We start from the raw sequence: 56,269 nt of genomic DNA on the forward strand, positions 1-56,269 counted from the left end.
TTCCAACACAACATGGTCGAGTGGGTCAGCGCCATGACGTACCAAGCGGCTTCGGGCGCGGGTGCACAAAACATGCGCGAGTTGCTGAGCCAAATGGGCGCTTTGCACGATGCCGTCAAAGACGACTTGGCCAACCCTTCTTCTGCCATCTTGGACATCGATCGCAAAGTGTCGGCCACCATGCGCAGCGCCGAGTTCCCCACCAAAAACTTCCGCAACACCGCGTTGGCTGGCAGCTTGATCCCTTGGATCGACGTGCCCGTGGAGCACGGCCAAAGCAAAGAAGAGTGGAAGGGCGGCGCTGAGTGCAACAAGATCTTGGGCAACCCAGCGTTCCGCACGGCGGGCTCTATCCCCATCGACGGTTTGTGCGTGCGCATTGGCGCCATGCGCTGCCACTCACAAGGCTTGACCATCAAGCTGAAAAAAGATGTGCCGATGGACGAGATCGAAAGCATCTTGGCCAGCGCGAACGACTGGGTCAAAGTGGTGCCCAACGTGCGCGAGATCAGCGAACGTGACCTCACACCTGCCGCCGTGACCGGTACTTTGACCGTTCCCGTGGGCCGTTTGCACAAAATGGCGATGGGTAACGACTACTTGGGCGCCTTCACCGTGGGTGACCAGCTCTTGTGGGGCGCTGCCGAACCACTACGCAGAATGTTGCGAATCTTGCTAGAAAGTTAACAAAAAGAGTTAATATAGCAAATATGAACAGTCAAGCTTACATTCATTCTTCATGGTTCAAACGCTCCACGCTGTGTGCCGCCTTGGCACTCAGTTTGGTTGGTAATGCGCAAGCATTGACCTTGAGTCGCCCTCTGGTTCAGTCCAAGCAAGGTGAAGCCTTGCGGGCTGAAATTGACATCATTGATCTCATCCCCAGCGAAGAAGTTGAATTGCAAGCAGGACTCGCCACCCCCGAGGCCTACCGTGCTGCGCGCATGGAATTACCGCGAAGTGGTGGCAACCCGATGGATGTGGTCGTTCAATTGCAACGCCGCCCTGACGGACGCCCTTACCTCAAAATCACCAGCCCCCAAGCGGTCAACTCGAATTTCATTGACCTGCTGCTGGTCTTGCAATGGGCCACGGGCCGCTCGTTGCGTGATGTGAGTTTGTCTCTAGAGGACGGGCGTGCCAACAGCGCCAAACCAGCACTGCCTCTGCTCATGCCTGCTGATCTGCAGAACACCGCAGAAAAGCCAAGCGCCAGAGCACCGCAGGCCCCCATGCCTGTGGCAGCAGCCGTGACGAAAGAGGATCAACGCGTGGGTGTTCAGCAAGGTGACACCGCAGGTCAGATTGCCAAAGAGAACTTGGCACCCGGTGCGTCTCTCGATCAAATGCTGCTTGCCATGCTGCGCGGCAACCCCACGGCCTTCGTTGAGTCCAATGTGAACCGCCTTAAAACAGGTGCTTTGCTCACCTTGCCCTCGGCGCAAGAGGCCACCAGCGTGTCACGCGAAGAAGCACGCAAAGCCATTCAAATTCAAGCCGAAGATTTCCGCGAATATCGCGCCCGCTTGGCAGCCACCCAGGTCGGTGGAGAAACGCCCAAAGCCTCGCGGACTTCAGAGGGTAAATTGGATGCCCAAGTCAGCCCCAAGGCTGACAGCACCGAAGACAAGCTCACGCTGACCAAGCCGGGCAAAGACGCGCCAGAAGAAAAAGTTGCCAAACAACTTGAAGTGCAGGACGTGGCGTCCCGAGCCTCGGAAATCAGCCAAAACATGGCTGATCTCAGCAAGTTGGTGGCTGCAGTCACCGCTTCCAGCGCCTCCGACACCGCTGCCGTTTCGGCCAATGTGGTTGTGCCCGAACCAGCGCAAGACGCTGACGAGGACACCCTCAAAGCTTGGATGTCACACCCCTTGGCCCCGCTGGGAGCAGGCGGTTTGGTGTCCATCATGGCCATCATTGGTCTGTGGCTAAGCCGTGGTCGCCGAAGCACCAAAGACGATGCACCCGAAGCGATCAAGCCGCTGAATGTGAATTTCGACTTGGACTTGCCCAAGTTCGACAACGACCCCAACCACCGACAAGACCCTTCCCACGAAGACGCCGTGGCAGCCGCCGAGCCTGAAGCGCAAGCCAACGCCGAAACAGCGGAGGCCCCAGTTGCCTCCACGCCCGCACAACCTGCCGTCCGCCCCACCATGACCATGCCCAGCGTTTCGCTGGACCTCGATCTGGCCAGCGAAGCCGACCCTTTCCAAGTCCGCATGGACTTGGCCGAAGAGCTGTGGAAACTGGGCCAACACCACACCAGCCGTGCGCTGATGGAAGAGGTGATGCAAGAGTCCAACGGCGCCACCCAAGCCAAAGCCAAGCAGTGGCTGGCTGACAGAGCGTAAACCATGCGCTTGGCCATGGGCTTGAGCTACAACGGCCAAGCCTACGAAGGGTGGCAGAGCCAGTTGTCTGGCAAGACGGTGCAAGACCGTCTGGAAGCCGCCCTCCAAAAATTCACCCAAACGCGCGTTCAAACCCTGTGCGCGGGCCGAACTGACTCTGGCGTGCACGGCCTCATGCAGGTGGTTCACTTTGACACCGACCTCGAGCGCACAGATCAGTCATGGTTGCGCGGCACCAACCGTTACCTGCCCTTGGACATCGCGGTGCAATGGGCCCGCGAAGTGCCCCGTGAATTCCACTGCCGAGGCAGCGCCATTTCTAGGCGTTATGCCTATGTGCTGCTCGAATCTGCCGTGCGTCCCAGCGTTGAAGTGGGCCGCGTGGGCTGGATCTATCGCCCGCTTGACCTGCAAGCCATGCAACAAGCCGCGCAGTATTTGATGGGCGAACACGACTTCACCTCATTCCGCGCCTCGAGCTGCCAAGCGCTGACGCCCGTCAAAACCATGACGCACATCGCGATCAGCCGCAAAAGCACCTCGCCCAACACCGCCTATTGGCGCTTTGAGTTCGAAGCCAGCGCGTTTTTGCACCACATGATTCGCAACCTCATGGGCTGCTTTGTCAAGATTGGCACCGGTGATAAACCGCCCGAGTGGATGGCCGAAGTACTGGCCGCCCGCGACCGCGATGCCGCCGCCCCCACTTTCAGCCCCGACGGTCTGTACTTCTTAGGCCCTCGCTACGAAGACCATTGGGGCTTGCCGGAGCGCACGGCTGCGTATGATTCGCTGCCATGAACCGCACCCGCATCAAAATCTGTGGCCTCACCCGTGAGCAAGACGTCGCCGAGGCCGTAGCCGCTGGTGTCGACGCCATTGGCTTTGTGATCTACGCCAAAAGCGCCCGTGCCGTCACCGCTGAACGCGCTGGCGAGTTGGCCCGTCTGCTGCCCGCATTCGTCACGCCGGTGCTGCTGTTTGTGAACGAAACACCCGAAGCCATCGCCCGTGCCTGCGCCCAAGTGCCGGGGGCCTGGTTGCAGTTTCATGGCGACGAAACGCCCCACGAATGTCGCCAAATCGCCCAAAGTTTGGGCCGCTGCTGGCTCCGTGCTGCGCGCATACCCTTAGAACCCGTGCCAGGCGAGCCCGCGTTTGACCTCGTAAAATACGCGCAAGATTACTTAGACGCCCAAGCGGTGCTGCTCGACGCCCATGTCGACGGTTACGGCGGCGGCGGCAAAACATTCAATTGGTCACAGCTTCCTCAAAACGTCAACGCTCACCTCGTCTTGTCTGGTGGACTCAACGCTGCCAACGTGACCGATGGCATTCGCGCGCTGCGTGACCGTGGCTTGTCGCTTGCGGTCGACGTGAGCTCTGGCGTTGAATCGGCCAAAGGCATCAAAGATGCGGCCAAGATTCACGAATTCGTCAGAGCCGTTCGCGCAGCAGACGCAGAGCACCCGCTCTAAACACACTCCCCTTTTTGTTTGAAGCTCTTGGGCTGACTGCGATGACAGCAGTTAGCACCAGACATATTTTGTAGGCACCCTATGTCGAACTACCAACAACCCGATGCCAAAGGCCACTTTGGCATTTACGGCGGCAGCTTCATCAGCGAAACGCTGACTCACGCGATTGAAGAGCTCAAAGACGCGTACGCCAAATACCAATACGACCCCGCTTTCATTGCCGAGTTCAAAAATGAGTTGGCGCACTTTGTGGGCCGCCCTTCGCCCATTTACCACGCGGCCCGCATGAGCCGCGAAATGGGTGGCGCGCAAATCTTCTTCAAACGTGAAGATTTGAACCACACCGGCGCACACAAAATCAACAACACCATCGGCCAAGCCATGCTGGCCAAGCGCATGGGCAAGCCCCGCGTGATTGCCGAAACAGGCGCAGGCCAACACGGCGTGGCCACGGCCACCATCTGCGCGCGCTACGGCCTGGAGTGCGTGGTCTACATGGGCGCAGAAGACGTGAAGCGTCAAAGCCCCAACGTGTACCGCATGAAGCTCTTGGGCGCGACTGTGGTGCCCGTGGAGAGCGGCAGCCGCACCCTCAAAGACGCGCTGAACGAAGCCATGCGTGACTGGGTGGCCAACGTGGACAACACCTTCTACATCATTGGCACTGTGGCGGGGCCTCACCCCTACCCGATGATGGTGCGCGATTTCCAAAGCGTGATTGGCGAAGAGTGTCTTGTGCAAATGCCTGAGATGTTCAAAAGCCTGCAGATGGCAGAACAACAACCCGACGCCGTGCTGGCCTGCGTGGGCGGTGGCAGCAATGCCATGGGCATCTTCTACCCCTACATCAACCACGCCAACACACGCCTCATTGGCGTGGAAGCCGCGGGCGAAGGCATGGACACCGACCGCCACTCGTGCTCATTGCAGCTGGGCGCGCCTGGCGTTTTGCACGGCAACCGCACCTACATCTTGCAAGACGAGAACGGCCAAATCACCGAGACGCACAGCGTGAGCGCTGGCCTCGACTACCCTGGCGTGGGCCCCGAGCACGCGTTTCTCAAAGACATTGGCCGCGCCGAGTACGTGGGCATCACCGACACAGAAGCACTGGACGCTTTCCACTATCTGTGCCGCACCGAGGGACTCATCCCCGCACTCGAATCCAGCCATGCCGTGGCCTACGCGATGAAGCTGGCCAAGACCATGAAGCCCGAGCAGTCGATCTTGATCAACCTGTCTGGCCGTGGCGACAAAGACATTGGCACCGTGGCCGACCTGAGCAATGCTGACTTCTTCTGCCGCCCCAGCTGCCAAGGCCAAACGGTCAAAGGTGGCCCTGCCGAACAGACCGTGAAATTTGTGAAGTGAGCCGCACCATGAGCCGCATTGACACCACCCTCGCCGCCCTTAAGGCCCAAGGCCGCAAGGCCCTCATTCCCTATGTGATGGCCGGCTTCCCGCAAGCCAACATCACACCCGCCCTCATGCACGGCATGGTGGACGCAGGCGCAGACATCATCGAACTGGGTGTTCCTTTTAGCGATCCAATGGCCGACGGCGCTGTGATTCAAAAAGCAGGCGAAGCCGCGCTGCGTTTTGGCGTTGGCACAACCCAAGTGCTGGACATGGTGCGCGAATTCCGCCAAACCAACACCACCACCCCCGTGGTGCTGATGGGCTACGCCAACCCCGTGGAGTGCTACAACCTCAAGCACGGCAAAGATTCGTTCGTCAAAGATGCTTCTGCCGCTGGCGTAGACGGCGTTCTCATCGTCGACTATCCACCCGAAGAGTGTGAAGAGTTTGCGGCCACCTTGCGCGCCCACAGCATGGACCTGATCTTCTTGCTCGCGCCCACCAGCACCGACAAGCGCATGGAGCAAGTGGCACGCGTTGCCAGCGGCTACGTGTATTACGTGTCGCTCAAAGGCGTGACCGGCGCTGGCAACCTCGACACCGACGCCGTGGAAGCCATGCTGCCGCGCATCCGCCATCATGTGCATATTCCCGTGGGTGTAGGCTTTGGCATTCGCGATGCCGCCACCGCCGCCGCTGTGGGCCGCGTGGCCGACGCCGTGGTGATTGGCAGCCGCATCATCCAGCTGCTCGAAGCCGCGCCAGCAGGCCAAGAAGTGGCGGCGGCGCATGCGTTTTTGACGGGCATTCGACAAGCGTTGGACGCTTAAATCACAAGCGCCCCCGCCCGTTAAAATCAAAGCATTCCAAAAGAACTGACGAAAGGCTCACCATGAGTTGGCTCGAAAAACTGCTGCCCCCCAAAATTCAACACACCGACCCCGCAGACCGCCGCAGCGTGCCTGAAGGTGTGTGGGTGAAGTGCCCCAGCTGCGAGACCGTGCTCTACAAGAGCGACTTGCAAGCCAACCACAACGTCTGCCCCACTTGCAGCCACCACCACCGCATGAGCGCGCGCGACCGACTGGACATGTTCCTTGACGCCGAAGGCCGCTACGAAATCGGCCAAGAAGTGCTACCGGTGGACCCCTTGAAGTTCAAGGACAGCCGCAAGTACCCCGAGCGCCTCAAAGAAGCCATGCAAAACACCGGCGAAACCGACGCTATGGTGGTCATGGGTGGTGCGGTGCACAACATCAACGTGGTTGTGGCCTGTTTTGAATTCGACTTCATGGGCGGTTCGATGGGCTCGGTCGTGGGCGAGCGCTTTGTGCGCGGCGTGCACACCGCCATTGAGCAAAAAGTACCGTTCATTTGCTTCACCGCCACCGGTGGCGCACGCATGCAAGAGGGCTTGCTCTCGCTCATGCAAATGGCCAAAACCAACGCATCCCTCACCCGCTTGTCCAAAAAAGGCTTGCCCTACATCGCCGTGTTGACCGACCCCACCATGGGCGGCGTGTCAGCCGGTTTTGCCTTTGTGGGTGATGTGGTCATCGCCGAACCCAACGCCCTGATCGGCTTTGCCGGCCCACGCGTGATCGAAAGCACCGTGCGCGTGACCTTGCCAGCTGGCTTCCAGCGCGCGGAATTTTTGCAAGAAAAAGGCGCCATCGACATGATTTGCGACCGTCGCGAACTGCGCAAAACCATCGCCAGCACGCTGGCTATGTTGTTGCGACAGCCGGCGGATGTGGTGGTTTGAACTTCCAGTGCTCAAATCACAAAAGGCCCTTCGGGGCCTTTTGTGATTTCATAGACCTGCTTTCTCGCCCGCTATCCTGCGCTCACAGCCAAAGGGAAGCTCGAGGTCCTCTTAAAATAAGTACTTTGCTGCTCCTCATGTTTGGGGCAGCACCTTACTTACTCACGCCTCTTTAGATGTCTAACAACAACACCCCCGCCACACCAGAAGCCGCTCCCGTCGACGAAAACCAACTGATGGCCGAGCGCCGCGAGAAGCTCAAGGTCATGCGCGAGCGTCAAGCTACGGGCCAAGGCGTGGCGTTTCCCAACGATTTCAAACCCGCACACCACGCCGCCACTTTGCACGAGCTGCATGGCGACAAGACTGCCGAGGTGTTGACCGAAGAAGGCCAGATTGCCAAAGTGGCGGGCCGCATGATGCTCAAGCGCGTGATGGGCAAGGCCAGCTTTGCCACGCTACAAGACAGCACGGGCCGCATTCAGATTTACGTGACACGCGATGACGTGAGCGAAGAGCTCTACGCCGATTTCAAGCACTGGGATTTGGGCGATATCGTGGCTTGCGAAGGCAAGTTGTTCAAAACCCGCACAGGCGAGTTGTCGATTCACGCCACCAGCATCCGCATGCTGACCAAGAGCCTGCGCCCCATGCCCGACAAGTTCCACGGCGTGGCTGACCAAGAGATCAAATACCGCCAACGCTACGTCGATTTGATGACGGACGAAACCGCACGCAAGCGCTTCGTGGCGCGCAGCCGCGCGGTCAGCGGTATTCGTGACTTCATGGTGCAACACAACTTTCTCGAAGTTGAAACGCCCATGTTGCACCCCATTCCCGGAGGTGCCAACGCCAAGCCGTTCACCACGCACCACAACGCGCTGGACCAAGAAATGTTCTTGCGCATCGCGCCTGAGTTGTACTTGAAGCGCTTGATCGTGGGTGGCTTTGAGCGCGTGTTTGAAATCAACCGCAACTTCCGTAACGAAGGGATCTCGGTGCGCCACAACCCCGAGTTCACCATGATGGAGTTCTACGCCGCGTATTGGAACTACCAAGACCTGATGCACTTCACCGAAGAGCTGGTGCGCGACGCCGCCATGAAGGCCGCTGGCACCTTGTTGCTAACCTACGGCGGTAAGCCGGTGGATTTGAGCCAACCTTTCGAGCGCTTGACGATTCGTGAAGCTATTCTGAAGCACACCGAAGCTGGCGACAACGTCGACAACACCACCTGGCTGATCAACACCTTGCAAAAACTCGGCTTCAAAGAAGAGAAAGACAAACTCTCAACACGCAGCTTGGCCAGCCTGCAAGTGATGTACTTTGAAGAGACCGTGGAAGACAAGCTGTGGCAGCCCACGTTCATCTGCGAGCACCCTGTCGAGATTTCACCCTTGGCCCGCGCCAGCGACACCAAGCCCGATGTGACCGAGCGCTTTGAGCTCTACATCACCGGCCGCGAGTTCGGCAACGGCTTCAGCGAGTTGAACGATGCCGAGACCCAAGCCGCCCGCTTCCACGCCCAAGTAGCCGCTAAAGACAGTGGTGACGACGAAGCCATGTTCTACGACCACGACTTTGTGCGCGCCCTCGAATACGGCATGCCCCCCACCGGCGGCTGCGGAATTGGCATTGACCGCTTGATGATGTTGCTGACTGACAGCCCCAGCATCCGCGACGTCATTTTGTTCCCTGCCCTGCGCCGCGAAGTTTGAGCGCCGAGTTCAGACAGCTGAAAATACGAACCCCAAAAAGGGGCCTGCAAAGGCTCCTTTTTTCATGGCTGATTGTTGGGCAAGAGGTAATCGTTAAGCGTTGACCTCACCATCACAGGCGCGGCAAACTGTCGGGGCTGAATGAACGGCGTTTGAACCTGCACGCTATAGGCAGCGGCCAAAATAGCTGCCGGTGCATCACCATTCAGGGCAGCCGTTTGCAAGGTGCTGGCCACATCACGGGCAAGGCGGTGGACGGCTGCGTTGCCTTGGGCCACGTAGTTTTGGCTCAGGTCAATGGCAGCAGCATCGCCTGAAAAATGCAAGCTGACCGCTTGCTGGGCTTGAGCCCAAGTGAGCGCCGATGTTTTCATCTCATACACCGCCAAGGTCGTCAACGGCGTCACCACGGCTGGTGATTGCGCTGCGGTGCGCATTTGGTAGGCGGTGTAGACAGGTTGTCCTGCATCTTGGTCGATCGCGCCCACCGGCACATTCGCCAAAATTGACAAAGCTGACAACGAGACAGAAGGGTTGTAAGTCAGGGTGTAAGCGCCGTTGACGCCTGAGACGGTGCTGGGCTCGTGGGTGTCACATGCGCCGTTGCTGTTGAGGTCTAAGCAGACCGTCGCGCCTTGGATGTAGCCGTCCATCACTTGGCCCTGCAACTGAGGCAGGCTATCAATGCCTTGCAAGTGGTCACCGCCACCACCACCGCCGCAAGCGGTCAAGGCCAGCGCGAACGACAGGGCCAGTGACAAAGACAACACGCGTTGCCATTTGGATTTGAATTCGACGGTTTGAGTGTTTTGCAGTTCCATTCGTTAAATTTAACGGAACCGCCAAAACTGATATTAATTGCCACTCAAATATTTAGATATTTTTGGCGATTTTGTTAAATTTCTGTAACTTCCTAGCATTTATGAAGGTTTCAAAAGGTTCATGCCCTTCCAAAGCTGAGAAACGCCATCCACGAAAACGACAAAATCACCAAAACAAACACCACCGCTATCAACACGCGTTGTTTGGCTCGCAAGGCACTCACGGTCACCACCAAGGCTGCGTTTTGTTCAGCCAAGGCGGTCAAGGTCTGCGCCATGTCGGCTTGGTGGGCATGCAGTTGATCGATCTGCTGCTGGGCAACCAACACGCGATTTTTCAACTCCCCCAGGCTGGGCACATCAGAGGCGGGTTCGTTGGCTGAGGCCATGCTGGTCGCAGCGACGTCGGCAGCACCGCGTTTGCGGTCTATCAACTCACGGGCTTTTTCCAAGACCGTGGGCGCATGTGAAATCACATCCCCCCACGGGATGACTTTGAGGGCGGCTAACCAAGGGATGGGCATGGCTTATTGGGGCTGAAAGCCGCTGGCTTTGATCATCTTGGCCCACACCTGCGTGTAGGCGCGCTCGCGTTGGGCGAGTTGCTGGGCGTTCGTGTAGCCCACGGTCAAACCCATTTTGGTGAGGTTTTCGTGCACATCAGGCATGGCCAGCACTTTGGACAGGGCTTGGCCGATGTGGTCGATGGTGGCTTTGGGCGTGCCTGCGGGTGCAAAGAGCCCGTAATAAGGCAGGTCATCCAAGCCGTTCAGGCCCAGTTCGTTGAACGTTGGCACATCGGGCAAAGCAGCTTGGCGCTTGGCCCCCATCACAGCCAACACACGCACTTTGCCTGCTTTGTGGTTTTCAATGAAATCGGGCACCGAGCCTACGCCCGCGCTGATTTGGTTGCCCAACATGTCAGCCATCATGGGTGCGCTGCCGCGGTAAGGGGCGGCCACCAAGTCGAGCTTGAACTTCTCGCCCACCACTTTGACCAAAAACTCAGGCGTTGAGGCAGGCGCTGGAATGCCCACCGCGCCCTTGCCCGCACCTTGGGTTTTGACCCAGTTCACGTACTCAGTGAAGGTCTTGGCAGGCGTCGCGCCAGACACGGCGAACGAATTGACAAAGGTGGCAAAGCCCGCCACGGGCACGAAGTCGGTGGCCGAGTCGTAACCGGGGTTCTTGACCACCAAGGGCAAGATCGAGATGGTGTGGTCGTGCGAGAGGAACAGCACGGTGCCATCCGCAGGCGAAGCCTTTAGGGCTTGCGCAGCCAGTTGGCCGCCGGCGCCAGGCTTGTTCTCGACCACCACAGGCGTGCCCAACTCGTCTTTGAGTTTTTCAGCCAAGGTGCGCGCCACCACATCGGTGCCGCCGCCGGGTGGAAAGCCCACCAACAGTTTGATGGGCTTGGCGCTTTGCGCAGCAGCCCAGCCACAGCTCAGGGCCAAGGCCAAAACAGCGAGGTGACGACGTGAAGGAAACATGGCGGAACTCCTTAAAAACAAAATGATAAAAGCAGGAAATCAGGCTTGGTCTGGGTTGTCTGTGGGGACAACGCCATCGGGGTTTTGGGAGTGGTCGGGCTCCGAGTCCATGCTGGGGTTTTGACCGAACTCACCGTCGGGCGAAGTTTTGCGCGCTTCGCGTTCTTGCAGCTTTTCTTCTTTCTTCTTTTTCTTAGCCAGCTCGCGTTGACGTTTCTCGTAGTTGTAATTGGGGGTTGCCATATTTATTTTTTCTCAACAGGTGGTTTGCAATCAAAACAGAAAAAAGCCAGTGCGCCTGCAAAACGGCGTTGGCTGCCCAAACGGCGGGGCTTGTGAAGTCCGCATTTCATGCAAGACATGGTTTCACCGACTTTGCCCATCCCGATGAAGGGGGAGCCGTTTTCACGGCTGGTGAAGCGCAACCCACTGTCGCTGACTTCGTTTTTTCCATTTTTCGTCGCCATCTGAGCTTTCGTGAAGTGGCGAACTTGAGCGCGGTTTAAGGCAACAAGTCCAAAGCCCGCACATAGGCGGGGTGGGTCATCAGCGCGTCCCAAGCTAGCGGCGAATTTTTCGGCAATAAGGCGCTGCGGCGTTGTTCGCTCGCGTCGCTGGCATGCCATTTATTTTTGAGTAAGCCTTCGGTCAATCCGTCGAGCATGGCATCCACGCCATGGCCATCGCCTAGGCTTTGGTTGCACAGCAAGACCAAGTCGCAGCCCGCGTTCAGGGCGGCCATGCCGGCCTCGGCAAAGCTGACGTCACGGCCTTCGATGCGGCGCGCACCTTCCATCGACAAGTCGTCGCTGAAGATGGCACCGTTGAAATGCAGCTGAGTGCGTAAGATGTCTTGCAACCAACGCGGTGAGAAACCTGCAGGCAACGCATCGACCTTGGGGTAAATGACGTGCGCAGGCATGACGCTGGTGAGCGTGGTGCTGAGCCAGGTGTAGGGCAAGGCGCAGTCGTTCAGAATGGCTTTGAGGCTGCGCTTGTCGACAGGAATGTCCACATGCGAGTCGGCTTTGACAAAGCCGTGACCGGGGAAGTGTTTGCCGCAGTTGGCCATGCCCGCCAGCAACAAGCCGTGCATGACGCTTTTCGACAAAGCCGTGACCACGCGCGGGTCGCGGTGGAAAGCGCGGTCGCCAATGACACCGCTCTCGCCGTGGTCAAGGTCGAGCACGGGGGTGAAGCTGAAGTCCACCCCGCACGCACGCAACTCGCTGGCGAGCACAAAGCCGCTGGCGGTGGCGGCGTCCATCGCGGCCAAGGCGCCGCTGCCGGTTTTAAATTCGCCGCCAACACCTTTTTGATCTTTCATCCACAACTCGCCCAAGGCTCGCATGGACGGAATGTGGGTGAAGCCATCGTTGCGAAAACGCTGCACGCGCCCGCCTTCGTGGTCCACACAAATGAGCAAATCTTGGCGAACGGCCTTGATGTCGGCGCACAACTGGGTGAGTTGCTGGCGACCGGTCCAGTTGCGGCCAAACAAAATCACGCCACCCGTGAGCGGGTGCGTCAGGCGCTGACGGTCAACGTCGGTGAGCTGGGTGCCAGCGATGTCAAGAATGAGGGGGGCGTGGTGAGACATAAATCAGGGGTGTGAATCAGCAGTTTTTTCAACCACCACGTAACTGGTGGCGTAGTCGGACTCGTCGCTCACGCTCACATGCGCGCTGAGGCCACGGGCTTCGAACCAATCTTTGAGCACGCCATGCAACACGATGACGGGCTGGCCGCTGGGCAGCTTGTCAACCTCGCATAAGCGCCAGGTCATGGGCATGCGCATGCCCATTCCAATGGCTTTGCTGAAGGCTTCTTTGGCAGAAAAACGGGTGGCCACATAACGCACACCCCGCTCAGGCCAGCGTTCGCAGCGGGCGCGGTAAGTGTGCATCTCGTTGTCGCTCAGCACCTTTTGCGCAAAGCGCTCGCCGTGCTTGTCCAAAGACGCACGGATGCGGCGAATGTCGCAAATGTCGGTGCCGATGCCGTAAATCATGCGCGTCATCAAGCCTTTGGCATGCAGGCCAAGTAAGCCGACACGGTGGCGGTGTAGCCCAGCTCCAATGCATCCGCGATCAGGGCATGACCAATGGACACTTCTTGCACGCCGGGCACGGTGGTCAAGAAGGTGGCTAAGTTGTCGCGGTTCAAATCGTGACCGGCGTTGATGCCCAAACCGACGTCCAGCGCCGCTTGCGCCGTGGCTTTGAAAGCGGCCAGCACCTCGGCTTGTATCGGTGTGCCGTAAGCTGAGGCATAGGTTTCGGTGTACAGCTCGACGCGGTCAGCACCGACCGCTTTGGCTGCGGCCATGGCCTCGGGTACGGGGTCCATGAACAGGCTCACCCGCACGCCCAAGGATTTGGCTTCGTCAATCAGCGGCTTCAAACGCTCGGCGTCTTGCGGAAAGGTCCAGCCGTGGTCGCTGGTGAATTGGCCTTCGCTGTCGGGCACAAAGGTCACTTGCTGGGGGCGCACTTGGCGCACAAAGTCCATCAAGTTGTGAAACGGGTTGCCTTCGATGTTGAACTCGCGGTCGGGCCACGATTTGAGCAACTCGGCCAAATCCGTCACGTCTTCGCTGCGCATGTGGCGCGCGTCAGGCCGAGGGTGCACGGTGACGCCCGCAGCGCCGGCTTCTAAACACAGCGTGGCCGCACGGGTGACGCTCGGAATGCCCAAATGGCGCGTGTTACGCACCAAGGCCACTTTGTTGAGGTTGACCGACAAGGCGGTCTTGGTGTGAGCGTTAGGCATGGGGTCCATCAAAGGGATTGCAGGTCAATCATCATCTGCCGCGTGCGCAGCGTGGTGACCCCGCAATGGTAGTGCAGCAAGCCGCGCAACTGCCCTTGCAAAGCGTTGCGTTGGTCGCTCGGTAACTCGGCGCACAAACGCAGCGTGGCCGTAAAAGCCGAGTCGGCATTCAAGCTGTCGTGCAGCTGCAGCCACACGCTGCCCATCAAGCCAGTGCGGTCTTGGGCGTTGTGGGCGCGCAGGCCGCCTTCGGGCACCAGCACATACAAAACGTCGGGCTGCAAAGGCGTGAGCGTGAGGGTTTGGGCGTTGAGCTCGGGCAGAAAACCAATGTCGCGCAGCAGCAGCAACTCAAACGTGCGCAGCGCGGGGTTGATGGTGCCGTCGTGCCCCGAGGCCAGCACTTGCACCACTTGGCGATACAGGTCAAACACGGTGGCATGTGGGTCGTCACGCGCCAGCAAGCGCAACAACAACTCATTCAAGTAATACCCAGACAACAAGCCCTCGCCCATGGGCATGATGTGGCCGCCCACCCATTCGGCGTTTTTGAGCGTGCGCACCTCGGCATCACCTGTGTAGGTGATGGACAGCGGCTGCAAGGGCAGCAGCACCGGCCGAAAGTTGGAGCTGGGTTTTTTAGCGCCTTTGGCCACCAAGGTCACCCGACCGTAATGGCGGGTGAAGGTTTCCAAGATCAGACTGGACTCGCTCCAGTCGTAGTGGTGCACCACGAACGCAGGTTCGTCCTGAATGCGGGTCACACCCCGCGAGGTAAAGCTGCGAGTCGGGTTACTCGTAGCCAAAGCTACGCACCCGTGCGGCATCGTCGGCCCAGCCGGAGCGCACTTTGACCCACAGCTCTAAGAACACCTTGGCGTCGTAGAGCTTTTCGAGTTCGGTGCGGGCTTCCATGCCCATGCGCTTCAAGCGCTCGCCTTTGTCGCCAATGACCATGGCCTTGTGGCCATCACGCTCCACCACGATGGTGGCGGCAATGCGCACCATGCGTTTGACGCCTTTGGACTTGCCCTTTTCTTCTTCGAACTTGTCAATGATGACGGTCGAGGTGTAGGGCAATTCGTCGCCGGTCAAGCGGAACAGTTTTTCACGCACCATTTCGGCGGCCATGAACTTTTCGCTGCGGTCGGTCAACTCATCGGCGGCGTACATCCAACCTTGCTCAGGCAGGTATTTTTCGCAAATGCCCAAGAGGCGCTGCACGTCTTTGTCGTTCTTGGCCGACATAGGCACGATCTCGACAAAGGGGTGACGGTCTTGCATGGCTTGCAACCACAGCATGATGTCGTCACGGTTTTTCATCGAGTCGAGTTTGTTGGCGAGCAAGATGGTGGGAATGCCCTTGGCCAGCAACGACAGCACTTTTTCATCGGCCGAGGTGAAGCTGCCCGCTTCCACCACCAACAACACCAAGTCCACATCGCCCACCGCGCCTTGCACGGTTTTGTTGAGCGATTTGTTCAGCGCGTTGCCATGGATGGTTTGAAAACCGGGGGTGTCGACAAACACAAACTGCGCCGAGCCTTGTGTGTGCATGCCGGTGATGCGGTGGCGTGTGGTTTGCGCTTTGCGCGAGGTGATGCTGATTTTTTGGCCGACCAAGGCATTGAGCAAGGTGGACTTGCCCACGTTGGGCTTGCCCACGATGGCAATCAAGCCACAGCGTTGGTCGGCTGGCGGCACAGCGACGCCGCTGGCGACCACGCGGGCGCCTTTGCTGGCGGCCAACATGGCATCGATGTCTTGCAGACTTTGTTCGGGGTTGGAAGGTGTGGCCGTCATTTGAGCTCTTTGATAACTTGAAGCATGGCTGCTGCGGCGGCCTGCTCTCCTGCGCGGCGTGAGCCGCCAATGCCACGCTCGCAGCGGGCTAATTCGGTAATTTCGCACTCGACATCAAAGGTCTGGCGATGCGCCGCACCCAGGGTGCCCACGACGCGGTAAATAGGCAACTTGAACTTGCGTGCTTGCAGCCATTCTTGCAAGTCGGTTTTGGCATCTTTGCCCACCGCTTGCATCTCGGGGTTGATTTCAACAGCAGAAAAAATGCGGCGTACCAAAGCATCAGCGGCGTCGTAACCCGCATCAAGGTAGACCGCACCCAACACAGCTTCGAGGGCGTCGGCCAAGATGGAGGGACGCTTTTGGCCGCCGGAGTTCATTTCGCCTTCGCCCAAACGCAAGATGCCCGACAAGCCCAGCTCCACGGCCAGGTGGTGCAGCGTGTCTTGCTTGACCAAGTTGGCGCGCACGCGCGACAAATCGCCCTCGGGCAAGGTGTTCAAGCGCTGGTAGAGCAAATTGGCAATGGCCAAGTTGAGCACCGAGTCGCCCAAAAACTCCAAGCGCTCGTTGTGGTCGGAACTGAAGCTGCGGTGTGTCAGCGCTTGCGCCAGCAGGGCTGGATTTTGAAACGTGTAGTCCAAGCGCGCTTGGAGCGTCTCAAGAATTTGTTGTTGAGACGGGGTGGATCGAGTGGCTGTGCGTGCGCGTGTGGTCATTGAAAGGCGCCGATGCGCTTGAGACTGCCAAAGTTCATCCAAACAAAGAAGGCTTTGCCCACAATGTTTTTCTCTGGCACAAAGCCCCAGTAGCGCGAGTCGAGTGAGTTGTCGCGGTTGTCGCCCATCATGAAGTAGTGGCCCGCAGGTACTTTGCAGGTCACGCCTTCGACGGTGTAGTGGCAGTTTTCTTTGAACGCAAAGTCATCTGCACCCGGCACGAAGGCTGGGCGGTCGATGTCGTTCAAAAAGCGGTGCGTGCGCACGCCTGTCATCTCAGAGGCTTGGCTGCCCAAAGGCAAGTTCTCTTCAAACTGCTTGATGTAGCGCATGCTGTCTTCTTCAAAGAAGTCAGGTAAGGCCTTTTGAGGCACGGGCTGGCCGTTGATGGTGAGTTGTTTGTTCAGGTAGGCCACTTGGTCGCCGGGCACGCCCACCACACGTTTGATGTAGTCGAGGCTGGGCTTGGGTGGGTAACGAAACACCATCACGTCGCCACGTTGCACAGGGTTGCCGTCGGTGACCTTGAGGTTGAGCACGGGCAAGCGCACGCCGTAATGAAACTTGTTGACCAAAATCAGGTCGCCCACCCACAGCGTGGGGATCATCGAACCCGAAGGAATTTTGAAGGGCTCAAACAAAAATGAGCGCAACACAAACACCACGGCGATGACGGGGAACAGGCCCGCCGTCCAGTCCAACCACCACGGCTGCATGATGAGGCGCTCTTTGGCCTCGGTCACGTTGACATCAGTTTGAGCAATGCCCAGTTTTGTCAGCTCTTGACGGCGCTTGTCGGCTTCTGCCTCCAGAAGCGCGGCAGCTGCTTCGCGTTGGGGCAAGAAATAGAAACGCTCGGCCAACCAGTAAATACCGGTGACGAACGTGGCCATGAACATGAGCAGCGCGAAGTTGCCCTCGATCATGCCCACATACCAAAACCCGGCGTAGCCCACAAAGGCGGCCAGAACAAATGCGGTCAACGTAGCCATCAATCCTCCACCTGCAAGATGGCCAAGAAGGCTTCTTGCGGAACTTCAACAGAACCAATTTGCTTCATGCGTTTTTTACCTGCTTTTTGTTTTTCAAGCAGCTTGCGTTTACGGCTGATGTCCCCGCCATAGCACTTGGCCAACACGTTTTTGCGCAAGGCTTTGATGCTCTCACGCGCAATGATGGTGGAGCCAATGGCGGCCTGAATGGCCACATCAAACATTTGACGGCTGATGATCTCGCGCATCTTGGCCACCACCGCACGGCCACGGTATTGGGCTTGGGTGCGGTGCACGATGATGGACAAGGCGTCGACCTTCTCGCCGTTGAGCAAGATGTCGACCTTCACCACGTCAGAAGGACGGAATTCTTTGAACTCGTAGTCCATCGAGGCATAACCGCGTGAGACCGATTTGAGTTTGTCAAAGAAGTCCAGCACGATCTCGCCCAGCGGCATGTCGTAGGTGAGCATGACTTGGCGACCGTGGTAAGCCATGTTGAGCTGCACGCCGCGCTTTTGATTGGCGAGCGTCATCACGGGGCCCACGTAGTCTTGGGGCATGTACAGATGCACGGTGACGATGGGTTCACGGATTTCGTGGAGCTTGCCTTGTTCGGGCATCTTGGCGGGGTTCTCCACCATGACCACTTCGCCGTCAGGCATCTTGACTTCGTAGACCACGCTGGGCGCGGTGGTAATCAGGTCTTGGTCGAACTCACGCTCCAAACGCTCTTGCACGATTTCCATGTGCAGCAAGCCTAAGAAGCCGCAACGGAAACCAAAGCCCAGCGCCTGCGAAACTTCTGGTTCGTAGTGCAGTGAAGCGTCGTTGAGTTTGAGCTTTTCCAGCGCATCGCGCAGACCGTCGTATTGGTTGGCTTCGGTCGGGTACAAGCCCGCGAACACCTGAGGCTGAATCTCTTTAAAACCTGGCAAAGCTTGCGCAGCGGGGCCTAAGTTGTTAGGCAGCTTCTTTTCTAGGGTGATGGTGTCGCCCACCTTGGCGGCTTGCAATTCTTTGATACCGGCAATGATGTAGCCCACTTGACCCGCTTCAAGCGAATTGCGTGGCTCGTTGCTGGGGGTGAACACACCCAAGTTGTCGGCGTTGTAGACGGCTTCAGTAGCCATCATCTTGAAGCGCTCGCCTTTGCCCAAACGGCCGTCGACCACACGCACCAACATCACCACACCCACATAGCTGTCAAACCAGCTGTCGATGATCATGGCGCGCAGCGGCGCGTCTTTGTTGCCTTGTGGCGGTGGTATTTTGGCCACCACGGCTTCTAGGATTTCTTCAATGCCTAAGCCGGTTTTAGCCGAGCACGGAATGGCATCGGTGGCATCAATGCCAATCACGTCTTCGATTTCGGCCTTGGCGTTGTCTGGATCGGCATTAGGCAAATCCATTTTGTTGAGCACGGGCACGACCTCGACACCGAGGTCGAGGGCGGTGTAACAGTTGGCCACCGTTTGGGCTTCCACACCTTGACTTGCATCGACCACAAGCAACGCGCCTTCGCAGGCAGACAGCGAGCGCGACACTTCGTACGAAAAGTCAACGTGGCCAGGTGTGTCGATCAAATTGAGGTTGTAGATCTGCCCGTCTTTGGCTTTGTATTGCAGCGCAGCGGTCTGCGCTTTGATGGTTATCCCACGCTCTTTTTCGATGTCCATCGAGTCGAGCACTTGCGCGGACATGTCGCGTTCTTCAAGCCCGCCGCAACGCTGAATCAAACGATCTGCCAGCGTAGATTTGCCATGGTCGATATGGGCAATGATCGAGAAATTTCTGATGTTATTCATCAACGGGGACACTTAAGTGATTGAATTCAAAGGGACGATCGCCAAGAAAAAAGGGCGCGTCATGTACTGACGCGCCCAGAACCAACAAGCAATGGCAACTGCATAAGTTGGGACTTCATTGTAGGCAAAAACCCCGAAACGTACAGCAGCGTGATCGCTACCGAAGTCTCGTTGCGCGTTTGCAACATGAATTTATCCACAGCTTATTAACATTTTGACCAAGGGGTTTTGGGACAACTTGTGGGTGATCTGTGGAGCACCTGTGGAGTTTGTTACCCGATCCCATATCGTGGAGTTTGACGCATGCTTTTATATCGCAAAAGCACAATCAGCCCCCTGATTCTATACAAAAAGCGCTTGAACCCCTTTTGAGGCCTCTGACGCGCCGACTTGAAAAAAGGGCTAAAAATATTTTTAGCCCTTAAACCCCACTGCGGTTTACGGGCTTAGCGGTTGGGACGAATCACCGTGTACTGGGCCCACTCGCCACGGCGAATCAGCACACTGACGGGCCTGCTGCGGTCGATCTTGCTGACCAAGGCTTCAAACGCCTGAAGGTTGGGTATTTCTATGTTGGCCAAGGCCACGATCACATCGCCCTCTTGAATACCAGCGCGTGTGGCGGGTTCGGCCACGGCATCCACCCGCACGCCATTGCGAAGTTTGAGCTCTTTCTTTTGCGCATCCGTCAAATCACTGACTGACAAACCTAGCAATTTGGCAGCGCTGGACATTTGAGGCTTTTCTGCAGGCACGTCCGCTTTCTTCTCTGGCTTCTCGGCTTCAAATTCGCCAACAGTGATGGCCATGTCGCGCTGACTGCCGCGACGCCAGACCTGCAGGTTGCTGCGCGTGCCTGGTTTGGTGTTACCCACCAGCCTCGGCAAGTCGGTCGATTTCTCCAGCGTTTTGCCATCGAACTTCAGAATGATGTCACCAGGCTCTAAGCCAGCCTTCTCAGCTGGTGAACCCTGTTCGACGCCTCGCACCAAGGCACCTTGCGGTTTGCTCAAGCCCAAAGACTCCGCCACTTCTTTGCTGACTTGGTCAATCTGCACGCCCAAGCGGCCGCGTTGCACGCGACCAGTGGCACGCAACTGCTCGCTCACTCGGACGGCTTCATCAATCGGAATGGCAAATGAGATGCCCATAAAGCCACCCGAGCGGGAATAGATTTGGCTGTTGATGCCCACCACTTCACCGCGCATATTGATCAACGGGCCGCCAGAATTTCCGGGGTTGATGGCGACGTCCGTTTGAATGAAAGGCAAATAATCGCCCGTGTCACGCTGTTTGGCGCTCACGATGCCTGCCGTGACCGAGTTTTCTAGGCCAAACGGAGAGCCAATGGCCATCACCCACTCACCCACTTTCAAGCGATTGACGTCGCCAATTTTCACAGCGGGCAAGCCCGTGGCCTCAATCTTGACCACGGCCACATCGCTGCGTTTGTCGGACCCCACAATGCGCGCCTTGAACTCGCGCTTGTCGGGCAGAGTGACCAGCACTTGATCGGCGCCATCCACCACATGGGCGTTGGTCATGACAAAACCATCGCTTGACAAGATAAAACCTGACCCCACCCCGCGCGGCTGCTCTTGTTCAGGCTGTTGTGGGCGATTGGGACGTTGCTGACGCGGTCCGTTGGGCGTTGGCATGGGGACACCAAAGAAGCGCCGAAACAGCTCTTGCATCTCATCATCGGCACCGTTGCTTTGGGCTTCACGCACCGCCGTTTTTTCTAAGGTGCGGATGTTGACCACCGAAGGGCCAACTTGCTCAACCAACTCCGTGAAGTCGGGCAAGCCGCGCATGCTCTGCGCAGAGGCGGGCATGGTGAATGTCAGGCTGACGCCGACTGTCAAACACAATGCAAGCAACTGGACCGAACGCGGGATGGCCAAACGCGCAAAAAACGAACGGATCAATGAGCAGAACGTGGGCATGAATTCTCTTTCAACGCAAAGGGGGACGGTCATAGACCGCACATCGCAAATTTAACCAATGTGGCATGGCTGTTTCTTGGCCCAGCCAAAGATAACCACCACCCAACACAAGTCTGCCAGATGTGGGCTGCCATCTCAAAACCAAGGCTTTTTGAATATCCAGCACCACAAAAATTTCAATCAGCTGGTCCTCTGCACCCTTAGTTCGGCCGTGCCAACACCAGACATCACCATTCCAGCTCAAGGTGCCCGTTTGCGCATGCAAGCTGCGCCAGCCCAGCGCTATGCCAAACAAGGTGGCCAGGCCGCTCAGGCACAGAGGCCAACTCACAGGTTGGTGGATAGCCCAAACGAACATCACCGTGCATGTGACAACGCCCAAGACAGCCAAAGTGAGGCGATGAAATGCACAACGCCCCACCGGATAGGAAACCGATGGGGCGCTGTGCATGGCAAAAACCTCAGATGCGTTTGAAAACTAACGCGCCGTTGGTACCGCCAAATCCGAAGTTGTTTTTCAGAGCGACATCAATCTTCATGTCACGCGCCACGTTGGCACAGTAGTCCAAGTCGCACTCGGGGTCTTGGTTGAAGATGTTGATGGTCGGTGGACTCTTCTGGTGGTAGATGGCCAGGGCCGTAAACACGCTCTCGATGCCACCCGCGCCGCCCAACAAGTGGCCGGTCATGGACTTGGTCGAGTTGACCACTGTCTTCTTGGCATGATCGCCCAAGGCTGCCTTGATGGCATTGGTTTCGTTGACATCCCCCAAGGGGGTGGATGTGCCGTGTGCATTCAAGTAATCGACTTGATCGGCGTTCACACCTGCATTGCGCAAAGCGCTCAGCATGGCACGGCGTGGACCGTCCATATTGGGTGCCGTCATGTGGCCCGCATCAGCGCTCAGACCATAGCCACCCAACTCTGCATAAATTTTGGCACCGCGCTTTTTGGCATGCTCGTACTCTTCGAGCACCAGCACGCCAGCGCCTTCACCCAAGACGAAACCATCGCGGTCGCGGTCCCAAGGACGCGAGGCGGTGGCGGGATCGTCATTGCGGGTCGACAGTGCGCGCATGGAGGCAAAGCCTCCCACGCCCAAAGGAGAAATACAGCCTTCCGAGCCGCCCGCAATCATCACGTCGGCATCGCCGTACTCAATGTGACGACCGGCTTCGCCGATGCTGTGCAAGCCTGTGGTGCAGGCTGTGACCACGGCCAAGTTTGGGCCTTTGAAGCCAAAACGCATGGACACGTGACCAGAAATCATGTTGATGATGGACGCTGGCACAAAGAACGGAGAGATGCGGCGTGGGCCTTTGGCCAACAGTTCGCTGTGCATGTCCTCGATCAGCGGCAAGCCGCCAATGCCAGAGCCAATCACGACCCCGATACGGGTCGCTTCTTCTTCACTCAGCGCTTCGCCAGTGGCTAAACCCGAGTCTTGAACGGCTTGCATGGCTGCCGCCACACCGTAGTGAATGAACTTGTCCATCGACCTCGCCTCTTTGGGCGAAATGTACTGGTCCAAATTTAAATCTTTCACTTCACCTGCGAAATGGCAGTTGATATTGGACGCATCAAAACGAGTGATGTTGCCAATGCCGGATTGACCGGCCAAAAGATTGGCCCAAGCTTCAGCCACCGTGTTACCCACGGGGCTGATACAGCCTAGACCGGTCACTACAACGCGACGACGGCTCATGCGAAATTTCCTAGTATTTAGGCTTTTTTGTGCGTCAACGCGTAATCGATGGCGTTTTGCACAGTGTTGATTTTCTCGGCATCTTCATCAGGAATTTCAATCCCGAATTCGTCTTCCAAGGCCATCACCAGTTCCACGGTGTCCAGGGAGTCGGCACCCAAATCAGCGACAAAGGCTTTTTCATTGGTGACTTGTGACTCTTCCACGCCAAGTTGTTCGGCAATGATTTTTTTGACACGTGTTTCGATATCGCTCATGGATTCCCTCTGAGGGTTGTGAATAAGACCGTAATTTTAACCGGACGGACGGACCGTATGGATTCAGTGAGATTTTGACAGCAACGGCACGCTTAAGCCATGAACATGCCGCCATTGACATGCAACTCTTGCCCAGTCAAGTAACTGGCGTTGACGCCAGCCAAATAAGCCACAGCGTGAGCGATGTCTGAAGGCTTGCCCAAGTGTCCCAACGGGATTTGGTTGAGCAATGCTTTTTGTTGTTCTTCAGGCAATGAGGCCGTCATATCGGTCTCGATAAAACCGGGGGCAATGCAGTTAACGGTGATGTTGCGGCTGCCCAACTCGCGCGCCAAAGCGCGGGTCATGCCTGCCACACCGGCTTTAGCGGCTGCGTAATTGGCTTGGCCTGCATTGCCCGAAGCACCGACCACGCTGGTGATGCTGATGATGCGGCCATAACGCTGCTTCATCATGGGACGAATGACGGCGCGGGACAGACGGAACACAGCTTTGAGGTTGGTGTCGAGTACGGCATCCCAGTCGTCGTCTTTCATGCGCATGGCCAAGGTGTCGCGGGTGATGCCAGCGTTGTTGACCAACACATGCAAAGCACCGTGCTCTTTGGTGATGCTGTCAATGAGCGCGTCGACAGCCGCTGCGTCGTTCACGTTCAAGTTCGCACCACGGCAACCGGCATGGGCCGACAGGGCTTGGCTGATTTTGGCGGCACCTTCATCCGAAGTTGCCGTGCCAATGACCAAGTAACCTTGGCTGGCCAGTTCTTGCGCGATCGAAGCACCAATGCCGCGAGAGGCACCGGTCACCAAGGCGATGTGTTGTGTGTGTTGAGTCATACAAAAATAAATTGAGGTTCAAGCGAGTGCAGTTTTGACGTCGGCCAACGAAGCCGGGTCAAACAAAGGCAAGCCGGTCAGCTCGGCATCAATGCGCTTGGTCATGCCGGCCAGAACTTTGCCAGGACCACACTCGACCAAGGTGGTCACACCACGCGCTTTGATGGCTGCCACGCACTCGACCCAACGAACGGGGCCAAACGCCTGACGGTACAAAGCATCCCGCATGCGATCGGTATCGGTTTCAATGCTGACATCGATGTTGTTAACCAACGGGATTTGTGCCGGTGCAAAGGTGGTAAGTGCCAATTTTTCTTTCAAACGATCGGCAGCAGGCTTCATCAAACTCGAGTGAAACGGTGCAGAAACGGGCAACGACAAGGCACGTTTCGCGCCATTGGCTTTGAGAACTTCACAGGCTTTCTCAACCGCAGCTTTGCTGCCCGCGATCACGGTTTGACCTGGGTCGTTGAAGTTCACCGCCTCCACCACTTCGGCAGAGCCGGCGCCAAAAGTGGCTTGCGCCTCAGCACAACCCGCGATCACTTGGTCTGCAGGCATGCCCAAAATAGCGGCCATGGCACCGGTTCCCACGGGCACCGCGTCTTGCATGGCTTGCGCACGGAAGCGCACCAAGGGTGCAGCTTGCGCCAACGTCAACACGCCAGCAGCCACCAACGCGGAATATTCGCCCAAAGAGTGACCGGCCACCACGCTGGGCACAGCACCACCTTCGGCCAGCCACACGCGGTAAGCGGCGACGGCCGACACCAACATGACCGGCTGTGTGTTGGTAGTCAAACCCAACGCTTCTTTGGGGCCCTCATGAATGAGCTTGGCGATGTTTTCGCCCATGGCGTCAGACGCCTCGGCCAAAGTTTGCGCCACCACAGGGTGGTCGCCCCAAGCGTCGAGCATGCCGACGGATTGAGAGCCTTGACCTGGAAATACAAAAGCAAATGAAGTCATAACGTGTCTTAAAAGTGTGTCACATCAAGTCTGGTGCGAATTTACAGCTTCAGCAGCACAGCACCCCAAGTGAACCCGCCGCCCACGCCTTCGAGCATCAGCGTCTGGCCCGCTTTGACTTGGCCGCTGCGCACCGCCTTGTCCAAGGCCAAAGGAATGGATGCCGCAGAGGTGTTGCCGTGATCTTGCACCGTCAACACCACTTTTTCCATCGGTAATTTCAGCTTTTTGGCGGTACTTTGAATGATGCGGATGTTGGCTTGATGAGGAATCAACCAATCAATGTCAGTGTCTTTCAGGCCGGCTTTGTCGAGCACCGTGCGTGCAGCGCCTTCCAACAAGCCCACGGCGAGTTTGAACACCGCTTGGCCATCCATCTTCAGCACAGGGTCGCCCAAGATGTTGCCGTTGCGCACATGACCGGGCACACACAAGATGCCCACATGCTTGCCATCGGCATGAATGTCGGTCGCCAAGATGCCTGGCGTCTCAGACGCCTCGAGCACCACCGCACCGGCACCATCGCCAAACAACACGCACGTTGTACGGTCTTGAAAATCGAGCAAGCGCGAGAAAATTTCAGAGCCCACCACCAAAGCACGTTTGGCGTTGCCTGCGCGAATCATGGCATCGGCCACGGTTAGCGCATAGATGAAGCCGCTGCACACCGCTTGCACATCGAAGGCTGGCGCGCCAGCAATGCCCGCTGCCGCCTCGTCCAATTGCGCCAACTTGTGCTGCAAGATGCATGCGGTCGAGGGGAACACCATGTCCGGCGTGGAGGTGGCCACGATGATCAAATCAATGTCTTGTGGTCGGCAACCTGCGGCATCCAGCGCTTGTTTGCAAGCTTCAAACGCCAAATCACTGCTTGAGATCTCAGGGGCTGCGAAGTGACGTGCACGAATACCTGTGCGCTCGACAATCCATTCATCTGAACTTTCAACACCTTGTGTTGCCAGCTCCGCGACCAAATCGGCGTTGGTCAACCGGCGAGGGGGGAGGAAACTTCCGGTGCCAGTGATTCGGGTAAAACGAGTCATCAATCAGTAGGCTCAGGTGGCTACTTAACTCGTTTGTCCTAACAGCAGCAAAGGTGCTGCATGGGCAATCCGAGAGCGCACACGTTCGAGCAAGTTATGGTGGGCTGCATCATACGCGCGGTCCAAAGCGGTCCCAAATGCCACCTCATCAGCAGAGCCATGGCTCTTGAAAACGATGCCATTGAGCCCCAACAACGCAGCGCCGTTGTAACGCCGATGATCCACCTTGTCTTTGAAATCAGACAAGACAGGATAAGACAAGATAGCCGCAATTTTGGTCAAGATGTTGCGCGTAAACGAATTTTTGAGCGTCTCGCTGATCTTGTGCGCCAAGCCTTCACTGGCTTTCAAGGCCACATTGCCGACAAAGCCGTCACACACAATCAAATCGACGGTGCCTTGGTAAATGTCGTTGCCTTCGACATTGCCATAAAAATTCAAATCGCCTGCATTAGCAGCAGTTCGCAACAATTCAGAGGTTTTTTTGATGACTTCGTTGCCTTTGATAGCCTCTTCACCGATGTTGAGTAATCCAACTGTAGGACTTTCAATGTCATCGAGCACAGAAACCAGCGCCGACCCCAAAACAGCGAACTGCAGCAAATGCTCGGGACTGCAATCGACGTTGGCCCCTAGGTCGAGCATGGTGGTGCCGCCGCCTTTGAAGTTAGGCATGCGGCCGGCGATCGCAGGGCGGTCAATGCCATCCATGGTTTTGAGCACGTAACGTGCGATCGCCATCAGAGCACCGGTGTTGCCAGCAGACACCGCTGCTTGCGCTGAACCATCTTTGATTTGTTCAATGGCGACCCGCATGGACGAGTTTTTCTTACGACGCAAGGCCACTTCAATGGGGTCATCCATGGCCACCACTTCCGTGGCAGCCACCACGCGGGCGCGCGGATGTTCGAATGAAGACAAGGCCTCAGGCAAACCCACCAACAAAAGTTGGGCGTCTTCATGCGTCTCTAAAAAGCGGCGGCAGGCCGCCAATGTGACGCGCGGACCATGGTCGCCGCCCATGCAATCGACAGATAAAGTGATCATTTGGGCACTCGCAAAAAAACAAAAGCCCGAGGCACCCTAAAGAGCCACGGGCCAGTGAGAAGCAAAAAAATTAAGCTTCTGATTTGGTTTTCAACACTTTACGGCCACGGTAAAAGCCTGTGGGGCTGATGTGGTGACGCAAGTGGATTTCGCCGGTGGTTGGCTCAACAGCTGTACCGGGGGCGGTCAAAGCTGTGTGCGAGTTGTGCATGCCGCGCTTGGAAGGAGATTTTTTGTTTTGCTGAACAGCCATGACCGGCTCCTGGAACTAAATGTGGTTGATCATTGGGCCACAAACTAACCGGGGTCAGCGTGACACGAAGCCTTAAATTATAGCCCAACTCCTCTGATTTTAGGAAGGCCGCGTTTTGAGCACTGCCAAAACCGCAAATGGGTTGGGTTTTTCCTGCGAAAGAATGGCCTCTTCTTCTTTAGAAAGAGGCGCTTGATCACTCAAACACGCCTGATGCATGGGCACCAAAGGCAAGGCCATGAGCAACTCATCTTCAATGAGGGCCATCAAATCGAGGGCGTCGGTCAGTACCAACAAGTCCTCTTCAGACTCGTCATCTTCAGCGATCGCCGTCTCTTCATCCGCCACGAAACGGAAATCTTGGGCAATCTCCAACGCGATGGGCACGGGCGTCAAACAACGCTGGCACGTCAACGGCACATGGGCATGCGCTTCGACATGCAGCCACACTTCGTCTTTGCCGCCAACCTTGGGCTCTGTCGCACCTTGCGCGGCCCAAGTCACATTGCCACTCAACTCGCCTGCACAGTCTTCGACCAAACGTTCGAACTGCGCCAAGGGCGTGTCGCCTTCCAACCGCACTTGCGCCTTGGCAAAGGCGGCAACATCTAAGTGAGAGGGGTTCATGTCGTTTTTCATGCTGGGCAGTGTAAGAGAATCTAGGCCATGTCTGACCTTCACACCTCCAAGCCCGCTCTGATTTTGGGCTCCACCTCGCGCTACCGCCATGAACTACTGAGCCGCTTGCGCGTGCCATTTGACGTGGTCGCCCCCGACGTGGACGAAACGCCGCACCCACAAGAAACGCCTTTGGCGCTGGCAAGCCGCTTGGCTTTGGCCAAAGCCCATGCCGTGGCGCAACAGCACCCCCACGCCGTGGTGATCGGATCAGACCAAGTGGCCGACTTGCATGGGGAGCCTTTGGGCAAACCTGGCACCCACGAACGCGCCGTGCAACAACTGCAACGCATGCGCGGCCAAACCGTCATTTTTCAAACGGCCGTTGCGGTGGTTCGCTCGCGCACGCAGTTTGAACAGCTGGACGTTGCACAAGTCAAAGTGCGCTTTCGCGACCTGACCGATGCCGAGATTGAGGCCTACTTAAAAGCCGAAGAGCCTTACGACTGCGCAGGCAGCGCCAAAAGCGAAGGCCTCGGCATTGCCCTGCTCGATGCCATCGACAACGACGATCCCACCGCTTTGATTGGCCTGCCTCTCATCCGCACCGCCCGCATGCTGCGCGCGGCAGGCATTGACTTATTAAGAGCCCTCTGACTATGAGCACCACCAAAGGCACCCTCTATTTGGTTCCCACCCCGCTGGACTTTGGCTGCGACACCCAAGCCCCCATCACCGATGTTTTGCCACAAGAGACCCTGCGTGTGGCGGCGGGTGTGACCCACTGGATCACCGAAAACGCCAAAAGCACCCGAGCCTTCTTGAAACGCGTGGACGCCCATGTGCCACTCGCCAAAACCATTCAAGACAACACCATCACGGAGCTGCCTCGTGAAGTCCATAAAAAAGGCGACCACACGGGTGACTTTGATGCCAAGCCTTTGCTCAAAGCGGCGCTAGCGGGTAACGATGTGGGTTTGGTCAGCGAAGCGGGCATGCCTGCTGTGGCAGACCCTGGCTCTTCGGTGGTGCGCGCCGCGCATGCGCTTGGCTTGAAAGTGGTGCCCTTGGTGGGACCCATTTCTCTGCTGCTGGCTTTGGCCGCCAGTGGTTTAAATGGGCAAAATTTTGCGTTTGTCGGCTACTTGCCTCAAGACGGTACAGCCCGCACGCAGCGTCTGCGTGAGTTGGAAAACTTGGCTCAAAAAACAGGACAAACCCAACTCTTCATTGAAACGCCTTACCGCAACCAAGCGCTCTGGGAAGCTTTGGTCAACGGTCTGCAAGGCCACACGCGCTTGGCCCGCGTCAGCGGCCTGACATTGCCCAGCATGCAGGTGCACAGCCAAGCTGTTCAGGCTTGGCGCAGTGCGGGGAAAACACAGATTTCTGGTGAGCCAACCGTGTTTTTGATCGGCAAATAAGCGCTTAGCGAATAGCCGGTTGACGCTGCAAAGCGTGCACAGCGCCTTCGCCGATGGCAGCGCCAAAACGCTTGGCCAAACGCTCGGCCACATTGTCGTGACGCGTGTAATCAATGATGTCTTCGGCTTTCACCACCTCGCGCGCCACGTAATCCAAGTTGCCCAAACCGTCAGCCAAACCGAGTTCGATGGCTTGCTGGCCGCTCCAGAACAGGCCGCTGAACATCTCGGGCGTTTCTTTCAAACGTTGACCACGACCTTCGCGCACCACCTGAATGAACTGCTGGTGAATGTGGTCCAACAAAGTTTGGGCGTGTGCGCGTTGGTTTTTGGTTTGAGGGCTAAAGGGGTCCAAGAAGCCTTTGTTCTCGCCCGCCGTCATCAAGCGACGCTCAACACCGAGCTTGTCCATCAAGCCTGTGAAACCAAAGCCATCCATCAACACACCAATGCTGCCGACGATGCTGGCCTTGTCCACGTAAATTTGATCCGCAGCCACCGCAATGTAATAAGCGGCGGATGCGCAGGATTCCTCCACCACGGCATACACCGGCTTCTTGTGCTTCTCTTTCAAGCGACGAATTTCATCGTTGATGATGCCCGCCTGCACAGGACTACCGCCCGGTGAGTTGATCAGCAGCACCACTGCTTGGGAGCCCTCGTCTTCAAAAGCCGCACGCAAAGCCGTGACGACCCAATCCGCACTGGCGTCTGCGCCATCGGCAATCTCACCTTTGATGGCCACCACCGCGGTGTGCGCTTGACTGGGGTTGGTCGCGCCAACGCCTGCGCGTTGGACGCCTGTCCAAACCAAAGCAATGGCAAACAGCAACCACGCTAGACGAAAAAAGATGCGCCAGCGTCGACTCGCACGCTGCTCGGCCAAGGTGGCGAAGGCCAAGCGCTCCAAGGTGTCGCGCTCCCACACGGTTTTATGACTCGGGGTTTCAGGGGGCATTGAAGGCTCAGACATGGCGGACTCTTAAAAAATAAAACCAAAAAATCAATCGAGAAACTCAAAGGGTTTCAAGTTGTAGGCAGTATGCCAGTGCACCACACCATTGGCTTCCGACAGGTTTATCTTGACCAAGCCACCGCGACATGGACCACCGGCACATTCGCCTGTGTCAGGCGCATACGCAGCGCCGTGGGTGGCACACAGCAGCCAACGGCCGCTGCCATCAAAGAACTGGTCGGGCTGGAAATCCATTTCCATCGCCACATGGGTACAACGGTTGAGGTAAGCCTGCGGCTGGCCTTCAAAACGAATGGCAAACGCGCGGCAGGTTTGACCGGCATACACCACATCAAAGGGCACAGCTCGGCCGCCTTCTGCCAAATCGGCGCTGTTGCACAGAGGCATCGTTTGGGAAGCAATATCAGTCATGGCTGTCACGCATTCGCCAACAACCAATCGTGCAACTCCTTCACAGAGTGCGCGGTGAAGCGGGGATTCAGCGGTTCAAACTGGCCATGGTCGTGCGCGCCGTAGCTCACGCCCACACTGGCGCAGCCGGCGTTCACCGCCATTTGCAAATCGTGCGTGGTGTCGCCAATCATCAAAGTGCGTTCTGGGTCAACGCCGAATTCACGCATTAACTCGTGCAGCATGCGCGGGTGAGGTTTGCCAGCGGTCTCATCCGCCGTGCGCGAACCATCGAACACGCCTTTGAGCTCGGAGGTGTGCAGCGCCTCATCCAAGCCACGGCGACTTTTGCCCGTGGCCACCGTCAACCAATGGTGACGCTCACGCAAAGCGGCCAACATGGGCAGCACGCCGTCGAACAAGCTGATGTCGTCCACATGCTGCATGTAGTGAAAGCGGTAACGCTCGCCCAGCAAAGCGTACTTGTCTTGCGGCACATCGGGCGCGGCATGGGCCAAGGCCTGCATGAGCGCCATGCCAATCACATAGGACGCCGCTTCTTGGGTGGGCTTGGCGCCCCCGACATCGACCACCGCAGACTGGATGCAGCGGGTGATGATTTGGGTGGAATCGAACAGCGTGCCATCCCAATCGAAGGCAATCAAATCAAATTGGCGTGGGCGCATGGCTTAAACGTCGAGGTGGGGTTGGATGATGGGCGGCTGCACCGAGTCGACAAAACTCTTCAACTCCGGCGGCAACGGGGCTTGCAAACTGACCAACCGCCCCGTTTGTGGGTGTTGGAACTTCAGCTGCCACGCATGCAAAAACATGCGCTTGAGGCCCATTTTTTGCAATTGCTTGTTTTTCTCGAACTCACCGTATTTGTCGTCGCCCGCAATCGGATGGCCTTGGCTGGCCAAATGCACGCGAATTTGATGGGTGCGACCTGTTTTGATGGTCACCTCCAACAAGGTGAACGGCCCAATCGTGCGCGCAACCCGCACCAAGGTGATGGACCGCATGCCATTGGGGTCGTCTTTGCCCACCACTTTGACGCGACGTTCGCCCTCGCCCACACCGGTGTCGACGGTGTATTTCATCAACGGCAGGTCAATCACCTTCTTGTTGGACGGCCACAGCCCCAACACCAAAGCCATGTAGGTTTTGCCGGTTTCCCGGTCCCGGAACTGGTCTTGCAGATGTTTCAGCGCGCTGCGCTTTTTAGCGACCAACAAAACGCCCGAGGTTTCGCGGTCTAAGCGGTGCACGAGTTCCAAGTTGGTGGACGCAGGCCGGGCGCGGCGCAATTGCTCAATCACGCCAAAGCTGACGCCACTGCCGCCGTGAACGGCCACGCCGGCGGGTTTGTCGATGGCCATCATGGCCTCGTCTTCCATCAGCACGGGGAATTCACGGGCCGGTGCGGGTGCATCGGCCTTGGCCTGCACTTGAGCCGAGATGCGCACGGGTGGCAAACGCACCAAGTCGCCCGCCTCCACCCGCTGATCGGCCGAGGCGCGACCCTTGTTCACCCGCACTTCGCCGGAGCGGATGATGCGGTAAACGTGGGTCTTGGGCACGCCTTTGAGGTGGCGCATGAGGAAGTTGTCTAAGCGCTGACCCGCCGAGTCTTCGTCGACAGTCAGGGTTTGTACGGAGGGGGGAGGGGTTGGGGCTGAAGCCCCTATAATGTGATTCACCAGCGTTTTGCTCTAAGTCCTTGATTTAACAGAGATTAGATCATGGACTGACGAACGCGGTAAGGTCGATGCCCCTTTTGTGCCCGCGACGCAGACCCAGTACCCAAGAGACTGCGTGGCCCGCGCCCCAAAAGATGAGCCGACGCTCAGAAAACACCGAAATGGAATACCCCAAGTTGTGGCGGCTCTTTTTGAAAAGCCTTCACAACGGATCACTGCAAGAAGCAAAAACGATGGTTGTGGCAATTTATATGTTGATGGAACTCTGCACAGCGTGGCTTTTGCCACCATCTGTGTGCAGCGTTGCGCGTCGCATCTTTGCCAGCTGGACCAGCCCTGTCTCCCCTGCACCGGCTCATCAGGCCTCGCACTCGACAACAGGACAACCGCGACTTCTTGCCCTTATCCACGCGCCCAACCACCGTCCCCTGCGCTGATCTCACAATTTTGATGAGTGCAGCGGCGACGGTCTCAGCGGCAATTCCCTTCGTTTTCTGACGTTCGTTCCGGCATCGTTGGCCCGTCATGGGCCTGTGAAGATTTAGAACGTGAAGGACTGCATCATGAAACGGATGCTTATCAATGCCACCCAGTCGGAAGAACGCCGCCTGGCCATCGTCGACGGTCAAAAACTGCTCGACTACGAAATCGAAATTGAAGGCCGCGAACAGCGCAAAGGCAACATTTACAAAGCCGTTGTGACCCGTGTCGAGCCCTCGCTCGAAGCCTGCTTTGTGGACTACGGCGAAGACCGCCACGGTTTCTTGCCGTTCAAAGAAATCTCCAAACAGTACTTCGCCCAAGGCGTGTCGGTGAGCCAAGCGCGCATCCAAGACGTGATCCGTGAAGGCCAAGAACTGTTGGTCCAAGTGGAAAAAGAAGAACGTGGCAACAAGGGCGCAGCCCTGACCACGTTCGTCAGCTTGGCCGGTCGCTACGTGGTGCTCATGCCCAACAACCCTCGCGGTGGCGGCGTCAGCCGTCGCATCGAGGGCGACGACCGCGCAGAACTCAAAGAAGCCATGGACCAGTTGGAATACCCCAACGGCATGTCCATCATTGCCCGCACCGCAGGCATTGGCCGCAGCGCGCCTGAGCTCCAGTGGGACTTGAACTACTTGCTCAAGTTATGGTCCGCCATCGACGGCGCCAAAGGTGCCAAGGGTGCATTCTTGATTTACCAAGAATCGAGCTTGGTGATCCGGGCCATCCGCGATTACTTCAACCACGACATCGGCGACATCTTGATCGACACCGATGACATTTACGACCAAGCGCAGCAGTTCATGGCCCACGTCATGCCCGAGCATGCCGCCCGCGTGAAGCGCTACACAGACGAAACACCGCTGTTCAGCCGCTTCCAAATCGAACACCAAATCGAATCAGCCTACGCCCGCACCGTCAACCTGCCCTCGGGCGGCGCGATTGTGATTGACCACACCGAAGCTCTGGTGTCGGTGGACGTTAACTCGGCCCGCGCCATCAAAGGCGGCGACATTGAAGAGACCGCCACCCGCACCAACCTAGAAGCCGCCGACGAAGTGGCCCGCCAAATGCGCTTGCGCGATTTGGGCGGCCTGATCGTCATTGACTTCATTGACATGGACGAAAGCCGCAACCGCCGTGACGTGGAAAACCGCTTGCGCGATGCCCTGCGTCAAGACCGCGCCCGCGTGCAGTTCGGCACCATCAGCAAATTCGGCTTGATGGAAATGAGCCGTCAACGCCTGCGCCCTGCGCTGAGCGAAGGTGCTTCCATTCCTTGCCCACGTTGCGGCGGCTCTGGCCACGTGCGTGACACCGAGAGCTCGGCACTGCAAATTTTGCGCATCATCCAAGAAGAGGCGATGAAGGACAACACGGCGGCCGTGTATGCCCAAGTGCCGGTGGAAGTGGCCTCGTTCTTGTTGAACGAAAAGCGCACCGAGATCGCCAAGATCGAAATTCAGCAGCGCCTGAACGTGCTGTTGGTGCCCAACAAGTCGCTCGAAACCCCCAACTACAAGTTGGAGCGCTTGAAGCACGACGACCCACGTTTGGACCGCATCGAGCCGAGCTACAAGATGGTCGAAATGGTGGAAGACCCCACCGCTGTGACCCGCCGTTCGCAAGAACCCACCAACAAGCAAACGCCCATCATCAAAGGCGTCTTGCCTGATGCGCCGGCGCCTGTGCACTTGCCTAAGCCCGTGGCTGCGCCTAAGGCTGCTGCACCTGCAGCAGCCCCTGTCGTCGCCAAAGCAGTCGCACCTGTGGCTGCCCCCGCTGCACCAAGCCAAGGCTTGTTCGGCTGGATCAAAGGTTTGTTCGGTGGCAGCAAGCCTGCGGCGGTTCAACCCGCGGTAGAAGAGAAACAACCCAGCGAACGCAAAGAAGAGCGTCGCGACGGTCGCGGTGCATCGGCACGCGGTGGCCGTGGTGGACGTGGTGGACGTAACGGCGAACGTGGTGGTGAACGTGCAGAGCGTGGCACCGAGCAACGCGGCGAAGGCCGTCCAGAGCGCGGCGGTGATCGCCCTGAACGTGCCGAGCGTCCAGAGCGCGGTGAACGCAACGTCGAGAACCGCGGTGAACGCGGCGAAGGCGGTCGCAACGAACCCCGTGGCGAAGGCCGTGGTCCACGCCAAGACCGCAACCGTGGCGGCAACCGTCAAGCCGGTGAAGGACAAAACGGCCGCGCCCCTGAAGGCCAAGCGGTTTTAGACAACGCCAGCCCAGAAGCGCAAGCCGAAGCCCGCAGCAAAGCCCGCAACGAACGCATGGCGCGTGAAGAGCGCGGCGAGCAACGTGCTGACACGCGCGGTGAACCACGCAGCGAAGAAGCCCGCACGGACGAGAACGGTGAAACCCGCAACGACGCACCGCGCGGTGAAGGTCGCTCTGAAGGCCGTCGCGAACGCGCTCCCCGTGGCGAAGGCCGCGGTGAAGGACGCCGTGAACGCGCCCCTCGCCAAGACGACGCAGCGCAAACAGAAGGCTTGCCACTCGACGTGAATGCGGCTGCCCAAGACGGCCAAGCACCGCAAACCGACGAGAACGGTGGCGAGCGTCGTGAACGCCGTTCACGCGACCGCTACGGCCGTGACCGCCGCGAACGCGGTGGCGAGCGCGCCGACCGTGGTCCACGCGAAGAAGGTGATGCGCAATCGTCACAACAGGCACCAGCCAATGCTGACGAAAGCACCCACGAAGCGCCCGCTGAACGTGAGCAAGACGAGCGTCGCGAACCCCAAGTTCGCCACGAGCAAGAGCCTCGCGAACAACGTGCACCCCGCGAAGCGCGTGCCCCGCGTGAAGAGCGTGCACCTCGTGAAGAACGCGCACCTCGCCGTGAAGCACCTGAGGCATCGCCTGCAGCAGCTGTTGCACAAGCTGCACCAGCAGCCGTCAGCGGCATGCCCAAGGTGCAAGCGTTTGCTTTGTCTTTGCCTGAGTTGCACGCCATTGCCCAAGGCAGCGGTTTGGAATGGGTGAATTCAGACGCAGACCGCGTCGCATCCGTTCAAGCCGCCATTGCAGCAGAGCCTAAACCCGTGCATGTGCCACGCGAGCGCCCACCCGTCGTGGTGTTGAACGAAGGTCCTCTGGTGCTGGTTGAGACCCGCAAGGACCTGTAAACCACCTCACCCCGAAAGGGGTGATGGAAGCCCTAAAGAAAACGGCCTAGAGATCACTCTCTAGGCCGTTTTTGTTTGGCATCAAGAATCAGGTCAAACCAAAGCCACTTCAGCGGCGCGTTTCCAGCACATCTGGGCACGCGCCGTTTCTTCTTTGTGCTCAGCCAACAGAGCCAAGGTGCGCCAAGCTTGACGCTGCATTTCAGGCTCTGACAACTGAGGCGCTGCCTGCTCCAGCATTTGCTGCGCTTTACCCCACAGCGCGTGGTGCCAGCACACCATACCCGCCAAATACGACAGCTCCATCCAACGCGGATAAGTTTGACGTGCCCGCTCAATGCTGGCCAGCCACTCCGCATCCGCAGGCTGCGCCACCAACGCACGCGCCAGCATGTGCGTCACGCGCAAACGCATGTCTGGCGCGCAACTGTCGGGTTGTTGCACCATGCGGTTCCAAAGCGGGGTCAACCAAGGCATCACCAATCGGGCGTCACCACTGAGCTGCAACATGCGCTCTGCAGCGTGCAGCACCACCTCGGGCAAATCGCGCTCTTGACGCTCCAGCCCTTCCCAAGCACGTTGTAATTGGGCGCTGTCGTGCGCATTGTTCAGGCTGGCCACGGCCAGCTCGCGTAACAAACTGTGCGCAGCAACGCCGGTGAAAGCGCCGTGTTTGGACAGCAAGCGTGCCGTATCCAAGGCCTCTTCGAATTTGTGCTCAATGCGCGAGGCCTTGAGGCGCATGCGCAGCGCCAATGTACGACGCGCCGTGCCCATCCGCAAACCGTCCAACCAACGCAGCGCTGCAGGCGCATCGCGGTCGCTCAGCGACCAACGGGCTGCGCTGAGTTGCGCCGCCTCCACCACCTCCAACACCGCTTCACTTGTACTGCCTTGGGCTTCGTCCAACACGGCTTGCAAATGGGTTTCGCGCGCTTCGCGGTCACGCAGAGCTTGCGCACTTTCCGCCGCAATCAAGTGCGACAACACACGCAACTGCTGCACATGGCGCGGGGCGACATCGTCGGCCGTGCGCGTCTGCGACAGCAAGTCCTCCAAATGCAGCACTTGCTCAGCAGATTTGACCGAACGCACATATCGCCCGCTCATCAGCTGTGTCAACCCGTCGAGCAGCATGGCGTGCATGGCGCGCTCTTTTTGCTGCAAGCGCCAGCGTCGCGCTTGGTGCGGCAACTCAAACAAAGCTGACAGGGCCCGCAACGCGAAATGCACCACGGTGAAAAACACGACCAACAACAGCAACACCAAATTCATCGACAGATCGACACGGTACGGCGACCAAAACACGGTCACCGTGCTGCTGTTACCGCCTGCCAACAACGCCGAAGCCACGGCCACCGCGAACAACGCAATCAACCACAAAGCGGCTCGCATCTCAACGCCCCGCTGCAGCTGTGGTGAGTGCGGCTAAGGTGTCATCCACCCGCGGCAACTCCGTTTGCTTGGACTGCGCCTGCACCTCACGGGCTAGCACCAAGGTGGCAGCGCCGCTGCGGCTGCTGGTGTCGAAGTACTGCACCAAATCGTCGGTGGCCTGCGCCAAGTCGGAACGCACCACATCGAAGTGGCGGGCCAGCAAAGCCAAGCGTGCATTCAGCAAACGCAGCTTCAAGTTTTCGCGCACAAAAAAGCTTTGATCGGGGGCCAGCAAGCTGGCTTCGGGGCGATCGATACGACTCACGCGCACCAAGCGGCGCGCGTCGTCCCACACATCGGCCAGCACCTGCTCCCACCAACTCATGCTGATGGCGCGGGCCCATGTGGTCTGCGGCACAGGTGCTGGCGCTTTGGGTTTGGGCGCTGCTGCACCCACAGCATTGAGCAAGGGCAAGGTGTCCACCACGCGCACCAGCTCGTCGAGTTTGAACAGCAGGTTGGGTGTGTCTGCCACCGCCGCTTGTTTGACACGCTCAATATCGCGCGTGACCGCACGCATCAGTGGGGCCAAACGGGGCTGGGCCACTTTGTTCAAACGCTGCTCGGCGGAGTTAAGCGCAGCCAGCAACGGCTGCACGCTGCCCGTGAGTTGCGACTGTTGCTGCGCCAAGCGAATGGCCGACTCGATGTCGACCACCAAGTTTTCGTCGCGTGAGCGCGACAGGCTTTGCATCAACTCTTCGAGCTGCGTGCGTTGCAGCGCCACTTCGCTGAGCTTGGCATCGGTCACGGCCAAACGGGCGGCGGTTTCGCGGGCGAGTTCTTCGGCTTGCTTAGAGGCCGCTTTGGCTTCCACAGCTTTGCTGCCGGTGTCGGCACTTTGCAAAGCGAGCTGCTCTTGAATGCCGTTGAGCTTAGACCACATCAACCCCATACCCACTGCACCGATGATGGCCACCACGCCGACGCCACGCAACAACCAAGGGGTGTCGGCAACAGGCTCTGTAGAGGCGGTAATGGAAGGGGGTTCGACGTGCTCTGGCTTCATGCCAGTGATTCTAATGAGGCCACCACGTCAGCCACCAAAGGCCGCGCCGCGTGAACCTCACCAAACCCGATCGCCTGCGCCGATTGCGCAATCCGCGCGTGGGTGGCGATGCAGCGCGTTTGGGCCCAATTTTGCGCGGGCAACAACTGTTGCAAATGCGAGATGGCTTGTGAGCTGCTGAAACACCACACACTGCCATCAGACGCTGCTTGTTCGGCCTGCTCGCGTTGTGCTGGCGTCCACACAGGGGCACTGCGCGCATAAGCAGCGACCCACGACACCGTCACGCCAAGGGCCTGCAACTGCTGGGTCAGCCAATCGCGGCCTGAACCGCCCTTGGCTTGCTCGGCGGAGGTGTCTTCGTCACTGCCCCGCACGATCAAAACAACGGGTTTTGCAAGTGGGCCAAAAGGGGTGAGTGCTTGCACTTGGGGGGCCACCACGCGCCACAGCGCTTCAGAATCGAACTGGGCCTCGTGCTCAGGCGGGCTGTCGATGCGCGCAGCGGGAATGCCAGCGTTCAACAAGGCCTTGCGCGTGCCTGGACCCGTAGCCCAGCAGCGGGGTCCGTTTGCTGTCGTGAGACGTGTCGCTTGATATGTATCTGCTCCCAAGGCCATGGATGGCTTGGCAAAGAAGTAGCGCACAGCTTGTGCACTGACAAACATCACCGCTTGAAAGTTGAGCCACTGCGTCCAAGCCTCTTGCACAGCCTGCGGATCCGCCACGGGCGCGATCTCGATCAATGGCAACACCAAGGCCTCATGCCCCGCCGCCTGTAAGGCGCTCACCCACGACGCGGCGTCGCCTGCGGGTCGGGTGATGACCAGACGCATGGGCACGACTGCCCCTATCAGCGCGCGCCTAGGCTTCGCAATTGCGCGGCCACCGCTTCGCCCAATTGACGGGCCAAGTTGTGCGATGCGGGGTCGGTGGGGTCCATGGCCTGCTGCGTTTGAGCACGCAGCAACACGGGCGCGCCGTCGGGGTCGCCCCAAGCGGCTTGCAGGTGCAGCACACCGTCGGTCAGCGTGGCATGGGCCGCCAAAGGCATGGAACAGCTGCCACCCATGGCGCGGCTCACGGCACGTTCGGCGGTCACCGTCAGCCAAGAGGCGGCATGGGCCAGAGGGGCCAGGGCTTGGGCCACATCGTCGCGGTTGCTGCGCACTTCAATGCCCAACGCGCCCTGCCCTGCGGCGGGCAACATCTCAGACGTTTCAAAAATGTGGCGAATGCGCTGGCCCAAACCCAAACGCTTCAAGCCCGCAGCAGCCAACACAATGCCGTCGTACTGGCCTTCGTCCAGCTTGCGCAAACGGGTGTCGAGGTTGCCGCGCAGGGGCTCAATTTTCAAATCAGGGCGCAACGCACGCAGCAGCACCGTGCGGCGCAAGCTGGAAGTGCCCACCACCGCGCCTTGCGGCAAATCGTTTAGGTGTGCATAAGTGGACGATACCCACGCATCGCGCGGGTCCTCGCGCTCCATCACACACGCGAGGTCAAAACCTTCGGGCAAATCCATTGGCACGTCTTTGAGCGAATGCACAGCCAAGTTGGCGCGACCTTCTTCCAGCGCCACTTCGAGCTCTTTCACAAACAAGCCCTTGCCACCCACTTTGCTCAATGAGCGGTCCAAGATTTGGTCGCCCTGCGTGGTCATGCCCAGCAACGACACGCTGTGGCCGAGACCCTGCAACAAGGCTTGGACATGCTCGGCTTGCCACATGGCCAAACGGCTTTCGCGGGTGGCGATGGTCAGGGAAACGGTGGGTGTGGGGGCAGTGGACAAAACAAAACCTCGCTTTTGTAGGGCCACGTCAGAGGTGGCGAAATCAATTGGACCAAATGTTAGCAGGCGTTTTAAGAGCCGCCAGCCCGATAAAATCTTCCACCTATGACAAACCAACTCGACAAAAAATCCCAAGCCTGGTCCGCGCTCTTTTCTGAACCCATGAGCGAGTTGGTCAAGCGCTACACCGCCAGCGTGTTCTTTGACAAGCGCCTGTGGCAAGCTGACATCACCGGCAGCCTGGCCCACGCCGAGATGCTGGCCGCGCAAAAGATCATCGGCGCCAGCGACCTGGCCGACATCCAGCGCGGCATGGCGCAAATCACCCAAGAAATCGAATCTGGCGCTTTTGAGTGGAAGCTCGACCTGGAAGACGTGCACCTGAACATCGAAGCACGCCTGACCCAACTGGTGGGCGACGCGGGCAAGCGCCTGCACACCGGGCGCAGCCGCAACGACCAGGTGGCCACCGATGTGCGCCTGTGGTTGCGCAGCGAGATGGACCTGATCATTGACTTGCTGGCCGACCTGCAAAAGTCGCTGGTCGATGTGGCCGAGCAAAACGTCGAAGTCATCCTGCCGGGCTTCACCCACCTGCAAGTGGCCCAGCCGGTGAGCTTTGCGCACCATTTGCTGGCTTATGTGGAAATGTTCAGCCGCGATGCCGAGCGCATGGTCGACGTGCGCCGCCGCACCAACCGCCTGCCGCTGGGCAGCGCCGCCTTGGCGGGCACCACCTACCCGCTGGACCGCGAACGTGTGGCCCGCACGCTGGGCATGGTCGACGACCAAGGCCACGCGCAGGTTTGCCAAAACAGCTTGGACGGTGTGAGCGACCGCGACTTCGCCATCGAATTCACCGCAGCCGCTTCGCTGTGCATGGTGCACATCAGCCGCTTCTCTGAAGAGTTGATTTTGTGGATGAGCCAGAACTTCGGCTTTGTTCGCATTGCCGACCGCTTCACCACCGGCTCATCGATCATGCCGCAGAAGAAAAACCCCGATGTGCCCGAGCTGGCACGCGGCAAAACCGGTCGTGTGGTCGGCCACTTGATGGGCTTGATCACCTTGATGAAGGGCCAGCCCCTGGCCTACAACAAGGACAACCAGGAAGACAAAGAGCCACTGTTCGACACGGTGGACACGCTCAAAGACACGCTGCGCATCTTCAGCGAAATGGTCGGCGGTCAGGTCAACCCCGCCACGGGCCAAAAAGAAGGCGGCATCACCGTCAACGCCGCCGCCATGGAAGCGGCCGTGAAAAAAGGCTACGCCACCGCCACCGACTTGGCCGACTACTTGGTGAAAAAAGGATTGCCGTTTCGCGATGCCCACGAAGTGGTGGCCCATGCGGTCAAGACCGCCCAAGGCTTGGGTGTGGACCTGTCAGAGCTGCCGCTCGAAACCCTGCAAAAGTTCGACAGCCGCATCGAAGCCGATGTGTTTGGTCCGCTCAGCCTGCAAGGCTCGCTCAACGCCCGCAACACCTTGGGCGGCACCGCGCCTGCGCAGGTGCGGCTGCAGATTGCGCGGCATCGGGTGAGGTTGGCGTAACGCTAATTAAGTGGCTTCTTAAGTTGCAAGCACAGCCACTGTCGTTGTGGCAAGACGTAAATAGGGAGTGTTTTGTTCAACCGCCCTGAGTTGGCAGCGGCAAAGAAGCCTCAATTTTTTGCAAAGCCTTCAACTCCGCACGGTGTGCACCGGTGGCGGAGTCCCAGCTGAACAACTCGGGATGGCGCTGAATCACCTCGCGAATCAGTTGACTAGATTCGACTTGGCTCAATCCAAACATCTCAGACAGTGCCTGGCGGGTCACGTGGCCGTGCTCTTTGGCCACCTGAACCACCATGCCAAAATATTGATCAAAATTCTTAGACATCTTTTTGCTGTGCTTGCTGACGCGGACGCTGGCCCCAAAAAAGGCCAAAACAACGTCTACTCAATTCAAATTATTTTATTTGGTTTTCTTAATTTAATCAATTAAGTTAAATTCAATATTACAACGAGTGTGCATCGAATTGGCATTCATAAAAAATTTCACATGCGATGTCGCAGGCATCACAGGCCAAGCGGTGTTGGGCGGCTAGGATGCGGAGCATCAAATTTGGAGACTTGCCCATGCCCGTGATTACCAACATCGAAGACTTACGCGTTTTGGCGCAAAAACGCGTGCCACGCATGTTTTACGACTATGCCGACTCCGGCAGCTGGACCGAAAGCACCTACAAAGCCAACGAAAGCGATTTCCAAAAGATCAAGCTGCGTCAACGCGTGGCCGTCAACATGGAAGGCCGCAGCACCGCCGCCCAGATGATTGGTCAAGACGTGGCCATGCCCGTGGCCATCGCACCCACCGGTTTGACCGGCATGCAGCACGCTGATGGCGAAATTTTGGCAGCCCGCGCAGCCCGCAAATTTGGCGTGCCCTTCACACTGTCGACCATGAGCATTTGCTCCATCGAAGACGTGGCGCAACACGCCGGCGAAGGCTTTTGGTTCCAGCTCTACGTCATGAAAGACCGTGGCTTCATTGAGCGCCTGATCGACCGCGCCAAAGCCGCGAATTGCAAAGCCTTGGTGCTGACGCTCGATTTGCAAATTTTGGGACAGCGCCACAAGGACTTGAAAAACGGCCTGTCAGCGCCGCCTAAATTGACCCTCACCAACATCTTGAACATCGCCACCAAGCCTCGCTGGGCCTTGGGCATGCTGGGCACCAAGCGCCGCGAATTCGGCAACATCGTGGGCCATGTGAGCGGCGTTGAAAACATGAGTTCCCTCTCGTCGTGGACCGCCCAACAGTTTGACCCCGCTCTGAGCTGGGACGATGTGGCATGGATCAAAGAGCGCTGGGGTGGCAAGCTGATTTTGAAAGGCATTCAAGACGCCGAAGACGCCCGCTTGGCCGTCAAATCAGGGGCAGACGCCTTGATCGTCTCCAACCACGGCGGACGTCAACTGGACGGAGCGCAAAGCAGCATCGAAGCGCTACCCGGCATCGTGGCCGAAGTGGGTTCGCAAATTGAAGTGCACATGGACGGCGGCGTGCGCAGCGGCCAAGACGTGCTCAAGGCCATGGCCTTGGGTGCCAAAGGCACTTACATCGGTCGCTCGTTTTTGTACGGCTTGGGCGCAATGGGCGAAGAAGGCGTGACCAAAGCCTTGGAAATCATCCACAAAGAGTTGGACTTGTCGATGGCCTTTTGCGGTCGCACACAAATGGGTCAAGTCGATCAATCGATCTTGTTGCCTGGCACGTTCCCAACGGCTTAAGCAAACGCATCAACCAGCGCGGCGCCAAGCGCCCCAACTTCGTTGAAATAAAAAAGCTGCACAGCGCCAAACGCGTGCAGCTTTTTTAATGGGTGGTTGACCCGCTGGCTGACCCTTAGCTCGTCTTGTTGCTCCACAAAACACCGCCCGTCGACCAATCGTGTTTTTTGATGTCAAAAAACAAAATATCGACAGCTTCTGGGTTGCTGCCCAAGGTTTTACAGGTGGCTTCGGTCAAAGCCTTCGCCAAATCACGTTTTTGTTCGGGGGTGCGGCCTTCCATGAGTTCGACGCGGATGGTGGGCATGAGGGTCTCCAGTGGTTAAAAGTGACAGCGATTATGCTTGGCGGTTGTGAGTCTTTCTACACCCGCTACCCCTCTTGTGCGTCGCATTGCGCACCTCGATATGGATGCTTTCTATGCTTCCGTCGAGCTGCTGCGCTACCCCCAGCTCAAAGGCTTGCCCGTGGTGATTGGCGGCTCTCGCCGGCGCGAAGACGACTTGCTAGGCCGCCTGCGACTGGCCTACCCCGACCAAGCTTGGTCTGCCGAGAATTTGGCTGAGATTCCCCTTGATTTTTTCCCCCGCCTAACAAGCTACTCCGGTCGCGGCGTGGTCACCACCGCCACCTACGCCGCTCGCCAATTCGGCGTGGGCTCGGCCATGGGCGTCATGAAAGCAGCGAAGTTGTGCCCAGACGCCATACTTTTGCCGGTGGACTTTGAACAATACCGCCATTACTCGCAACGCTTCAAAGCCATCATCACCGACATTGCGCCAGTGATGGAGAACCGAGGTGTGGACGAGGTCTACATCGACTTCACCGATGTCCCGGGCGGGCAACGCGAAGGTGGCCGCGTGCTGGCCCGATTGATTCAAAAAGCCATTTTTGACGATACGGGCCTCACCTGCTCTGTGGGCGTCGCCCCCAACAAACTGCTGGCCAAGATGGCGAGCGAGTTCAACAAGCCCAACGGCATTTCCATCGTTCAAGCCGACGACTTGCAAACCCTGATCTGGCCCCTGCCCTGCCGCAAAGTCAATGGCATTGGCCCCAAAGCCGAGGCCAAACTGGCAGCTCAAGGCATACACACCATCGGCGATTTGGCCAACCGTGAACGTTTCTGGTTGATGGAAAACTTCGGCAAAAGTTACGGCGCATGGCTGCACGATGCCGCCCACGGCCAAGACAACCGGCCCGTAGAAACCAGCAGCGAGCCCGTCAGCCTGAGCCGAGAAACCACCTTTGAGCGAGACCTGCACGCCGTGCGCGACCGGGAAGCGCTCAGCGCTATCTTCACCCAACTCTGCGAACAAGTGGCGGCCGACTTGCAGCGCAAAGGCTATGTAGGCAAAACCATCGGCATCAAACTGCGCTACGACAACTTTCAAAGCGTCACACGCGACCACACCGTGGACGCCTATCTCGATTTGGCAACCCCGATTCGACACACCGCGGGCCAACTGCTGAAACGCGTCGACTTGACTCGCCGTTTGCGCTTGTTGGGCGTGCGCGTCGGCTCGCTGATGCGCAAAGACGAATGGCTGGCTCAGGGCATGCAGGTGCAAAACGTGGCGCCACAACCACAAACCGAATCCCTCTTCGAAGATTGATTACAAATTTGTAATTTTGACAACTTCAAGTTGTACCGCGTCACAATGACAGCATGCATGTGTTGATGGTTGAAGACGAGCAAAAAATTGCCGATTTTGTGATGTCAGGCTTTAACGCCGCAGGTTTCATCACGCACCACGAAGTCGATGGTTTCAGAGGGCTGAACACCGCCTTGATTCAACCCTTCGATGCGATCGTGCTCGACGTGAGCCTGCCTTTGATGGACGGCTTCAAGGTACTCAGCGAGATTCGCCGCCATGGTTTGACCACCCCCATCGTCATTTTGACGGCACGCACCGAACTCAACGACCGGTTGACGGCGTTTGAACTAGGGGCCGACGATTACTTGCCCAAACCGTTCTTCATTGAAGAGTTGATCATTCGGTTGAAGACCCTGATCAACCGCACATCAGGCCAATTGGAAAAAACCATCCACCACCAAGGCCTGACGCTCGACCGTTTCTCACGCATCGCAACATGGGGGGGGCGCAGTGCCACGCTGACACAACGCGAGTTTGTGCTGCTGGAGTGCTTGATGCTCTCGCCAGGACAAATCTTCACCCGCCAGAAAATTCTCAACCGAGTTTGGAACGTGGACTTTGACCCAGGCACCAATGTGGTGGACGTGTGCATACAGCGTTTGCGCAAAAAGCTGACGGGCCCAAACTCAAGCTGCGATGACGTATTTCCTATTGAAACCATTCGTGGTGTGGGCTATCGATTGAAAAAACATTGAGGCACCATGAAACGCTCATTCCACGTGCATGTATTTTTAATGACGCTGTTGGGAGTAGCGCTTTTTCTAGGCGGCGCTCGCATTTCTGTCCGGTATTTTGCCGACGACCTTTTGCTGAATTACTTCAACGAAACCTTAGCCCACCACGCGGCCAGAGAAATCGAGGAAGCAGGGCTTGCGCTAGATGTCGGCCTCATGCTGCGCAACTTGTCCAAAACCATCGATGACTTGAAACCCGGTGAACTGCGCGTCAGCCTGGATGACGCGAACTATCAGCAAGGGGACCTTCAGTGGCAACCATTGCGCAAACAGAGTGAAAAACACCCTGTGGCGTCCAGCTACGTCACGTCCGAAGGGCAAGTCTGGAGCGTCTTACGCACCCCAGTCCTGAATGGCGGCCATCAGCTTTATATCGCTGTGCAACGCCAAGCCCTAGAGCGGTCTTTGGAAGAGGTATTGGCGATTCGTGATGCCACCACTCAAAAAATATTACCCATCGTCTTGGCGTTCGCTGTCTTGTGTTCATTTTTGATCAGTTACACCTCGTTCTACCCAGTCAACGAACTTCAAAAATCATTTGCAAAAATTCAAATTCACCGACGCGACGACCAGATCAGCTCCCGCAGCAACTACAAAGAATTCGCAGAATTCATTCACTACTTCAACGCGCTGATTGACCGCCTGCGCAAAAGCTACGAACAAGCGGCCCGATTCTCCAGCGACGTCTCACATGAACTTCGAACGCCACTGACCATCGTTCGCGGCCATATCGACCGATTACTTCAACAAGCCGAAGACAACTCTGCGCAGCAAATCCAGCTCGCTTTGGTCGGTGACGAGGTAGAGCGCCTCATCAGCATCACGGACAAACTCTTGTTATTGGCACGCGCTGACGCAGGTGAACTGTTGAAGAACCCTGCGCAGATGAACTTCAGCGACAGGCTTGGGCAAAAAGTGGATGCCCTGACCATTGACAGTGAAACCTTGGAGGTGACGTGTAGCATCTCCCCAAAGATTCAGCTCAATTGCGACGAAGCGCTGATCGACCTTTTATTGAGCAACTTATTCAACAACGCCGTCAAATACAACGTGCCTCAGGGCTGGATCAAGGTATCCGCCCACACCGACGGCCAGAGCTTGCAGTTTTCTATTCACAACACCACGCACCTTTCGTTGAATTCGGGCATGGATGAGCGTGTATTTGACCGCTTTTACCGTCACCGAGAAACCAGCGATCAATCCAGCAGCAGCGCCACTGGCTCTGGCTTAGGGCTGAGTTTGTGCCGCGAAATTGTGAAAGCACACGGGGGCACGATTCAACTGCGCAAAGCTGCTAACCCGTCCGTTGGCTTTGAGATCACCTTGCCCCTCGGTTGAACACTCTCGCGGATTACATTTTTGTCATCCACCATGACAGGTTGTTTGTTTTAGATCAAGGATGGCGAAACATGCAATACGCTCAATTAAATGAAGTTTTCCATTCAACGCCCACGGTTAAGACGCAGCACAGCCGCGGCAATGCTTATGGTGATGCCCCTGTGGGGAGCATGCGAAAGCATTCGTGAGTGCGAGTTCAAACCCACCAAAGATGCGCGCTACCTGTGCACGGCGGTCGCGATGGTCAACCCGGTGGTGTGCGATCAAATTTCAACGCGCGATGGCATCACGCAATGCCGCGCCATCACCTCGATCAACCCCTATGAATGTGACCGCATCGACAGCCCCGGCAAACGGCAATATTGCAAGATGGCTGTGCGGGACTTACAGCGCGACAGCATTTGGGCCATCAAGCCCATGAAGTGATGGACCATGGATGCATGAACTTGTCAAAAAATATGGTGGTCATGCCAAGCAGGAAGAAATCCTGACCGATTTCTTCAACCGTGTCAGCAGCGAACGGGGTCTGATGCACTACTTCTTCAACGTGCCCCTGAAGCAAGTCTTGGCCGATCAGCGGGAGTTGATGCCCTATGTCATGCGCAAGCCAGACATCGACTACCGCACGGCACCGGTGCAAACCGCCATTCGGGAGATCAACATTCGAATTCCTGTGTTTGAAGATGTGTTGAAGGTGCTGAACTTGGTGCTTAAGCATTTCAAAGTGCATTACACGGAAGCCCCCATGATGGCCATGCACATCATTGAAATTTTGGAAGAAACACGCAGCCGGTTTGCTGACACCAAAAAATCGTTTTACAAACCTGCCGACATCACCCCTGCCGTGCTGCTCAGCTTTTACCGCACGCAAGGGATCCTGTCAGAGTTAGACGCCGAATCCGGTGAGATTTATTCCATGCACGGCTTTGGTCTGGCCTATCCGCTCTACACCGCCATCGATGCCGCGAACAACAGCTTGGTGTTGATGGCCAGGGCGCAAGCGAGAGACGGCGTGACACTGACGGAGGTCCAGACCTTGGCAGACGCCGCAGGCGCGAAGGTCCAACCTCTGCAATTCACGGCATTCACCGACGGGCAAGGGTGCCCCACGTTTCAAGCAAGCTATAGCGTGCCCACGCAATACGGCGTGCCCAAGCGTTTGTTACAACGTGTGACCAACCACTTCACATGGCGCTTTGAAGAGGCCATGAAAGTGAACACGAACTTTCAATTGATCGATGTGGTGAACGGCTGAGGCGCACCGTGGTGTTATTGCCGCGCCGTCCTTACGTTCGATGGCACGGCCTGCGGGTGGCTGGTGCGCCAAGGGTTGATGTCCAAGCCGCCACGTCGGGTGTAACGGGCATACACCTCTAAGCGCGAAGGTTGGCACTGCTGCCAAATGTCCATGAAGATGCGCTCCACGCATTGCTCGTGAAACTCGTTGTGATTGCGAAAACTCACGATGTAACGCAACAGCCCCGCTTGGTCAATTTGTGGGCCGCTGTATTTGATGCGCACACTGCCCCAATCCGGCTGCCCCGTGACCAAACAATTGCTTTTCAGCAAGTTGCTGGTGAGGGTTTCGGTCACGGGCGCTTCACCCGATGTGGTGCTCAACAGTGACGGCGTCGGTTGGTAAATATCGCAATCCAAGTCCAAACGATCGAGACTGAGGCCGTCCAACTCATGCACGGGCTCACGGTCAAACTGCTCGGGCAGCACCAGCTGCACGCCCACACCGGCCATCATCGGCCCGCCGTGCCACACCGCTGCGCTCAGGTCTTGACGCATGCGGGTTTGCACCTCTGCCGCATCTACGAGGCGGGTATTGTTGAAACTGTTGAGGTAGAGCTTGAACGACTTGCTCTCCACAATGTGTGTGGACTCGGCAGGCACGGTGATGCGTGCCAAGGCCACTTGGGGTTTGCCACGCAAATTGAGCCAACTCAGCTCAAAGGCCGTCCACAAATCAGCACCCAAGAATGGCGGCTGGCCTGTGACGCCAATCTCATCGCGCTTAGTTTGGCGCGGAATCGGGAACAGCACAGACGCGTCGTAGTGGTCCAGATAGGCCGAGGTCTTGCCCAGCTGCGATTGTTCAGGGACGTTCATGCGGCGAGCTTTCTGCGAAACACAAGTCGGTCGGGCTCAGATGCAGCCGCATCAAAGGCGTAGCCCTCTGCGCCAAAGCCCTGCAAGCCCTTTGGCGTGGTGATGCGATGCATGACCGCATAACGGGCCATCAAGCCACGCGCACGCTTGGCGTTGAAGCTGATGATTTTGTATTTGCCGCCTTTGAAATCTTCAAACACACACTCAATGACACGGGCTTGGAGGGCTTTGCGATCCACCGATTTGAAATACTCTTGGGAGGCCAAGTTGACGAGGACAGGCTGTGCGCTGTCAGCTTGCGCTGAGGCTTGTTCTTTCAAATGCACGTTCAAATATTCAGCAATTTGGGAACCCCAAAATTTGTAGAGATTGCCGCCTTTGTCGTTGGCCAACGCCGTGCCCATCTCGAGACGGTAGGGCTGCATCCAATCAAGTGGCCGCAGCACGCCATACAAACCACTGAGGATAGCAACGTGGTCTTGTGCCCACGCCAAGTCAGCAGGCGCAAGGCTTTTGGCATCCAAGCCTTCGTACACATCGCCGTTGAAGGCCAGCACCGCTTGCTTGGCATTTTGGGCTGTAAATTTGGGACGCCACGCTTGGTAACGCGCCACATTCAAGGCCGACAGCGCATCGCTCAGGTGCATCAAGCTGGCAATGTCTTGCGGCGATTTTTCTTTAAGGATGTCGATCAACTCGGCCGATTGCTTCACAAACAAGGGTTGCGTGTGGGGCACATCACCGGCAGGTGTGTCGTAGTCAAGGGCTTTGGCGGGAGAGAGTACAAACAACATGCTCAATCCACCCTCACGTTGCGTGCCTTGTGTGAATGGCCTTTGGCGGATCGCCGACCTTGGAGTGCTGCCATGTGTGTCTTTCCCGGCCAAACGCCGGATGAGTTTCAAAACACATAGTTTAGGGTTTCAGGGAGACCCCATCAAAGCTGTGGCGACCTGAGGGGCTGAGCACAAAGCCCTGCACCTCGGCACGCAAGACCTTGAACTGAACGGTATGCGCCAAGGTGAACCACGGCGCTTGCGACTTGAAGATGGCCTGCGCACGGTGGTACAAGCGCGCACGCTCATCGAGCTCCGACGAGACCTTTGCTTTTTTGACCAAGTCGTCATAGGGCGCGAAACAAAACTTGGCCACGTTGTGGCCTTTGAGTGAGGTGCAACCCAATAAGGTGTTTAAAAAATTATCAGGGTCGCCGTTGTCACCGGTCCAGCCCAAAATGCCCATGTCGTGCTCGCCGGCCTGCATGCCACTCACGTAATTCACCCAATCGGGGCTGTCAATCTTCACGGTCACGCCCACCTGCGCCAAGTCTTCTTGAACCAGTTTGGCCACGCCCATGGCGTCAGGCATGTAGGGGCGTTGCACGGGCATGGCCCACAAGGTGGTTGAAAACCCGGCGGGGTAGCCCGCCTCGACTAGCAACTTCTTAGCCGCCACAGGATCGAACACATCGTCCTCGACCTCTCGGTTGTACGACCAGACCATGGGCGGGATTGGGTTGATCGCCGGCACCGCTGTGTTTTTGTAGATCACACGCAAGATGCGTCGCTTGTTGATGGCCATGTTCAACGCCCGCCGCACGCGCACATCGGTGAACGGTTTTTTGAGCAAGTTGTAAGCAACGTAACCCACGTTCAAACCCGTTTGGTTCATCACCGCCATGCGCGGATCGTCACGCATGCTCGGCAAATCGGCTGGGTTGGGATAAGCCATGACGTGACAAGCCCCCGATTGCAGCTTCGCCCAACGTTGGCCCGCGTCGGGCGTGATGTCAAACACCAAACGGTCCAGCTTGGCCCTGCCGGCCCAGTGTTTGGCAAAGGCTTCATAGGTCAAAGCAACATCTTTTTCAAACCGCAGCAACTGAAAAGGACCGGTTCCCAGGGGGGCTTGGTCTATTTTTTCGGGGGTTCCAGCTTGGCGCATCGCCCGGGCGTATTCGGCTGACTCAATGCCCGCCCAACTCATGGCCATGTTCGCCACAAATGGCGCATCGGGTTGTTTCAAGGTGAATTTGACCGTGTGGTCGTCCAACTTTTGCAACGAGGCCAAAACTTCGGGCATGCCCACATCGTTGAAATACACGTGTTTGGCGCTGGTCACCGTATAGAAGGGGTGATCACGCTTCCACTGGCGCTCAAAGGTAAAAAGCACGTCATCGGCATTGAAATCTCGGCGCGGCGTGAACAGCGCATTCGACTGCCACTTCACACCGCGACGCAGGTGAAAGGTGTATTCCAAACCGTTGGGCGACACCGTCCAGCGTGTGGCCAAGGCAGGAATCACCTGCGTACCGCCGGGCTCAAACGTGACCAGCTTGTCAAAGATTTGCTCGGTCACATCAAACGAGGTGGTGTTGGTGTTCAGGCTGGGCTTCAAAAACTCTGGATTGCCTTCGGAGCAAAACACCAGGGTTTGGTTGCTGGCCCATGTCAAAGGCGCAATACAGGCGATCGGCAAGGCCCAGATCAGACGCGAAATCATTGAACTCTTCATAGGACATCACCCACTTAAAATTGAAAACCAAGGAACTCATTTTTACCCAATCTTGTGTCATGCGCGTGAGGTCCAGCGCTGAAAGTCATCACGAGTCACCCTAGGTAAAATGAGGTATCTCCGATTTCGGCCACAACGGCAGCCTTGGTGCTTGCCGTTTTTCTTTTGTCTAAAGCCCGCCCCATGAGCAACACGCCAGTCCTCCCCCTCGAACAACCCGGCCTTGAAAGCCTGTCCAAATCGTTCGAGCCCGCCGCCCTCGAAGCCCATTGGGGCCCCGAATGGGAAAAACGCGGTTACGGCGTGGCGGGTTTCAGAGGCACCGGTGCTCCAACGGCAGATGCACCCGCATTCGCCATCCAGTTGCCGCCGCCCAACGTGACCGGCACGCTGCACATGGGCCATGCGTTCAACCAAACCATCATGGACTCGTTGACCCGCTACCACCGCATGTCGGGCTTCAACACCGCATGGATTCCGGGCACCGACCACGCGGGCATTGCCACGCAAATCGTGGTGGAGCGCCAGCTGCAAGCCAAAGGCATCAGCCGCCACGACATGGGCACCAGCCCAGCCGAAGCGCGCAAGAACTTTGTGAGCAAGGTCTGGGAATGGAAAGAAGAATCGGGCAGCACCATCACCAGCCAGATGCGCCGCATGGGCGACAGCGTGGACTGGAGCCGCGAGTACTTCACGATGGACCCCAAGCTTTCCAAAACCGTGACAGAAACTTTTGTGCAGTTGTATGAGCAAGGCCTGATCTACCGTGGCAAGCGCCTGGTCAACTGGGACCCGGTGCTGATGAGCGCGGTGTCTGACCTCGAGGTCGAGAGCGAGGAAGAAGACGGCTCGATGTGGCACATCCGCTATGACCTTGTGGACCCGGATGGCAGCCTTGCGGCTAAGGGTTCTGGGAGCTTGACAGTCGCCACCACCCGCCCCGAAACCCTGCTGGGCGACGTGGCCGTGATGGTGCACCCCGAAGACGAACGCTACAAACACCTCATCGGCAAGCAGGTGAATCTGCCTTTGTGCGACCGCACCATCCCCGTGATCGCCGACGACTACGTGGACAAAGCTTTTGGCACCGGCGTGGTCAAGGTCACGCCTGCGCACGACACCAACGACTACCAAGTCGGCCAGCGCCATAAGCTGGACATGATTTGCGTGCTCAACCTCGACGCGACCATCAACACCAACGCGCCCGAAAAATACCGGGGCCTGGACCGTTTTGTGGCCCGCAAAGCCGTGGTGGCCGACCTCGAAGCCGCAGGCTATTTGGTGGAAGTGAAGAAACACAAACTCATGGTGCCCCGCTGCGCCCGCACCGGCCAGGTGATCGAGCCCATGCTGACCGACCAATGGTTTGTCGCGATGAACCAAGTGGGTCAAGGCGACGCCACGGGCAAGAGCATCGCCCAAAAAGCCATCGACGCGGTGCAATCTGGCGAAGTGAGCTTTGTGCCCGAGAACTGGGTCAACACCTACAACCAGTGGATGAACAACATCCAAGACTGGTGCATCTCACGCCAGCTGTGGTGGGGCCACCAGATTCCGGCTTGGTACGACGAAGACGGCAAGGTGTACGTGGCCCGCGACGAAGCGGAAGCTCAGGCCAAGGCACCCGGTAAAACGCTCAAGCGCGACGAAGACGTGCTGGACACTTGGTACTCCAGCGCCTTGGTCCCCTTCTCTACGCTAGGCTGGGCCGCTGGCCCTGAGGGCGTGGGCAACGGGGATGGGCGCAGCGACATTCTGAGCGAAGCGAAGAGGAGCAAGACCGTCTCCGGTGGCCACGACCTCGGAGCCAGTGAAAGCCAACAAACCGACTACGACCTGTACCTCCCCAGCAGCGTATTGGTGACCGGCTACGACATCATCTTCTTCTGGGTCGCCCGGATGATCATGATGACCACCCACTTCACCGGCAAAGTGCCCTTCAAACACGTCTACATCCACGGTCTGGTGCTCGACGCACAAGGCAAGAAGATGAGCAAGTCCGAAGGCAACGTGCTCGACCCGGTCGACCTGATCGACGGCATCACCTTGGAGCCACTGCTCGACAAACGCACCCAAGGTTTGCGAAAGCCCGAGACAGCGCCCAAAGTCCGCAAGCAAACCGAAAAAGAATTCCCAGAAGGCATCCCGGCCTACGGTGCGGATGCCCTGCGCTTCACTTTTGCAGCTCTCGCCAGCTTGGGGCGCAGCATCAACTTCGACAGCAAGCGCTGCGAGGGCTACCGCAACTTCTGCAACAAGCTGTGGAACGCCACCCGCTTTGTGCTGATGAACTGCGAAGGCCAGGACTGCGGACTGAAAGAGCACACCAAGGCCGAATGTGCGGCACCCGGCGTCGATGCCAGCGGCCAAGCCACGCCAGCAGGACCCGTGCACGGCTACCTGTCATTCAGCCAAGCCGACCGCTGGATCAGCTCGCAGCTGCAACGCGTCGAAGCCGACGTGGCCAAAGGCTTTGCCGAGTACCGCCTCGACAACGTGGCCAACACAATTTACAACTTCGTGTGGAACGAGTTCTGCGACTGGTACCTCGAAATCGCCAAAGTGCAGATCAACACCGGCACCGACGCTGAAAAACGCGCGACGCGCCGCACCCTGATTCGCACGCTCGAGACCATCATGCGTCTGGCCCACCCAATCATCCCGTTCATCACCGAAGAACTCTGGCAAAAAGTGTCGGTGGTGGCCGGTCGTCCGGGTGAGTCGGTCAGCATCGCCGCCTACCCCGTGAGCCAGCCCGAACGCATCGACGAGGCGGCAGAAGCCCATGTGGCCCGCCTCAAGTCCTTGGTCGACGCGTGCCGCAATTTGCGCGGTGAGATGAACGTCTCACCCGCCAACCGCATGCCCTTATTTGCGTTAGCGGGCAACGCAGAAGAACACGCGTTCATGCAAAGCGCAGCCCCCGTGTTGCAAGCCCTGGCCAAATTGAGTGAAGTCAAAGTGTTTGACGACGAAGCCGCATGGTCGGCGGCTGCACAAGCCGCGCCCGTGGCTGTGGTGGGTGAGTTGCGTGTGTGTTTGTTCATCGAGGTGGACGTTGCCGCTGAAAAAATTCGCTTGGGCAAGGAAGTGGACCGCTTGCAAAACGAGATCACCAAGGCCGGTGCGAAGTTGGGCAACGAAGCTTTTGTGGCCAAAGCACCCCCTGCCGTGATCGAAGAAACCAAAAAACGCGTGGCCGACTTCGCCGCCACCTTGGCCAAAGTGCAAGAGCAGCTTGTCAAGCTGGGGGAATAAAGCAGCGTTAAGCTTGGCAAAACAATCACCATCACACATATGAATAAACCTCTCACCAAAGCCGTGTTCCCCGTCGCCGGCATGGGCACACGCTTCTTGCCCGCCACCAAAGCCAGCCCCAAAGAAATGCTGACGGTGGTGGACAAGCCACTCATCCAATACGCGGTGGAAGAGGCCTACGAGGCGGGTATTCGTGAAATGATTTTTGTCACAGGCCGCAGCAAACGCGCGATCGAAGACCACTTCGACATGGCCTATGAGTTAGAGACTGAATTGGAAGCCGCAGGCAAACAAGCCTTGCTCGACATCGTGCGTGGCGTGCAGCCCGATGACATGCAATGCGTGTACGTGCGCCAAGCTCGCGCGTTGGGCTTGGGGCATGCGGTGTTGTGTGCCGAGCATTTGGTAGGAGACGAGCCTTTTGCCGTCCTGCTGGCCGACGATTTGATGCGCGGCAAAGCGGGTGGACCAGGCGTCTTAAAGCAAATGGCCGAGGTGTTTGCGCGCACCCAATCGTCGGTGTTGGCCGTGCAAGAAGTGCCACTTGAGCACGTCCACCGTTACGGCGTGGTGGCGGGCAAAGACTTGGGCAACGGCTTGATCGACATTCAGCAGATGGTGGAGAAACCCAAGGCTGACGTGGCGCCCTCACGCACCACCGTGGCGGGCCGTTACATCTTGACGCCTGCTGTGTTCGACCGCATCCGTGCGGGCGGGCGTGGTGTGCAAGGCGAGATTCAACTCACCGATGGCATTGCCGGTTTGTTGGCCACAGAAAAAGTGTTGGCCTTCTCGTACGAAGGCAAGCGTTACGACTGCGGCAGCAAACAAGGCTTTTTGCAAGCGTCTGTCGAACTGGCCTTGGAGCACCCAGAAGTGGGCGCCGAATTTCGCGCTTACTTGAAAGAGTTCAAACTCGATTAAAGCTGAACGACTGAGACGCTGTACTTTCGCCTAAAGCCCACGAAAGCGAAGGCCTCAGCGCTTGTTGAAGCGGATCAGCGGCGCTTCAACACATGCACAAAGTCGTTGCCTTCGGTGGTTTGCGACAACAGCTCGTTGCCCGTTTGCTTGGCGAAGGCCGCAAAGTCACGCACCGAGCCTGTGTCGGTGGACACCACTTTCAAAATCTGCCCGCTCTCCATCGCCGTGAGTGCTTTTTTGGCTTTCAGAATAGGCAAGGGGCAGTTCAAACCGCGTGTGTCGATTTCTTGGTCAATGTGCATGGTGTCAGTCTAAGCCTTTTGCCTCACGCTGCGCCCATTCCA

The 56,269-nt window shown here is 57.7% G+C and carries 58 protein-coding genes (2 of these 58 only partly in view); 20 read left to right on the forward strand and 38 right to left on the reverse strand.

Annotated elements, in window-relative coordinates; all coding sequences use genetic code 11:
- The 8 genes from asd to lysS all read left to right on the forward strand — a co-directional run.
- Window positions 1–687, forward strand: the 3' portion of a protein-coding gene (asd, locus tag B9Z42_RS00820) for an aspartate-semialdehyde dehydrogenase (protein ID WP_100131444.1). Its footprint begins 444 nt before the window's first position; only the last 687 of its 1,131 coding nucleotides appear in the window; its start codon lies beyond the left edge, outside the window; it ends in the stop codon at window positions 685–687.
- Window positions 688–710: 23 nt separating this feature from the next.
- Complete coding sequence (locus B9Z42_RS00825) at window positions 711–2,357, forward strand: FimV family protein (protein WP_100131445.1); 1,647 nt, start codon at window positions 711–713, stop codon at window positions 2,355–2,357.
- Window positions 2,358–2,360: 3 nt separating this feature from the next.
- Window positions 2,361–3,158, forward strand: a complete 798-nt coding sequence (gene truA, locus B9Z42_RS00830; RefSeq protein WP_100131446.1) for a tRNA pseudouridine(38-40) synthase TruA — start codon at window positions 2,361–2,363, stop codon at window positions 3,156–3,158.
- On the forward strand, window positions 3,155–3,835 hold the full coding sequence (locus B9Z42_RS00835) for a phosphoribosylanthranilate isomerase (protein ID WP_100131447.1): 681 nt from the start codon (window positions 3,155–3,157) through the stop codon (window positions 3,833–3,835). Before truA ends, B9Z42_RS00835 begins: the two co-directional genes overlap by 4 nt.
- Before the next feature lie 81 nt (window positions 3,836–3,916).
- On the forward strand, window positions 3,917–5,206 hold the full coding sequence (gene trpB / locus B9Z42_RS00840) for a tryptophan synthase subunit beta (protein ID WP_100131448.1): 1,290 nt from the start codon (window positions 3,917–3,919) through the stop codon (window positions 5,204–5,206).
- 8 nt (window positions 5,207–5,214) lie between these two features.
- Window positions 5,215–6,024 carry a tryptophan synthase subunit alpha gene (gene trpA / locus B9Z42_RS00845; RefSeq protein ID WP_100131793.1) on the forward strand — a complete coding sequence of 270 codons (810 nt, stop codon included), beginning with the start codon at window positions 5,215–5,217 and terminating at the stop codon, window positions 6,022–6,024.
- Between the two features lie 62 nt (window positions 6,025–6,086).
- Window positions 6,087–6,959 (forward strand): acetyl-CoA carboxylase, carboxyltransferase subunit beta, encoded by an 873-nt coding sequence (accD, locus tag B9Z42_RS00850; protein WP_100131449.1) that lies wholly within the window; start codon window positions 6,087–6,089, stop codon window positions 6,957–6,959.
- Between the two features lie 176 nt (window positions 6,960–7,135).
- Window positions 7,136–8,677 (forward strand): lysine--tRNA ligase, encoded by a 1,542-nt coding sequence (gene lysS, locus B9Z42_RS00855; RefSeq protein ID WP_100131450.1) that lies wholly within the window; start codon window positions 7,136–7,138, stop codon window positions 8,675–8,677.
- A gap of 62 nt (window positions 8,678–8,739) precedes the next feature.
- Here lysS and B9Z42_RS00860 read toward each other — a convergent pair whose 3' ends face one another.
- The 22 genes from B9Z42_RS00860 to B9Z42_RS00970 all read right to left on the reverse strand — a co-directional run bounded on the left by B9Z42_RS00860 (window position 8,740) and on the right by B9Z42_RS00970 (window position 27,769).
- Window positions 8,740–9,498, reverse strand: a complete 759-nt coding sequence (locus B9Z42_RS00860) for a hypothetical protein (RefSeq protein ID WP_100131451.1) — start codon at window positions 9,496–9,498, stop codon at window positions 8,740–8,742.
- A 119-nt stretch (window positions 9,499–9,617) separates the two neighbouring features.
- Entirely contained in the window at window positions 9,618–10,022 is a 405-nt protein-coding gene (locus B9Z42_RS00865) for a hypothetical protein (RefSeq protein ID WP_100131452.1), read from the reverse strand.
- A gap of 3 nt (window positions 10,023–10,025) precedes the next feature.
- Window positions 10,026–10,991: a Bug family tripartite tricarboxylate transporter substrate binding protein gene (locus B9Z42_RS00870; RefSeq protein WP_100131453.1), complete on the reverse strand. Its 966-nt coding sequence runs from the start codon at window positions 10,989–10,991 to the stop codon at window positions 10,026–10,028.
- A 39-nt stretch (window positions 10,992–11,030) separates the two neighbouring features.
- Complete coding sequence (locus B9Z42_RS00875; RefSeq protein ID WP_100131454.1) at window positions 11,031–11,234, reverse strand: hypothetical protein; 204 nt, start codon at window positions 11,232–11,234, stop codon at window positions 11,031–11,033.
- A 259-nt stretch (window positions 11,235–11,493) separates the two neighbouring features.
- Window positions 11,494–12,591 (reverse strand): beta-N-acetylhexosaminidase, encoded by a 1,098-nt coding sequence (nagZ, locus tag B9Z42_RS00885; RefSeq protein ID WP_100131456.1) that lies wholly within the window; start codon window positions 12,589–12,591, stop codon window positions 11,494–11,496.
- A 3-nt stretch (window positions 12,592–12,594) separates the two neighbouring features.
- Window positions 12,595–13,002 carry a holo-ACP synthase gene (acpS, locus tag B9Z42_RS00890; RefSeq protein WP_100131794.1) on the reverse strand — a complete coding sequence of 136 codons (408 nt, stop codon included), beginning with the start codon at window positions 13,000–13,002 and terminating at the stop codon, window positions 12,595–12,597.
- Between the two features lie 8 nt (window positions 13,003–13,010).
- On the reverse strand, window positions 13,011–13,763 hold the full coding sequence (locus tag B9Z42_RS00895) for a pyridoxine 5'-phosphate synthase (protein ID WP_100131795.1): 753 nt from the start codon (window positions 13,761–13,763) through the stop codon (window positions 13,011–13,013).
- An 8-nt stretch (window positions 13,764–13,771) separates the two neighbouring features.
- On the reverse strand, window positions 13,772–14,527 hold the full coding sequence (gene recO, locus B9Z42_RS00900; protein WP_233203474.1) for a DNA repair protein RecO: 756 nt from the start codon (window positions 14,525–14,527) through the stop codon (window positions 13,772–13,774).
- A 28-nt stretch (window positions 14,528–14,555) separates the two neighbouring features.
- A complete protein-coding gene (era, locus tag B9Z42_RS00905) occupies window positions 14,556–15,566 on the reverse strand; it encodes a GTPase Era (protein ID WP_100131458.1) in 1,011 nt (336 codons plus the stop codon).
- Complete coding sequence (rnc, locus tag B9Z42_RS00910) at window positions 15,563–16,285, reverse strand: ribonuclease III (RefSeq protein ID WP_100131459.1); 723 nt, start codon at window positions 16,283–16,285, stop codon at window positions 15,563–15,565. Before rnc ends, era begins: the two co-directional genes overlap by 4 nt.
- Complete coding sequence (gene lepB, locus B9Z42_RS00915) at window positions 16,282–17,277, reverse strand: signal peptidase I (protein ID WP_100131460.1); 996 nt, start codon at window positions 17,275–17,277, stop codon at window positions 16,282–16,284. The genes rnc and lepB overlap by 4 nt, the downstream gene beginning before the upstream one ends.
- Complete coding sequence (gene lepA / locus B9Z42_RS00920) at window positions 17,277–19,085, reverse strand: translation elongation factor 4 (RefSeq protein ID WP_100131461.1); 1,809 nt, start codon at window positions 19,083–19,085, stop codon at window positions 17,277–17,279. Before lepA ends, lepB begins: the two co-directional genes overlap by 1 nt.
- Before the next feature lie 446 nt (window positions 19,086–19,531).
- A complete protein-coding gene (locus B9Z42_RS00925) occupies window positions 19,532–21,031 on the reverse strand; it encodes a DegQ family serine endoprotease (protein ID WP_100131462.1) in 1,500 nt (499 codons plus the stop codon).
- A gap of 10 nt (window positions 21,032–21,041) precedes the next feature.
- Window positions 21,042–21,482, reverse strand: a complete 441-nt coding sequence (locus tag B9Z42_RS00930) for a hypothetical protein (protein ID WP_100131463.1) — start codon at window positions 21,480–21,482, stop codon at window positions 21,042–21,044.
- Between the two features lie 10 nt (window positions 21,483–21,492).
- Window positions 21,493–22,737: a beta-ketoacyl-ACP synthase II gene (fabF, locus tag B9Z42_RS00935; RefSeq protein ID WP_100131464.1), complete on the reverse strand. Its 1,245-nt coding sequence runs from the start codon at window positions 22,735–22,737 to the stop codon at window positions 21,493–21,495.
- A 17-nt stretch (window positions 22,738–22,754) separates the two neighbouring features.
- Window positions 22,755–22,994 carry an acyl carrier protein gene (gene acpP / locus B9Z42_RS00940; RefSeq protein WP_100131465.1) on the reverse strand — a complete coding sequence of 80 codons (240 nt, stop codon included), beginning with the start codon at window positions 22,992–22,994 and terminating at the stop codon, window positions 22,755–22,757.
- 92 nt (window positions 22,995–23,086) lie between these two features.
- The gene (fabG, locus tag B9Z42_RS00945) at window positions 23,087–23,830 is read right to left on the reverse strand and encodes a 3-oxoacyl-ACP reductase FabG (RefSeq protein ID WP_100131466.1); all 744 of its coding nucleotides are present in this window, start codon (window positions 23,828–23,830) and stop codon (window positions 23,087–23,089) included.
- Window positions 23,831–23,848: 18 nt separating this feature from the next.
- The gene (gene fabD, locus B9Z42_RS00950) at window positions 23,849–24,799 is read right to left on the reverse strand and encodes an ACP S-malonyltransferase (RefSeq protein WP_100131467.1); all 951 of its coding nucleotides are present in this window, start codon (window positions 24,797–24,799) and stop codon (window positions 23,849–23,851) included.
- 41 nt (window positions 24,800–24,840) lie between these two features.
- Window positions 24,841–25,842 (reverse strand): beta-ketoacyl-ACP synthase III, encoded by a 1,002-nt coding sequence (locus B9Z42_RS00955; RefSeq protein ID WP_100131468.1) that lies wholly within the window; start codon window positions 25,840–25,842, stop codon window positions 24,841–24,843.
- Between the two features lie 24 nt (window positions 25,843–25,866).
- Complete coding sequence (gene plsX / locus B9Z42_RS00960) at window positions 25,867–26,889, reverse strand: phosphate acyltransferase PlsX (RefSeq protein ID WP_100131469.1); 1,023 nt, start codon at window positions 26,887–26,889, stop codon at window positions 25,867–25,869.
- 70 nt (window positions 26,890–26,959) lie between these two features.
- Window positions 26,960–27,142, reverse strand: a complete 183-nt coding sequence (gene rpmF / locus B9Z42_RS00965; protein ID WP_100131470.1) for a 50S ribosomal protein L32 — start codon at window positions 27,140–27,142, stop codon at window positions 26,960–26,962.
- Window positions 27,143–27,241: 99 nt separating this feature from the next.
- Window positions 27,242–27,769: a DUF177 domain-containing protein gene (locus B9Z42_RS00970; RefSeq protein ID WP_233203475.1), complete on the reverse strand. Its 528-nt coding sequence runs from the start codon at window positions 27,767–27,769 to the stop codon at window positions 27,242–27,244.
- 39 nt (window positions 27,770–27,808) lie between these two features.
- Here B9Z42_RS00970 and B9Z42_RS00975 point away from each other — a divergent pair, with 39 nt between their 5' ends.
- Complete coding sequence (locus B9Z42_RS00975; RefSeq protein WP_100131472.1) at window positions 27,809–28,417, forward strand: Maf family nucleotide pyrophosphatase; 609 nt, start codon at window positions 27,809–27,811, stop codon at window positions 28,415–28,417.
- 2 nt (window positions 28,418–28,419) lie between these two features.
- Window positions 28,420–29,184: an SAM-dependent methyltransferase gene (locus tag B9Z42_RS00980; RefSeq protein WP_100131473.1), complete on the forward strand. Its 765-nt coding sequence runs from the start codon at window positions 28,420–28,422 to the stop codon at window positions 29,182–29,184.
- 4 nt (window positions 29,185–29,188) lie between these two features.
- On the opposite strand, the gene B9Z42_RS00985 is transcribed toward B9Z42_RS00980, so the two are convergent.
- Genes B9Z42_RS00985 through B9Z42_RS01000 form a run of 4 tightly spaced genes read right to left on the reverse strand, consistent with a single transcriptional unit; the run spans window position 29,189 to window position 32,253 of the window.
- Complete coding sequence (locus B9Z42_RS00985) at window positions 29,189–30,157, reverse strand: S49 family peptidase (protein WP_100131474.1); 969 nt, start codon at window positions 30,155–30,157, stop codon at window positions 29,189–29,191.
- A 30-nt stretch (window positions 30,158–30,187) separates the two neighbouring features.
- Window positions 30,188–30,571, reverse strand: a complete 384-nt coding sequence (locus tag B9Z42_RS00990; protein WP_100131475.1) for a Rieske 2Fe-2S domain-containing protein — start codon at window positions 30,569–30,571, stop codon at window positions 30,188–30,190.
- A 5-nt stretch (window positions 30,572–30,576) separates the two neighbouring features.
- The gene (locus tag B9Z42_RS00995; RefSeq protein ID WP_100131476.1) at window positions 30,577–31,236 is read right to left on the reverse strand and encodes an HAD family hydrolase; all 660 of its coding nucleotides are present in this window, start codon (window positions 31,234–31,236) and stop codon (window positions 30,577–30,579) included.
- 3 nt (window positions 31,237–31,239) lie between these two features.
- Window positions 31,240–32,253 (reverse strand): RluA family pseudouridine synthase, encoded by a 1,014-nt coding sequence (locus tag B9Z42_RS01000; RefSeq protein WP_255407966.1) that lies wholly within the window; start codon window positions 32,251–32,253, stop codon window positions 31,240–31,242.
- Between the two features lie 563 nt (window positions 32,254–32,816).
- Here B9Z42_RS01000 and B9Z42_RS01005 point away from each other — a divergent pair.
- Window positions 32,817–35,870, forward strand: coding sequence for an Rne/Rng family ribonuclease (locus B9Z42_RS01005; protein WP_100131477.1), 3,054 nt, complete (start codon window positions 32,817–32,819; stop codon window positions 35,868–35,870).
- Between the two features lie 93 nt (window positions 35,871–35,963).
- Here B9Z42_RS01005 and B9Z42_RS01010 read toward each other — a convergent pair whose 3' ends face one another.
- The 4 genes from B9Z42_RS01010 to hemC are packed head-to-tail and all read right to left on the reverse strand — an operon-like array spanning window position 35,964 to window position 40,045.
- Complete coding sequence (locus B9Z42_RS01010) at window positions 35,964–37,265, reverse strand: heme biosynthesis protein HemY (RefSeq protein ID WP_100131478.1); 1,302 nt, start codon at window positions 37,263–37,265, stop codon at window positions 35,964–35,966.
- 1 nt (window position 37,266) lies between these two features.
- Window positions 37,267–38,316, reverse strand: coding sequence for a uroporphyrinogen-III C-methyltransferase (locus B9Z42_RS01015; RefSeq protein WP_100131479.1), 1,050 nt, complete (start codon window positions 38,314–38,316; stop codon window positions 37,267–37,269).
- On the reverse strand, window positions 38,313–39,152 hold the full coding sequence (locus B9Z42_RS01020) for a uroporphyrinogen-III synthase (protein WP_100131797.1): 840 nt from the start codon (window positions 39,150–39,152) through the stop codon (window positions 38,313–38,315). Before B9Z42_RS01020 ends, B9Z42_RS01015 begins: the two co-directional genes overlap by 4 nt.
- Window positions 39,153–39,169: 17 nt before the next feature.
- Entirely contained in the window at window positions 39,170–40,045 is an 876-nt protein-coding gene (gene hemC / locus B9Z42_RS01025; protein WP_233203499.1) for a hydroxymethylbilane synthase, read from the reverse strand.
- 168 nt (window positions 40,046–40,213) lie between these two features.
- Between hemC and argH the strand changes: the two genes are divergently transcribed.
- Window positions 40,214–41,662: an argininosuccinate lyase gene (argH, locus tag B9Z42_RS01030; RefSeq protein ID WP_100131480.1), complete on the forward strand. Its 1,449-nt coding sequence runs from the start codon at window positions 40,214–40,216 to the stop codon at window positions 41,660–41,662.
- 76 nt (window positions 41,663–41,738) lie between these two features.
- Here argH and B9Z42_RS01035 read toward each other — a convergent pair whose 3' ends face one another.
- A complete protein-coding gene (locus tag B9Z42_RS01035) occupies window positions 41,739–41,990 on the reverse strand; it encodes a hypothetical protein (protein WP_143474014.1) in 252 nt (83 codons plus the stop codon).
- A 239-nt stretch (window positions 41,991–42,229) separates the two neighbouring features.
- Here B9Z42_RS01035 and B9Z42_RS01040 point away from each other — a divergent pair, with 239 nt between their 5' ends.
- Window positions 42,230–43,384: an alpha-hydroxy acid oxidase gene (locus tag B9Z42_RS01040; protein WP_100131799.1), complete on the forward strand. Its 1,155-nt coding sequence runs from the start codon at window positions 42,230–42,232 to the stop codon at window positions 43,382–43,384.
- Here the strand turns inward: B9Z42_RS01040 and B9Z42_RS16390 are convergent.
- Both B9Z42_RS16390 and B9Z42_RS01045 read right to left on the reverse strand, forming a co-directional pair.
- On the reverse strand, window positions 43,381–43,521 hold the full coding sequence (locus B9Z42_RS16390) for a hypothetical protein (RefSeq protein ID WP_233203504.1): 141 nt from the start codon (window positions 43,519–43,521) through the stop codon (window positions 43,381–43,383). The two genes, B9Z42_RS01040 and B9Z42_RS16390, sit on opposite strands and share 4 nt — an antisense overlap.
- Window positions 43,500–43,691, reverse strand: a complete 192-nt coding sequence (locus B9Z42_RS01045; RefSeq protein WP_100131482.1) for a 4-oxalocrotonate tautomerase — start codon at window positions 43,689–43,691, stop codon at window positions 43,500–43,502. The genes B9Z42_RS16390 and B9Z42_RS01045 overlap by 22 nt, the downstream gene beginning before the upstream one ends.
- 100 nt (window positions 43,692–43,791) lie before the next feature.
- On the opposite strand from B9Z42_RS01045, the gene dinB reads away from it, so the two are divergent.
- From dinB to B9Z42_RS01070, 5 genes are all read left to right on the forward strand, one after another.
- Window positions 43,792–45,000 (forward strand): DNA polymerase IV, encoded by a 1,209-nt coding sequence (gene dinB / locus B9Z42_RS01050; RefSeq protein WP_100131483.1) that lies wholly within the window; start codon window positions 43,792–43,794, stop codon window positions 44,998–45,000.
- 53 nt (window positions 45,001–45,053) lie between these two features.
- Window positions 45,054–45,737: a response regulator transcription factor gene (locus B9Z42_RS01055; protein ID WP_100131484.1), complete on the forward strand. Its 684-nt coding sequence runs from the start codon at window positions 45,054–45,056 to the stop codon at window positions 45,735–45,737.
- Between the two features lie 6 nt (window positions 45,738–45,743).
- Window positions 45,744–47,114 (forward strand): sensor histidine kinase KdpD, encoded by a 1,371-nt coding sequence (locus B9Z42_RS01060; protein WP_100131485.1) that lies wholly within the window; start codon window positions 45,744–45,746, stop codon window positions 47,112–47,114.
- Window positions 47,115–47,204: 90 nt separating this feature from the next.
- Window positions 47,205–47,540, forward strand: a complete 336-nt coding sequence (locus B9Z42_RS01065) for a hypothetical protein (RefSeq protein WP_143474015.1) — start codon at window positions 47,205–47,207, stop codon at window positions 47,538–47,540.
- Window positions 47,541–47,550: 10 nt separating this feature from the next.
- Window positions 47,551–48,369 carry a hypothetical protein gene (locus tag B9Z42_RS01070; RefSeq protein ID WP_100131487.1) on the forward strand — a complete coding sequence of 273 codons (819 nt, stop codon included), beginning with the start codon at window positions 47,551–47,553 and terminating at the stop codon, window positions 48,367–48,369.
- Between the two features lie 14 nt (window positions 48,370–48,383).
- Here B9Z42_RS01070 and queF read toward each other — a convergent pair whose 3' ends face one another.
- The 3 genes from queF to B9Z42_RS01085 all read right to left on the reverse strand — a co-directional run bounded on the left by queF (window position 48,384) and on the right by B9Z42_RS01085 (window position 51,731).
- A complete protein-coding gene (queF, locus tag B9Z42_RS01075; protein WP_100131488.1) occupies window positions 48,384–49,229 on the reverse strand; it encodes an NADPH-dependent 7-cyano-7-deazaguanine reductase QueF in 846 nt (281 codons plus the stop codon).
- Window positions 49,226–50,023 carry a peroxide stress protein YaaA gene (gene yaaA / locus B9Z42_RS01080; protein ID WP_100131489.1) on the reverse strand — a complete coding sequence of 266 codons (798 nt, stop codon included), beginning with the start codon at window positions 50,021–50,023 and terminating at the stop codon, window positions 49,226–49,228. Before yaaA ends, queF begins: the two co-directional genes overlap by 4 nt.
- Window positions 50,024–50,144: 121 nt before the next feature.
- Window positions 50,145–51,731, reverse strand: coding sequence for an ABC transporter substrate-binding protein (locus tag B9Z42_RS01085; RefSeq protein ID WP_100131490.1), 1,587 nt, complete (start codon window positions 51,729–51,731; stop codon window positions 50,145–50,147).
- 195 nt (window positions 51,732–51,926) lie between these two features.
- Between B9Z42_RS01085 and B9Z42_RS01090 the strand changes: the two genes are divergently transcribed.
- Complete coding sequence (locus B9Z42_RS01090; RefSeq protein WP_100131491.1) at window positions 51,927–55,001, forward strand: valine--tRNA ligase; 3,075 nt, start codon at window positions 51,927–51,929, stop codon at window positions 54,999–55,001.
- 39 nt (window positions 55,002–55,040) lie between these two features.
- A complete protein-coding gene (gene galU, locus B9Z42_RS01095; RefSeq protein ID WP_100131492.1) occupies window positions 55,041–55,925 on the forward strand; it encodes a UTP--glucose-1-phosphate uridylyltransferase GalU in 885 nt (294 codons plus the stop codon).
- Between the two features lie 74 nt (window positions 55,926–55,999).
- On the opposite strand, the gene B9Z42_RS01100 is transcribed toward galU, so the two are convergent.
- Both B9Z42_RS01100 and B9Z42_RS01105 read right to left on the reverse strand, forming a co-directional pair.
- Window positions 56,000–56,227 carry a sulfurtransferase TusA family protein gene (locus B9Z42_RS01100; RefSeq protein ID WP_100131493.1) on the reverse strand — a complete coding sequence of 76 codons (228 nt, stop codon included), beginning with the start codon at window positions 56,225–56,227 and terminating at the stop codon, window positions 56,000–56,002.
- Window positions 56,228–56,231: 4 nt separating this feature from the next.
- Window positions 56,232–56,269, reverse strand: partial view of an NUDIX domain-containing protein gene (locus B9Z42_RS01105; protein WP_100131494.1) — the end only. It continues 505 nt past the right edge of the window; only the last 38 of its 543 coding nucleotides appear in the window; the start codon falls outside the window, past its right edge — the gene reads right to left on this strand; it ends in the stop codon at window positions 56,232–56,234.

The organism is Limnohabitans sp. B9-3 (assembly GCF_002778325.1).
GTDB lineage: Bacteria > Pseudomonadota > Gammaproteobacteria > Burkholderiales > Burkholderiaceae_C > Limnohabitans > Limnohabitans kasalickyi.

Coding starts and splice junctions, on each gene's coding strand:
- B9Z42_RS00825 (WP_100131445.1), top strand. CDS start 711: ATGAACAGTCAAGCTTACATTCATTCTTCATGGTTCAAACGCTCCACG.
- truA (WP_100131446.1), top strand. CDS start 2,361: ATGCGCTTGGCCATGGGCTTGAGCTACAACGGCCAAGCCTACGAAGGG.
- B9Z42_RS00835 (WP_100131447.1), top strand. CDS start 3,155: ATGAACCGCACCCGCATCAAAATCTGTGGCCTCACCCGTGAGCAAGAC.
- trpB (WP_100131448.1), top strand. CDS start 3,917: ATGTCGAACTACCAACAACCCGATGCCAAAGGCCACTTTGGCATTTAC.
- trpA (WP_100131793.1), top strand. CDS start 5,215: ATGAGCCGCATTGACACCACCCTCGCCGCCCTTAAGGCCCAAGGCCGC.
- accD (WP_100131449.1), top strand. CDS start 6,087: ATGAGTTGGCTCGAAAAACTGCTGCCCCCCAAAATTCAACACACCGAC.
- lysS (WP_100131450.1), top strand. CDS start 7,136: ATGTCTAACAACAACACCCCCGCCACACCAGAAGCCGCTCCCGTCGAC.
- B9Z42_RS00860 (WP_100131451.1), bottom strand. CDS start 9,498: ATGGAACTGCAAAACACTCAAACCGTCGAATTCAAATCCAAATGGCAA.
- B9Z42_RS00865 (WP_100131452.1), bottom strand. CDS start 10,022: ATGCCCATCCCTTGGTTAGCCGCCCTCAAAGTCATCCCGTGGGGGGAT.
- B9Z42_RS00870 (WP_100131453.1), bottom strand. CDS start 10,991: ATGTTTCCTTCACGTCGTCACCTCGCTGTTTTGGCCTTGGCCCTGAGC.
- B9Z42_RS00875 (WP_100131454.1), bottom strand. CDS start 11,234: ATGGCAACCCCCAATTACAACTACGAGAAACGTCAACGCGAGCTGGCT.
- nagZ (WP_100131456.1), bottom strand. CDS start 12,591: ATGTCTCACCACGCCCCCCTCATTCTTGACATCGCTGGCACCCAGCTC.
- acpS (WP_100131794.1), bottom strand. CDS start 13,002: ATGATTTACGGCATCGGCACCGACATTTGCGACATTCGCCGCATCCGT.
- B9Z42_RS00895 (WP_100131795.1), bottom strand. CDS start 13,763: ATGCCTAACGCTCACACCAAGACCGCCTTGTCGGTCAACCTCAACAAA.
- era (WP_100131458.1), bottom strand. CDS start 15,566: ATGACGGCCACACCTTCCAACCCCGAACAAAGTCTGCAAGACATCGAT.
- rnc (WP_100131459.1), bottom strand. CDS start 16,285: ATGACCACACGCGCACGCACAGCCACTCGATCCACCCCGTCTCAACAA.
- lepB (WP_100131460.1), bottom strand. CDS start 17,277: ATGGCTACGTTGACCGCATTTGTTCTGGCCGCCTTTGTGGGCTACGCC.
- lepA (WP_100131461.1), bottom strand. CDS start 19,085: ATGAATAACATCAGAAATTTCTCGATCATTGCCCATATCGACCATGGC.
- B9Z42_RS00925 (WP_100131462.1), bottom strand. CDS start 21,031: ATGCCCACGTTCTGCTCATTGATCCGTTCGTTTTTTGCGCGTTTGGCC.
- B9Z42_RS00930 (WP_100131463.1), bottom strand. CDS start 21,482: ATGCACAGCGCCCCATCGGTTTCCTATCCGGTGGGGCGTTGTGCATTT.
- fabF (WP_100131464.1), bottom strand. CDS start 22,737: ATGAGCCGTCGTCGCGTTGTAGTGACCGGTCTAGGCTGTATCAGCCCC.
- acpP (WP_100131465.1), bottom strand. CDS start 22,994: ATGAGCGATATCGAAACACGTGTCAAAAAAATCATTGCCGAACAACTT.
- fabG (WP_100131466.1), bottom strand. CDS start 23,830: ATGACTCAACACACACAACACATCGCCTTGGTGACCGGTGCCTCTCGC.
- fabD (WP_100131467.1), bottom strand. CDS start 24,799: ATGACTTCATTTGCTTTTGTATTTCCAGGTCAAGGCTCTCAATCCGTC.
- B9Z42_RS00955 (WP_100131468.1), bottom strand. CDS start 25,842: ATGACTCGTTTTACCCGAATCACTGGCACCGGAAGTTTCCTCCCCCCT.
- plsX (WP_100131469.1), bottom strand. CDS start 26,889: ATGATCACTTTATCTGTCGATTGCATGGGCGGCGACCATGGTCCGCGC.
- rpmF (WP_100131470.1), bottom strand. CDS start 27,142: ATGGCTGTTCAGCAAAACAAAAAATCTCCTTCCAAGCGCGGCATGCAC.
- B9Z42_RS00970 (WP_233203475.1), bottom strand. CDS start 27,769: ATGAACCCCTCTCACTTAGATGTTGCCGCCTTTGCCAAGGCGCAAGTG.
- B9Z42_RS00975 (WP_100131472.1), top strand. CDS start 27,809: ATGTCTGACCTTCACACCTCCAAGCCCGCTCTGATTTTGGGCTCCACC.
- B9Z42_RS00980 (WP_100131473.1), top strand. CDS start 28,420: ATGAGCACCACCAAAGGCACCCTCTATTTGGTTCCCACCCCGCTGGAC.
- B9Z42_RS00985 (WP_100131474.1), bottom strand. CDS start 30,157: ATGTCTGAGCCTTCAATGCCCCCTGAAACCCCGAGTCATAAAACCGTG.
- B9Z42_RS00990 (WP_100131475.1), bottom strand. CDS start 30,571: ATGACTGATATTGCTTCCCAAACGATGCCTCTGTGCAACAGCGCCGAT.
- B9Z42_RS00995 (WP_100131476.1), bottom strand. CDS start 31,236: ATGCGCCCACGCCAATTTGATTTGATTGCCTTCGATTGGGATGGCACG.
- B9Z42_RS01005 (WP_100131477.1), top strand. CDS start 32,817: ATGAAACGGATGCTTATCAATGCCACCCAGTCGGAAGAACGCCGCCTG.
- B9Z42_RS01010 (WP_100131478.1), bottom strand. CDS start 37,265: ATGCGAGCCGCTTTGTGGTTGATTGCGTTGTTCGCGGTGGCCGTGGCT.
- B9Z42_RS01015 (WP_100131479.1), bottom strand. CDS start 38,316: ATGAAGCCAGAGCACGTCGAACCCCCTTCCATTACCGCCTCTACAGAG.
- B9Z42_RS01020 (WP_100131797.1), bottom strand. CDS start 39,152: ATGCGTCTGGTCATCACCCGACCCGCAGGCGACGCCGCGTCGTGGGTG.
- hemC (WP_233203499.1), bottom strand. CDS start 40,045: ATGTGGCAAGCCGAGCATGTCCAAGCCTTGTTGCAGGGTCTCGGCCAC.
- argH (WP_100131480.1), top strand. CDS start 40,214: ATGACAAACCAACTCGACAAAAAATCCCAAGCCTGGTCCGCGCTCTTT.
- B9Z42_RS01035 (WP_143474014.1), bottom strand. CDS start 41,990: ATGTCTAAGAATTTTGATCAATATTTTGGCATGGTGGTTCAGGTGGCC.
- B9Z42_RS01040 (WP_100131799.1), top strand. CDS start 42,230: ATGCCCGTGATTACCAACATCGAAGACTTACGCGTTTTGGCGCAAAAA.
- B9Z42_RS01045 (WP_100131482.1), bottom strand. CDS start 43,691: ATGCCCACCATCCGCGTCGAACTCATGGAAGGCCGCACCCCCGAACAA.
- dinB (WP_100131483.1), top strand. CDS start 43,792: ATGGATGCTTTCTATGCTTCCGTCGAGCTGCTGCGCTACCCCCAGCTC.
- B9Z42_RS01055 (WP_100131484.1), top strand. CDS start 45,054: ATGCATGTGTTGATGGTTGAAGACGAGCAAAAAATTGCCGATTTTGTG.
- B9Z42_RS01060 (WP_100131485.1), top strand. CDS start 45,744: ATGAAACGCTCATTCCACGTGCATGTATTTTTAATGACGCTGTTGGGA.
- B9Z42_RS01065 (WP_143474015.1), top strand. CDS start 47,205: ATGAAGTTTTCCATTCAACGCCCACGGTTAAGACGCAGCACAGCCGCG.
- B9Z42_RS01070 (WP_100131487.1), top strand. CDS start 47,551: ATGCATGAACTTGTCAAAAAATATGGTGGTCATGCCAAGCAGGAAGAA.
- queF (WP_100131488.1), bottom strand. CDS start 49,229: ATGAACGTCCCTGAACAATCGCAGCTGGGCAAGACCTCGGCCTATCTG.
- yaaA (WP_100131489.1), bottom strand. CDS start 50,023: ATGTTGTTTGTACTCTCTCCCGCCAAAGCCCTTGACTACGACACACCT.
- B9Z42_RS01085 (WP_100131490.1), bottom strand. CDS start 51,731: ATGATTTCGCGTCTGATCTGGGCCTTGCCGATCGCCTGTATTGCGCCT.
- B9Z42_RS01090 (WP_100131491.1), top strand. CDS start 51,927: ATGAGCAACACGCCAGTCCTCCCCCTCGAACAACCCGGCCTTGAAAGC.
- galU (WP_100131492.1), top strand. CDS start 55,041: ATGAATAAACCTCTCACCAAAGCCGTGTTCCCCGTCGCCGGCATGGGC.
- B9Z42_RS01100 (WP_100131493.1), bottom strand. CDS start 56,227: ATGCACATTGACCAAGAAATCGACACACGCGGTTTGAACTGCCCCTTG.